At 66.4% G+C, this 57,083-nt stretch carries 51 protein-coding genes and 1 pseudogene (1 of these 52 only partly in view); 37 read left to right on the top strand and 15 right to left on the bottom strand.

Annotation, left to right across the window (positions count from 1 at the left end; all coding sequences use genetic code 11):
- Positions 1 to 113: 113 nt before the first annotated feature.
- The 6 genes from A5678_RS01060 (at position 114) to A5678_RS01035 (ending at position 6,260) form a co-directional block, all read left to right on the top strand.
- The gene (locus A5678_RS01060) at positions 114 to 479 is read left to right on the top strand and encodes a Rieske (2Fe-2S) protein (RefSeq protein ID WP_068037532.1); all 366 of its coding nucleotides are present in this window, start codon (positions 114 to 116) and stop codon (positions 477 to 479) included.
- A complete protein-coding gene (locus A5678_RS01055; protein ID WP_068037103.1) occupies positions 476 to 1,525 on the top strand; it encodes an amidohydrolase family protein in 1,050 nt (349 codons plus the stop codon). Before A5678_RS01060 ends, A5678_RS01055 begins: the two co-directional genes overlap by 4 nt.
- Entirely contained in the window at positions 1,522 to 2,670 is a 1,149-nt protein-coding gene (locus tag A5678_RS01050) for an amidohydrolase family protein (RefSeq protein WP_068037100.1), read from the top strand. The genes A5678_RS01055 and A5678_RS01050 overlap by 4 nt, the downstream gene beginning before the upstream one ends.
- A 139-nt stretch (positions 2,671 to 2,809) precedes the next feature.
- Entirely contained in the window at positions 2,810 to 3,781 is a 972-nt protein-coding gene (locus tag A5678_RS01045; protein WP_068037097.1) for an alpha/beta hydrolase, read from the top strand.
- A 95-nt stretch (positions 3,782 to 3,876) separates the two neighbouring features.
- The gene (locus A5678_RS01040) at positions 3,877 to 5,019 is read left to right on the top strand and encodes an acyl-CoA dehydrogenase family protein (RefSeq protein WP_068037094.1); all 1,143 of its coding nucleotides are present in this window, start codon (positions 3,877 to 3,879) and stop codon (positions 5,017 to 5,019) included.
- On the top strand, positions 5,016 to 6,260 hold the full coding sequence (locus A5678_RS01035; RefSeq protein ID WP_068037091.1) for an acyl-CoA dehydrogenase family protein: 1,245 nt from the start codon (positions 5,016 to 5,018) through the stop codon (positions 6,258 to 6,260). Before A5678_RS01040 ends, A5678_RS01035 begins: the two co-directional genes overlap by 4 nt.
- On the opposite strand, the gene A5678_RS01030 is transcribed toward A5678_RS01035, so the two are convergent.
- A complete protein-coding gene (locus A5678_RS01030; RefSeq protein ID WP_068037088.1) occupies positions 6,257 to 8,224 on the bottom strand; it encodes a SpoIIE family protein phosphatase in 1,968 nt (655 codons plus the stop codon). The two genes, A5678_RS01035 and A5678_RS01030, sit on opposite strands and share 4 nt — an antisense overlap.
- A gap of 209 nt (positions 8,225 to 8,433) precedes the next feature.
- Here A5678_RS01030 and A5678_RS01025 point away from each other — a divergent pair, with 209 nt between their 5' ends.
- Genes A5678_RS01025 through A5678_RS01015 form a run of 3 tightly spaced genes read left to right on the top strand, consistent with a single transcriptional unit; the run spans position 8,434 to position 10,748 of the window.
- A complete protein-coding gene (locus A5678_RS01025) occupies positions 8,434 to 8,934 on the top strand; it encodes an oxidoreductase (protein WP_068037086.1) in 501 nt (166 codons plus the stop codon).
- A 13-nt stretch (positions 8,935 to 8,947) separates the two neighbouring features.
- Positions 8,948 to 10,441 (top strand): molybdopterin-dependent oxidoreductase, encoded by a 1,494-nt coding sequence (locus A5678_RS01020; protein WP_068037082.1) that lies wholly within the window; start codon positions 8,948 to 8,950, stop codon positions 10,439 to 10,441.
- A gap of 1 nt (position 10,442) precedes the next feature.
- On the top strand, positions 10,443 to 10,748 hold the full coding sequence (locus tag A5678_RS01015; protein WP_068037079.1) for a hypothetical protein: 306 nt from the start codon (positions 10,443 to 10,445) through the stop codon (positions 10,746 to 10,748).
- Here the strand turns inward: A5678_RS01015 and A5678_RS01010 are convergent.
- Positions 10,705 to 11,088, bottom strand: a complete 384-nt coding sequence (locus A5678_RS01010) for a hypothetical protein (protein ID WP_231983544.1) — start codon at positions 11,086 to 11,088, stop codon at positions 10,705 to 10,707. The genes A5678_RS01015 and A5678_RS01010 overlap by 44 nt on opposite strands.
- Before the next feature lie 274 nt (positions 11,089 to 11,362).
- Between A5678_RS01010 and A5678_RS01005 the strand changes: the two genes are divergently transcribed.
- From A5678_RS01005 to A5678_RS00985, 5 genes are all read left to right on the top strand, one after another.
- Positions 11,363 to 12,604, top strand: coding sequence for a PPE family protein (locus tag A5678_RS01005; RefSeq protein ID WP_068037076.1), 1,242 nt, complete (start codon positions 11,363 to 11,365; stop codon positions 12,602 to 12,604).
- Positions 12,605 to 12,692: 88 nt separating this feature from the next.
- Complete coding sequence (locus A5678_RS01000) at positions 12,693 to 14,105, top strand: PPE family protein (protein ID WP_068037073.1); 1,413 nt, start codon at positions 12,693 to 12,695, stop codon at positions 14,103 to 14,105.
- A 293-nt stretch (positions 14,106 to 14,398) separates the two neighbouring features.
- Positions 14,399 to 15,589 carry a phosphatidylserine decarboxylase gene (locus A5678_RS00995; protein WP_068037070.1) on the top strand — a complete coding sequence of 397 codons (1,191 nt, stop codon included), beginning with the start codon at positions 14,399 to 14,401 and terminating at the stop codon, positions 15,587 to 15,589.
- 265 nt (positions 15,590 to 15,854) lie between these two features.
- Positions 15,855 to 16,376 (top strand): DUF421 domain-containing protein, encoded by a 522-nt coding sequence (locus tag A5678_RS00990; RefSeq protein ID WP_068037066.1) that lies wholly within the window; start codon positions 15,855 to 15,857, stop codon positions 16,374 to 16,376.
- 548 nt (positions 16,377 to 16,924) lie between these two features.
- The gene (locus A5678_RS00985; RefSeq protein WP_068037063.1) at positions 16,925 to 17,620 is read left to right on the top strand and encodes a DUF4396 domain-containing protein; all 696 of its coding nucleotides are present in this window, start codon (positions 16,925 to 16,927) and stop codon (positions 17,618 to 17,620) included.
- Positions 17,621 to 17,649: 29 nt separating this feature from the next.
- Here the strand turns inward: A5678_RS00985 and A5678_RS00980 are convergent, their stop codons facing one another.
- Positions 17,650 to 18,855 (bottom strand): amidohydrolase family protein, encoded by a 1,206-nt coding sequence (locus A5678_RS00980; RefSeq protein WP_068037060.1) that lies wholly within the window; start codon positions 18,853 to 18,855, stop codon positions 17,650 to 17,652.
- 136 nt (positions 18,856 to 18,991) lie between these two features.
- Complete coding sequence (locus tag A5678_RS00975; protein WP_068037055.1) at positions 18,992 to 20,023, bottom strand: hotdog fold thioesterase; 1,032 nt, start codon at positions 20,021 to 20,023, stop codon at positions 18,992 to 18,994.
- Positions 20,024 to 20,219: 196 nt separating this feature from the next.
- Here A5678_RS00975 and A5678_RS00970 point away from each other — a divergent pair, with 196 nt between their 5' ends.
- Entirely contained in the window at positions 20,220 to 21,077 is an 858-nt protein-coding gene (locus A5678_RS00970; protein WP_068037052.1) for an SDR family oxidoreductase, read from the top strand.
- Positions 21,078 to 21,156: 79 nt separating this feature from the next.
- On the opposite strand, the gene A5678_RS00965 is transcribed toward A5678_RS00970, so the two are convergent.
- On the bottom strand, positions 21,157 to 22,599 hold the full coding sequence (locus tag A5678_RS00965; RefSeq protein ID WP_082945322.1) for an aldehyde dehydrogenase: 1,443 nt from the start codon (positions 22,597 to 22,599) through the stop codon (positions 21,157 to 21,159).
- A gap of 168 nt (positions 22,600 to 22,767) precedes the next feature.
- Between A5678_RS00965 and A5678_RS00960 the strand changes: the two genes are divergently transcribed.
- The 10 genes and pseudogenes from A5678_RS00960 (at position 22,768) to A5678_RS00915 (ending at position 30,171) form a co-directional block, all read left to right on the top strand.
- Positions 22,768 to 24,036: an aromatic ring-hydroxylating dioxygenase subunit alpha gene (locus A5678_RS00960; RefSeq protein WP_068037049.1), complete on the top strand. Its 1,269-nt coding sequence runs from the start codon at positions 22,768 to 22,770 to the stop codon at positions 24,034 to 24,036.
- Positions 24,033 to 24,371 carry a hypothetical protein gene (locus A5678_RS00955; protein WP_197502006.1) on the top strand — a complete coding sequence of 113 codons (339 nt, stop codon included), beginning with the start codon at positions 24,033 to 24,035 and terminating at the stop codon, positions 24,369 to 24,371. Before A5678_RS00960 ends, A5678_RS00955 begins: the two co-directional genes overlap by 4 nt.
- A complete protein-coding gene (locus A5678_RS00950; protein ID WP_068037045.1) occupies positions 24,368 to 25,630 on the top strand; it encodes an amidohydrolase family protein in 1,263 nt (420 codons plus the stop codon). The genes A5678_RS00955 and A5678_RS00950 overlap by 4 nt, the downstream gene beginning before the upstream one ends.
- A complete protein-coding gene (locus tag A5678_RS00945) occupies positions 25,614 to 26,066 on the top strand; it encodes a MarR family winged helix-turn-helix transcriptional regulator (RefSeq protein ID WP_068037042.1) in 453 nt (150 codons plus the stop codon). The genes A5678_RS00950 and A5678_RS00945 overlap by 17 nt, the downstream gene beginning before the upstream one ends.
- A 97-nt stretch (positions 26,067 to 26,163) precedes the next feature.
- Positions 26,164 to 26,451 (top strand): annotated as a pseudogene (locus tag A5678_RS00940) (2Fe-2S iron-sulfur cluster-binding protein); the annotation flags it as partial.
- 34 nt (positions 26,452 to 26,485) lie between these two features.
- Complete coding sequence (locus tag A5678_RS00935; RefSeq protein ID WP_068037036.1) at positions 26,486 to 27,229, top strand: SDR family NAD(P)-dependent oxidoreductase; 744 nt, start codon at positions 26,486 to 26,488, stop codon at positions 27,227 to 27,229.
- A gap of 19 nt (positions 27,230 to 27,248) precedes the next feature.
- Positions 27,249 to 28,517 (top strand): aromatic ring-hydroxylating dioxygenase subunit alpha, encoded by a 1,269-nt coding sequence (locus A5678_RS00930; RefSeq protein WP_068037033.1) that lies wholly within the window; start codon positions 27,249 to 27,251, stop codon positions 28,515 to 28,517.
- 16 nt (positions 28,518 to 28,533) lie between these two features.
- Entirely contained in the window at positions 28,534 to 28,857 is a 324-nt protein-coding gene (locus tag A5678_RS00925; protein ID WP_068037030.1) for a hypothetical protein, read from the top strand.
- A 24-nt stretch (positions 28,858 to 28,881) separates the two neighbouring features.
- Complete coding sequence (locus A5678_RS00920) at positions 28,882 to 29,727, top strand: TauD/TfdA family dioxygenase (RefSeq protein ID WP_068037027.1); 846 nt, start codon at positions 28,882 to 28,884, stop codon at positions 29,725 to 29,727.
- Positions 29,728 to 29,766: 39 nt separating this feature from the next.
- Entirely contained in the window at positions 29,767 to 30,171 is a 405-nt protein-coding gene (locus A5678_RS00915; RefSeq protein ID WP_231983543.1) for a hypothetical protein, read from the top strand.
- 19 nt (positions 30,172 to 30,190) lie between these two features.
- Here A5678_RS00915 and A5678_RS00910 read toward each other — a convergent pair whose 3' ends face one another.
- From A5678_RS00910 to A5678_RS00890, 5 genes are all read right to left on the bottom strand, one after another.
- A complete protein-coding gene (locus A5678_RS00910) occupies positions 30,191 to 31,687 on the bottom strand; it encodes a class I adenylate-forming enzyme family protein (RefSeq protein WP_068037024.1) in 1,497 nt (498 codons plus the stop codon).
- An 83-nt stretch (positions 31,688 to 31,770) separates the two neighbouring features.
- Positions 31,771 to 32,706, bottom strand: a complete 936-nt coding sequence (locus A5678_RS00905) for an acyl-CoA dehydrogenase family protein (RefSeq protein WP_068037021.1) — start codon at positions 32,704 to 32,706, stop codon at positions 31,771 to 31,773.
- A complete protein-coding gene (locus A5678_RS00900) occupies positions 32,703 to 33,860 on the bottom strand; it encodes an acyl-CoA dehydrogenase family protein (RefSeq protein ID WP_197502000.1) in 1,158 nt (385 codons plus the stop codon). The genes A5678_RS00905 and A5678_RS00900 overlap by 4 nt, the downstream gene beginning before the upstream one ends.
- Entirely contained in the window at positions 33,857 to 34,963 is a 1,107-nt protein-coding gene (locus A5678_RS00895) for an acyl-CoA dehydrogenase family protein (protein WP_068037018.1), read from the bottom strand. The genes A5678_RS00900 and A5678_RS00895 overlap by 4 nt, the downstream gene beginning before the upstream one ends.
- On the bottom strand, positions 34,960 to 36,042 hold the full coding sequence (locus tag A5678_RS00890) for an acyl-CoA dehydrogenase family protein (RefSeq protein ID WP_068037015.1): 1,083 nt from the start codon (positions 36,040 to 36,042) through the stop codon (positions 34,960 to 34,962). Before A5678_RS00890 ends, A5678_RS00895 begins: the two co-directional genes overlap by 4 nt.
- 78 nt (positions 36,043 to 36,120) lie before the next feature.
- On the opposite strand from A5678_RS00890, the gene A5678_RS00885 reads away from it, so the two are divergent.
- Positions 36,121 to 36,999, top strand: a complete 879-nt coding sequence (locus A5678_RS00885) for an LLM class flavin-dependent oxidoreductase (protein WP_068037012.1) — start codon at positions 36,121 to 36,123, stop codon at positions 36,997 to 36,999.
- On the opposite strand, the gene A5678_RS00880 is transcribed toward A5678_RS00885, so the two are convergent.
- Together A5678_RS00880 and A5678_RS00875 are read right to left on the bottom strand one after the other, a co-directional pair.
- Positions 36,962 to 37,681: an SDR family oxidoreductase gene (locus A5678_RS00880; protein ID WP_068037010.1), complete on the bottom strand. Its 720-nt coding sequence runs from the start codon at positions 37,679 to 37,681 to the stop codon at positions 36,962 to 36,964. The two genes, A5678_RS00885 and A5678_RS00880, sit on opposite strands and share 38 nt — an antisense overlap.
- Positions 37,682 to 37,691: 10 nt before the next feature.
- Positions 37,692 to 38,513 (bottom strand): FadR/GntR family transcriptional regulator, encoded by an 822-nt coding sequence (locus A5678_RS00875; protein WP_068037007.1) that lies wholly within the window; start codon positions 38,511 to 38,513, stop codon positions 37,692 to 37,694.
- Positions 38,514 to 38,612: 99 nt separating this feature from the next.
- On the opposite strand from A5678_RS00875, the gene A5678_RS00870 reads away from it, so the two are divergent.
- On the top strand, positions 38,613 to 40,997 hold the full coding sequence (locus A5678_RS00870) for a CoA transferase (RefSeq protein WP_068037004.1): 2,385 nt from the start codon (positions 38,613 to 38,615) through the stop codon (positions 40,995 to 40,997).
- A 17-nt stretch (positions 40,998 to 41,014) separates the two neighbouring features.
- Positions 41,015 to 41,206 (top strand): ferredoxin, encoded by a 192-nt coding sequence (locus tag A5678_RS00865; RefSeq protein ID WP_067211377.1) that lies wholly within the window; start codon positions 41,015 to 41,017, stop codon positions 41,204 to 41,206.
- Position 41,207: 1 nt separating this feature from the next.
- Here the strand turns inward: A5678_RS00865 and A5678_RS00860 are convergent, their stop codons facing one another.
- Complete coding sequence (locus tag A5678_RS00860; protein WP_068037000.1) at positions 41,208 to 42,446, bottom strand: cytochrome P450; 1,239 nt, start codon at positions 42,444 to 42,446, stop codon at positions 41,208 to 41,210.
- 153 nt (positions 42,447 to 42,599) lie between these two features.
- On the opposite strand from A5678_RS00860, the gene A5678_RS00855 reads away from it, so the two are divergent.
- The 5 genes from A5678_RS00855 (at position 42,600) to A5678_RS00835 (ending at position 46,830) form a co-directional block, all read left to right on the top strand.
- Positions 42,600 to 43,727, top strand: a complete 1,128-nt coding sequence (locus A5678_RS00855; protein ID WP_156746711.1) for an aromatic ring-hydroxylating dioxygenase subunit alpha — start codon at positions 42,600 to 42,602, stop codon at positions 43,725 to 43,727.
- Positions 43,728 to 43,748: 21 nt separating this feature from the next.
- Positions 43,749 to 45,329 (top strand): AMP-binding protein, encoded by a 1,581-nt coding sequence (locus A5678_RS00850; RefSeq protein WP_068036995.1) that lies wholly within the window; start codon positions 43,749 to 43,751, stop codon positions 45,327 to 45,329.
- Positions 45,330 to 45,425: 96 nt separating this feature from the next.
- Complete coding sequence (locus tag A5678_RS00845; protein WP_067211385.1) at positions 45,426 to 45,851, top strand: nuclear transport factor 2 family protein; 426 nt, start codon at positions 45,426 to 45,428, stop codon at positions 45,849 to 45,851.
- A 62-nt stretch (positions 45,852 to 45,913) separates the two neighbouring features.
- Positions 45,914 to 46,387: a MaoC family dehydratase N-terminal domain-containing protein gene (locus A5678_RS00840; protein ID WP_197502005.1), complete on the top strand. Its 474-nt coding sequence runs from the start codon at positions 45,914 to 45,916 to the stop codon at positions 46,385 to 46,387.
- Positions 46,384 to 46,830, top strand: a complete 447-nt coding sequence (locus tag A5678_RS00835; protein WP_068036992.1) for a MaoC family dehydratase — start codon at positions 46,384 to 46,386, stop codon at positions 46,828 to 46,830. The genes A5678_RS00840 and A5678_RS00835 overlap by 4 nt, the downstream gene beginning before the upstream one ends.
- Positions 46,831 to 46,833: 3 nt before the next feature.
- On the opposite strand, the gene A5678_RS00830 is transcribed toward A5678_RS00835, so the two are convergent.
- Complete coding sequence (locus tag A5678_RS00830) at positions 46,834 to 48,306, bottom strand: aldehyde dehydrogenase (RefSeq protein ID WP_068036989.1); 1,473 nt, start codon at positions 48,304 to 48,306, stop codon at positions 46,834 to 46,836.
- A gap of 92 nt (positions 48,307 to 48,398) precedes the next feature.
- Between A5678_RS00830 and A5678_RS00825 the strand changes: the two genes are divergently transcribed.
- Positions 48,399 to 49,760, top strand: a complete 1,362-nt coding sequence (locus A5678_RS00825) for a lipocalin-like domain-containing protein (protein WP_068036986.1) — start codon at positions 48,399 to 48,401, stop codon at positions 49,758 to 49,760.
- On the opposite strand, the gene A5678_RS00820 is transcribed toward A5678_RS00825, so the two are convergent.
- A complete protein-coding gene (locus A5678_RS00820) occupies positions 49,743 to 50,948 on the bottom strand; it encodes an aromatic ring-hydroxylating dioxygenase subunit alpha (RefSeq protein WP_068036983.1) in 1,206 nt (401 codons plus the stop codon). The two genes, A5678_RS00825 and A5678_RS00820, sit on opposite strands and share 18 nt — an antisense overlap.
- Positions 50,949 to 50,988: 40 nt before the next feature.
- Here A5678_RS00820 and A5678_RS00815 point away from each other — a divergent pair, with 40 nt between their 5' ends.
- The 3 genes from A5678_RS00815 to A5678_RS00805 all read left to right on the top strand — a co-directional run.
- On the top strand, positions 50,989 to 51,891 hold the full coding sequence (locus A5678_RS00815) for a MerR family transcriptional regulator (protein WP_068036980.1): 903 nt from the start codon (positions 50,989 to 50,991) through the stop codon (positions 51,889 to 51,891).
- A 60-nt stretch (positions 51,892 to 51,951) separates the two neighbouring features.
- Positions 51,952 to 52,674, top strand: a complete 723-nt coding sequence (locus tag A5678_RS00810; RefSeq protein WP_068036977.1) for a DUF1906 domain-containing protein — start codon at positions 51,952 to 51,954, stop codon at positions 52,672 to 52,674.
- 618 nt (positions 52,675 to 53,292) lie between these two features.
- Positions 53,293 to 57,083, top strand: the beginning of a protein-coding gene (locus tag A5678_RS00805) for a type I polyketide synthase (RefSeq protein ID WP_156746721.1). The gene runs 5,416 nt beyond the window's last position; 3,791 of the gene's 9,207 nt are visible here — the first part of the coding sequence; its start codon is at positions 53,293 to 53,295; its stop codon lies beyond the right edge, outside the window.

Here is a 57,083-nt window from a genome sequence, read left to right as displayed (position 1 = left end):
TTGGGTACTTGGGGATTATCGCTATCATAGTATAAATAGCAACTAAGCCCAACGGCTTGTCGTGGTTACCGTAACGGGCACAGTATTGATGCTGCGTGGCGTCGGAGGCGGTGATGCAAATGCCCGAGCGGCGATTCGTGTGCGCACTGGACGATCTGCCGCCCGGCGAGATGAAGCTGGTCGACGTCGGGAAGTTCGGCATCGGCGTGTACAACGTGCGTGGCGAGCTTTACGCGATCGTCAACTATTGCTCCCACGAAGGCGCGCCGCTGTGTCTCGGTCTGCTCGGCGGCACCAATGAGTTCGCCCCGGATGAACCCGGCGGGCTGCGCCGGGTCCGCGACGGCCAAATCGTCCGATGCCCTTGGCACAATTGGGAATTCGACATCACCACCGGGCAGAACCTCGCCGATCCGACGCGGCGTGTTCGCACCTATCCGGTCGACGTCACCGACGGGGAGGTGTACCTGACCGCATGATCAGCCCGGTCATAGATGCCAACGTACAGCCGCACTTCCGCTCCAACGCGGAGATACGGCGCTATCTACCCGCCGCCCACCAGCTGCGGTCGATTCCCGACGTCGAGCAGCAGTGGTACCAAGCGCCCGGCGGCGACTACCGGCAAGACCTCTACGGGGAGCACTACCCGGGCTCGGACCCCGAGACCGTGAGCCGGCACCTCTTCGACGACATGGGCGTCAATTACGCCATCCTCAACCCGCTGACCCGCGGCAACATCGCCGACTACCTGCTCAACAGCCGAATTTCCGCGGCGGTCAACGACTGGCTGCTCGACCGCTGGCTGGAGCCCGACTCCGCCGATCGATTCCGGGGAACCATCCGCGTCAATCCCGAAGACCCCAAGGGCGCCGTCGCGGAGATCGAGCGCCTGGCCGATCACCCGAAGCTGGTCCAGGTCGGCGTCCCGCTGCAGTCGCGCGAGCCCTACGGCAAGCCGATGTTCGAGCCGATCTGGGAGGCCGCCGCCGCCCACGGGTTGCCGGTGGCGGTACACATCAACGGCGGCAACGGCGTCGACTATCCGCCCACCTTCGCCGGTCACGCCCACACCTATCCGGGATACGCGGCGTTCATGCCGCTGAACTACTTCGTGCACCTGGCCACCCTCATCGTGGAGGGCATGTTCGGCAGGCACCCCGACCTCAAATTCGTGTTCGCCGACGGCGGCTACGACATCCTCACGCCGTTGATCTGGCGGCTGGACACCTTCTGGGTATCGATGCGCGACCAGACGCCGTGGGTCGATCGCTACCCGAGCGAATACCTGCCCGGCCACGTCAGGTTCTGCTCGTCGGCGTTCGACGGGCCGACCGACACCGCCGACACGAAGCGCTGGATGGAGTTCACCGGCAAGTCCGACCTGCTGATGTACGGGTCGGCGTATCCCCACTGGTCCACGTCGCCACCCGAGCGCGTTGCCGAGGGCCTCGATGCTGCCCAACGCGACAAGGTGCTGTGGCGAAACGCCAGCGAGCTGTACGGGCTGAAGGAGCGTGTGCGATGACCACGATCGAACGAGTCGATTCGCCGACGGGCCACGACGACGAAATTGCGGTGAGCATCGTCGACACCGACGTGCACCCCTTGCCTGTCTCGACCGACGTGCTCAAGTCGTATGCGCCGGCCGAATGGGTGGACAAGATATGGCCGACCGGCAACGCCGTCACCCCGGTGCCGCATTTCTACGACACCCCGGATTCGTACAAGACCATGTCCCTGCGTCTGGATGCCGCCCCGCCGGGTGGTGGGTTCGCGGGCAGCGACCCGGAGTTCGCGGCCAAGCAGTTGCTGCTCGATGCCGGCGTCAGCATCGCGACGCTGGAGCCGATGTGCGACGCCCAGTTACCCCAGGCCGAGCACGTTCTGAAGTCCGCCTACAACGACTGGCTCGCCGACGTCTGGCTCGACACGAACAACGAGCACGGCCGGTGGCGCGGATCGATCAGCGTCAGCGCGCAGACACCCGACCAGGCGGCGCGCGAGGTCGAACGCTGGGCGGGACATCCGTACATGGCCCAGGTGTTGATGACACCGCAGACTCGTGGGATCCCCTTCGGCAACCCGCATTTCGACCCGCTCTACGAAGCCGCGGCCCGCAACGGATTCCCGGTGGCCACCCACTTGATGGGGCAGACGCCGTTCGAGCTCATCCCGCTGTATCCGGTTGGCAATCCGGCACATTGGCACGACTTCTTCGCATCCTGGCCACTGCTATACGTCTCGCATCTGATGAGCCTGGTGTTCGACGGCGCATTCGACCGTCACCCCGACCTGCGGGTGGTGTTCGTCGAAGGCGGCTTTACGTGGGCGATGCCGGTCATGTCGCGGATGGATCGCATCTGGGAGGCCCGCCGCGGCGACCTGCCGCACGTGCGGCGCCGCCCATCGGAGTATGTGCGCGAACATGTTCGGTTCACCACCCAACCGCTGGAAGACATCGACACGGTCCAGTTCCGGGAGTACCTGGAGACGATGGACCTGGGCGACAACCTGATGTTCTCGACGGACTACCCGCATTGGAGCTACGACGCACCGACCTATGCGATCAACCGATTCCCGGCCGACCAGCGCGAGCGGATAATGCGCGGCAACGCGACCGAGCTCTACGGGCTGCCGGCGACGGTCAAGGCGCTCCCGGGGGAACGCTAAAGCTCGCCCAAGCTGAAACGATAAGCACCTCGTCTTTCACCACACGGAATCGCAGGTCTACCTTGAAGAAGGTTTCCGGCACGGCCGCCCCGCGCCGGTACCGGACGAGCCCGCATGAGAGCCCGGAAGACGAGAAGGTATGACACAAACGAATCTGACGCGGCCCCAGGGCCTTACCCGGATCGACCCGGTGCTCCGGGAGGCGGCTACCGCGCTGGGCATCGTCGAATTCCGCGCCGAGACACTGCCCGCCGAACGGGAGCTCGCCAACCGGCTCGCAGCCGAGCGCGCCGCCGCGGTCGACACCGCCGACGTGGCCGTCGAAACGCGCACCATCGCCGGCCCGGGCGGGCATCAGCTGAAGCTTCGTTTCTATCGAGGTCCCGATCTCGATCAGACCGGGTCAGGTGCACCCCTCGTCCTGTACGCCCACGGCGGGGGCTTCGTGACCGGCAACCTGGACACCGATCACGCCCGATGCGTGGAGCTGGCTCGAGAAGGTGGATGCCTGCTGGTATCGGTCGACTACCGGCTCGCGCCGGAACACCCGTGCCCGGCCGCGTTGGACGACGTCGAGGCCGGCCTCTACTACGCCACCCGCAATTGCGCCGAGCTGAATGTGGACGTCAACCGCATCGCTGTGATGGGCCGCGACGCGGGTGCGGCACTCGTAGCGGGCCTGAGTCAGCGCATGTTCGACGACGAAGGCCCGCAGATCCTGGTGCAGATCCTGCACCAGCCGATGCTCGATTCCGACGCTACCCAGTCGCGTCGCGAGTTCCAGCGCACGCCGGGTCTCAACGGGCCGGCCGTGAGCCGGGCGTGGGGTCATTACCTCGGTCACGCGAGCGCCAACGGTCAGCACGTCCCCGCGCACCGCGCGAATCTCGAGGGCCTGCCGCCCACGTTCATCAGCTGCGCGGAGATCGATCCGTGTCGCGACGAAGCCATCGACTACGCGAACAGGCTGTTGCACGCCTACGTGCACACCGAATTGCACGTCATCGCAGCGGCATTCAACGGGTTCGACTCGTTGGTTCCCGATTGGGTGGTTTCTCAGGAGAACCGGGCGCTGCACGCGCGTTCGCTGCGGCGTGTGTTCGCCATGTAGCGCTGACCTGCGCTATCGACAGAACTCCGGTATCTCTTACCGTAGTGCACATTGCTACCATCGAAAACACCGGAGAACGCCCCACGAGAGGCAGCATGACCACACTCGACTCTCCCGAAAAGTCGCTGTTCACCTCGACCACCCAAGCTTTTCTGGAAAAGGAAGCGCCGCTGCGGCGTGTACGGGAATTGCACGCGGAGGCGGTGTCGTTCGACCCGGCATGGTGGCGGCGCGCCGCGGCGCTCGGCTGGACGGGCCTCTTGGTGCCGGAGGAATTGGGCGGCGGCAGCGTCTCGGACAGCGGTTTTTCGGATCTGGCCATGGTCGCCGAACAGCTCGGGAGGACCGTGGCGCCCGGGCCGTTGTATCCGGTCAGCGTCGTCCTGGCCGCGCTCGTCGAGTGCGCCGACTGGCAGCCGCACACGGCGACCATCGAGGCGCTGATGTCTGGTGAAATCGTGGCGTCGTGGGCGGTTTCGGAACCGGGCCGGGGGTGGGCACCGATGGATCCGTCGTTGACGGCCACCACGACCGATTCGGGCTATCGCATCGACGGCACCAAGGACCGGATCGAGGCCGGCGCGCAGAGCGCGCTGCTGCTGGTGGTGGCGCGCTGCGGTGATGAGCTCCGCCAGTTTCTGGTCCCCACTGACGCGCCCGGCTTCACGATCGAGCCCCAGCAGTCGGTCGACCTGGTCAAGCACTATGCCCGGGCCAATTTCGACGGTGTGGTGGTGGAGCGATCGGCGGCCGTCGGCACCGCGGCCGAGACCGCCGCGCTGATCGACCGGCAGAGCCAAATCGCCCAAACCCTGCAGTGCGCCGAGGCGGTCGGCATCCTGCAGACCGTGTTCGACCTGACCGTCCAGTGGGCGTTGGACCGACACACCTTCGGGCGTCCGCTGGCGTCCTATCAGGCCCTCAAGCACAAATTCGCCGACATGAAGCTGTGGCTGGAAGCTTGTCGTGCCACCACGGCCGCGGCGGTGGCCGACGTTGCCGCCAGCTCACCGGAGGCGGGCCTGTCGGCCAGCATCGCCAAGTCTTACGTGGGCGAGATGGCCGGCCAGATCGTCCAGGCCTGCGTGCAGATGCACGGGGGCATCGGCGTCACCTGGGAACACGACCTGCACCTCTACTTGCGCCGGATCACGTTGTATCGCTCCATGTTCGGGACACCCGAGGAACACAACCTGCGCGTGTATGAATACGAGAAGGCAGGTCGTTCCAACAAATGACGCCGACCGAATCCGTCGCCGAGTTCGCGGCCCGGGCCAGGGCATGGCTGGCGAACAACATGCCCCGCATCGATCCCGAGTCCCCGCCGCCCGCCCCGCGAGACAACGAACGATCCTGGCTGCGGGCCCGGGAACTGCAAAAGCGGCTATACGAAGGCGGATTCGCCGGCATCTGCTTTCCCCGCGAGTACGGCGGCCTCGGTCTGGACTACGAATACCAGAAGGCATTCGACGCGGAAACCAGCAACTACGAGATGCCGCTGATCCTCAACACGCCCACCTTTACCATCTGCTGCGCCACGCTGCTCGACACCGGCAGTGAAGATCAGAAGAAGCAACACATTGCGGCGGCGCTGCGCGGCGACGAGGTGCTGGTGCAGTTGCTGTCCGAACCCAGCGGCGGATCCGATCTGGCCGGCGTCCTCACCCGGGCCGAACGCCACGGCGACCGTTGGGTACTCAACGGGGCCAAGACCTGGAGCACCAGCGCGTTCGCCGCCGACTACGGACTGTGTCTGGCCCGCACCAATTGGGACGTGCCCAAGCACGAGGGCTTGACCATGTTCCTGGTGCCCATCGCTCATCCGGGAATTACGTTGCGGCGCATCACCATGCTGAGCGGTTCCACCGAGTTCTGCGAGGAGTTCCTCGACGGGGTTGACGTCGGCGACGACGCCGTCGTCGGGGAGGTCGATAATGGCTGGGCGGTGGCGTCGCGGCAGCTGTACCACGAGCGCCGGGCGGTGGGGCAGGGGTCCGAGTTCGCCAGCGGCAGCGGCAGCGAGGGCGGCAACGCGATTCCCGTTGACTACGTGAGCCTTATCGAGAAGACGGGACAGGCCGGTAACGAACGCGTGGAGCAGCTGGCCGGCCGCGCGCTGGTACAGCGTGCGGTGGCCGAGCAGCTGATCGGTCACGTGTACCGCAGCGTCCGGGATGGCACGCTTCCGCCGGCCGCCGGCACACTCATCAGGCTGTTCCACGCCGAGACCGTGTTCGTGGATGTCGATACCGCCATGGCGATCGCCGGTAGCGCCGGCGTCGTCGGGGAACCCGGTGACGGCCTGGAAACCGGTCTGCGCTACCTGTCCCGACAGACCGTCGCGATGGGCGGGGGCACCACGGAGATGGCGCGCAACGTCATCGGCGAACGGGTGCTGGGCTTCCCGCGGGAATTCGCAGCCGACCGGGGCGTGCCGTTCAAGCAGGTGCGGCACGGCCGGCGATCCGACCGGCCCTAGCCCTCGGCGACGAGGTTCTCGGCGAGCCCACCGGAGACCGGGAGCTGTACGAGCGACAAGACATGGTGCGCCGGGCTCCCCGGCGGGGCCACCAACACATACTCGCTGCCCTGTCGTTGCGCTCGGTCACGGGCGGCGGCCAAAGCGCTGACCCCGGCCGACCCGAGCTGGGTCACGGCGCTGAGATCGATCGTCAACGGCGCCACGCCAGAACGGCTTTCGACCGCAATCTGGCGATCAAGTGTGGAAGCGGTGGTGGAGTCGACGTCGCCGCTGACGACGATGCGCCCGGGTTCGGTGACCACGGATACGAATTCGGAGTTCGCCGACCGCTGCTGGTCGGCCCGGCTGACGAGCGTGTCCGTGACGAAATTGGCCGGCCGCGACAGGCGGTGTGTCAAGCTGGCGGTCGTTCCGCCGGGCCCGTGGGTGACGTGCGCGCTGGACACCAGGGCTTCGGCCATGGCAAGCCCGCGGCCGCGACCCGGCTCGCCTTCGCGATGATCCTTCCACTGCCCATGGTCGATGACCGACGCGTAAAGATTGCCGTCTCCGGCCAGCGACACCTCGACGACGATCCCATCGGAAACCTCTGTGGCATAACCATGTTCGACCGCGTTCTCGACAAACTCCGAGATCGCATGCACGACATCAGAGATGTCGTCGGGGGCCGCGCCAACATCGGAGAGCCATTGACGCAGCCGGCCGCGAACGGCCCGCGCGGCGCGAATCGTGGCATCCAGCGTCATCTGGAGCGGTGGCGGCGGCGTGCGCCGTTGCGCCGCAAGCAGTGTGATGTCGTCGCTGTAGCCGGTCGACCGCAGCAGCAGTTCCAACGTCTCCGAAGAGATGCGGTCGATGGGCCGCCCCGACGACTCGATCACGAAGCCGCCCTGGCCGCCGGCGATGTTGGCTGCCAACTCGGCGAATTCGGCGGTGCTCGCCACCAGCGGCCGGCCGGGACGTTCGATCAGACCGTCGGTGTAGAGCATGACCGCGTCGCCAATATCCAGAAATGCGGTGCGCACCGGGAAGCCGGTGCCGCTGCCCAGCGGCCCGGCGCCGGACGGCTCAAGGTAACGCGAGTCGCCGTCCGCGCCGACGAGAAGCGGCGGTGGGTGGCCGGCGGTGCAGTACTGGAATTCGCCCGTGGTGAAGTCGAGCGATCCCACGCACATGGTGGCAGACCTCGAGCCGGGCACATGTTCGTGGAAGCGGTCGACCGCCGCCAGCGCTTCGGCGAGCGGGTAGCCCGCCACGATCTGCATCCGCAGCGTGGTGCGCAACTGCGACATCACCGCGGCCGCCTCGACGCCGTGGCCGACGACGTCGCCCACGATGAGAACCAGTCGATCCCCAAGGGGGATCGCATCAAACCAGTCGCCACCGGCGGCCGTGTCCTCCGCGGCGACGAGGTACTCGGCGGCGACGTCGGCGCCGGGAACGACGGGTACCGACGGCGCCAGCAGCGCCTGCTGCATAACGGTGGCCGAATCGCGCACGTTGCGGTACCGCTCGGACAACTCCTGCATGCGCGACTCGGCCGCCACCCGTGCCCGCACGCGTTCCGTGACGTCGACGAAGGCGAGCTGCACCCCCTCGATCGAATCGTCTTCGCCTCGCCGCGCCGTGACGATGAAGTCGAAGAAGTGTTCTTGTGCCGTCCCCGAGCTCTCGAAGTCGGCCTGCACCCGCCACTCGGTCCCCGACTGCGGCTCGCCCGTCTCGTAGACCCGGTCGAACATTTGCAGGATCTGCTGGCTCTCCAGCTCGGGGTAGACCTCCCGCACCAGGAGCCCGATGCTGTCGATCGGCGGGCTGAGCGTGCGGTAAGCGGCGTTGACCGCGATGAATCGGTGGTCGGGCCCATCGAGGCCGACCAACAGCGCGGGGACCTCCTCGAAAACGCGGCGGACGTCGTCGGCCGCCCCCACAGTCGTGTCCCAGTTTCGTTCGGCCGCCATATGGCCGTTCCTCCTACGGACCCCCATTTCGGACTGAGTCTCGCAAGCTGGTCACCAAGCGCTGAGCACTCGCCCGGCAGACAGTAAGAGTATCAACGGCAGCCGCGTGCCCGAGGCAACAGTTTTCCCAGCGTGGCATGCCGACGGCTTCGCATTCCGCAATTAAACCAGGACGGTTTGTAATTACTCAGCGCGGGTACCTCGCTCGCATGGTCAATGTCGTCCCGCGGCGGTTGATCTCAATCTGGCGAAGCATCGTCACCTCACCGGTGCTCACCCTGAACGGCTGGGTTGCGTTCAATCTGCCACGAACTGTGACCGCATTGGGCGGCTCGTTGCTGGTCGGCCTGGCGGCAATGCATGGGTACGTCTTGATCAGGGCACCCGCCGTGCCGGCGTATTTCGTTGTCTACTCCGCTTTGCTGGCAATCGGTTGCCTGACCGCCGCCGCCGCGATGGTGTTCGCCCTCAAACCGCATGTGCCACAAGTCGGCTGGTACCTCGGCAGTTTGGTCTGCCTGGCCTTCCTCGCCGTCTACCTGGCCAGCCGGTGGGTCAGCTTGGCGGGGCTGGAGGGGCTGACCGGACGATGGGACCTGTCACCCGGCACGTTCGCCATGGCGTTCGCCGCCGGTTTCATCGCGGTACACACAACGGTGCTGTCAGGCATTAACGTGGCCTACCCGCAACGGCAGCAATGGTACGACTGACTGGAGCTCAGTTATGACGACGCTCGACTATCCGGCGTGGCTGCGAGTGGACCATTGGCTCAATGTCCTATTTGTCACCCTGATCATCCGCAGCGGCATCGAGATCCTCGGCACCCACCCCAAGTTGTATTGGCACGACGACAGCAAGCCCGGCAGCGAATGGGCGCGCTTCACCCGCAAGGTCATGCCGCGCAACCGGTTATACGACACTCTCGACGAGGAAGAGTCCTACAGCTCGCTCGTCGCGCTGCCCGGTCACAAAAAATTGGGCATGGGTCGCCATTGGCACTTCTTCACGGTGATCTGCTGGATCCTGCTCGGGTTGTCTTACTACGTCCTGCTATTCGCGACCGGTCAATGGCACCGGTACTGGCCCTATTCCTGGTCGATCTTTCCCGAGGCCGCCAACGACATCGTCACGTACATGTCATTCAACCTGCCGCCGCTGCTGCCCGGCGAGCCGTTGGACGCCATTCAGAAGCTGACCTATGCCGGCGTCGTTTTCGTCCTCGCGCCGTTCCAGATCTTGACCGGGGCCGCGCAGTCACCGGCGATCGAGGCGCGCTTTCCGTGGTACGTGCGCATGTGGGGTGGCCGACAGTGGGCGCGAAGCCTGCATTTCCTGGGGTTGTTGGCCTTCGTCGTGTTCATCGTGATCCACCTGTCGATGATCTTCTTCTGGGGCTGGGGCCAACTGACGGCGTCGATGATTTTCGGCTCCGTCCGCAACATCAATTGGGCGACGGCGCTGTCGCTCATGATCATCGGCGCCATCATCGCCGTCCATGTCGCGGCCACCAGGTGGAGCCTTCGCCATCCCGTCCAGGTGCATCGCATACTCGGCGCCGTGGTGACCGGCGTTCGGCTGCTCTTGCTGCGCCCCTTGAATTCCCGCCAGGACTACCCGGTTCGCAAGTTGACCAAAGACCACCGGGTGAACGGAAAGCCGCCCGCCAGCACCGAATACAAAGTGATGGCGGTCCACAACTTCGTCGACTGGCGGCTACCGGTCGGTGGACTCGTCGAAAACCCGGTGACACTGGATCTGGCCGCCTTGCGGGCGCTCGCGGAGCAGCAGACGCAGCGGACGTTGCACAACTGCGTGCAGGGCTGGACCAGCATCGGCGAATGGAGCGGAATTCTGCTTGCCCAGCTGGCGGATGTGGTGCGGCCGTTGCCGCAAGCCAAATACATCTGTTTCCTGAGCATGCAGGAGACCGGCCGTGACGAACCCGCGGCAGAGACGCCGGGGGGCCAGTTCTACGAGGTGATGGACCTCGAACTCGCCTATAAGCCGCAGACGCTGCTGGCATATGAGATGAATGGGCGGCCGCTGCCCATCAAACATGGCGCACCGCTGCGATTGCGGGTTGAGACGCAGGTTGGCTTCAAGATGGTCAAGTGGATCAACGGGATCGAGTTCGTCAACGACTATTCCGGCATCGGCAAAGGGCTGGGTGGCTGGCGTGAGGACCATGTCCACTACGACAAGGACGTGGAGATTTGACATGAGCGATCACGACCCGACGGTGCGGCCCGAACTCATCGAGCTGAATTCCGCCGCGCAGCACCGCGTATTGGAAAATGTCTCCGCCAAGGGTGGCCACTGCGAGCAGTGCGGCGGAACCGACTTCGACGTCGGCCACGCCCTCTACCTCGGATTCCTGTTCCTCAACGAGGACGATGACGCCTATATGGTGGCGCTGACATGCCGCAATCCAGATTGCCCCAAGCCGCGCACCGGAATCGTGTTGCCGCAGAACGACTTTCTCAGCTACGGGACCGACGCTTCGGCAAAGGCGACCGCGTCTTGATACGACGGTGGCCCTTCGGACTCGCGGCGCTTTCGCCGCTCAGCACCGGGCGCGGCAGCCCAAATCTCTCGGCGATGCCAGAGACGCGGCGGAGTCGCTCACACAATGACTGGAACCGGTGCTGGTCGGCGTCGTCGAGGAGACCGAGCGAGCTGTAGTGCACCAGGCGGGGCAGTCGTCCAGCCAGTGCCGCGCCCCAGCGAACGCTGAAGTCGTAGACCTCGGCGTCGTCGACCGAATTCTTTCGCCCCAAAGCCTCGAGGGCGTCAATCTGCTCGGTGAGCAGTGTGACATCATCGTCGATGCTGACTTGCCCCCGGGTCTCCGGTGCCATGCTCATGCGGCGCTCCTTCCCGCACCCGAATGTTTCGGTGTCGCCATCGGTCGACGAGTACCCCGGCCGCCGCCGCTACAACCTGCAACACCCTCCAAACAATGTGCTTAGGCAACAGTTGCACACAGCGAAGTTTTTCAGCAAAGCCGCAGGATTGAGTACGCGTATTCCCAGGATATGGACGGCAAACCTGGGAAGCCGCGAGAGGTGGGAAACAATGCACCGCTTGCGGTGGATTGTGGACCGGCTTGCGGCACTAGGCAGGAGCTGTTGCATGGCAATGGATTTCGGCATGCTTCCGCCGGAAGTTAACTCGACACGCATGTATACGGGCCCCGGCGCCGGGCCAATGTTGGCGGCCGCGGCTGCGTGGGACGAGGTGGCGGCGCAACTGCACGCCACGGCGGCGAGTCAATCGTCGGTTGTCTCGGGATTGACGGCCGGATGGCGAGGTCCGTCGTCGGCGACGATGGCGGCCGCGGCCGCGCAATACATGGTGTGGATGAGCACCACCGCCGGACAGGCCGAGCTGACCGCCGCCCAGGCGAGGGCGGCTGCCGGCGCTTTCGAGACCGCGTTTGCGGCAACCGTGCCGCCGGCTTCAGTCGCGGCGAACCGTGCGCGATTGCTGGCGTTGATCGCCACGAACTTTTTCGGACAGAACACCCCGGCGATCATGGCCACCCAGGCCGAGTACCTGGAAATGTGGGCGCAGGATGCGGGCGCGATGTACGGCTACGCCGCCTCCTCCTCGGCCGCCGCGCAGCTCGCGCCGTTCGATCCGCCGCCTCAGACCACCAACCCGGCCGGGGCCTCGGGACAGGCCGCAGCGGTCGGTCAGGCCACCGGTACGGCGACCGGGGCCAATACGCCAATGGCGTTGTCGCACTTGGTGTTCGCGACCCCGCAGACGTTACAGGGTCTGGCGACTCCCGCCGCAGCCGCAGCTCCGGCGGCGGCCGATCCGCCATCGCTGCTTTCAGAACTCAACATGACCCTTACGGGTCCATTGGGTCCCACCTCGTTGTACGGCATTGTCGGCAGCCCGTATCTCTTGGGCGTCGAGAATTATCTGGTGCCCCAGAATGGGGCGAACCTCACCAGCGCGGAGGAAAGGCTGTCAAAGATCCGACGTGCGGCCGGTAAGGCGGTGCCGACGGGCGAGCCCGTTTCCGGGTCGCGGCTGGTGGGCTCCGCAGGCGGGTCCGGCTTATCGGCGGGCATGGGCCGCGCTCAACTGCTGGGAAGCATGTCGGTGCCCCCCGGTTGGACGACGGCTGCGCCGACGGTGCGGCCGGTTGTAGCGGTGTTGCCGGGAACCGGTATGGGCGCGGTGCCGGAAGCGCTGGCGGCAGATGCACCAGGCAGCCTGGCCGGCAACATGGCCCTGTCGGGTTTGGCCGGACGAGCCGTCGCCGGCACCGGGGGCGCTGCCGCCCGCTCCGTCGGCGTGGCAGGCGGCGCGGTCTCCGGGCAGCACGCCGGCGAGGTGAACATCTTCTTGATATCCGACGATGACTAATCGTCGGCGCGGCAGGGCCAGCCCGCGCGCACAGTGCGCACGACGACCGCCTGTGGCAACCAACGTCAGAGCAAGCTGAGGAGCCGCAATGGATTTCGGGATGTTACCGCCGGAGATCAATTCAGGGCGGATGTATGCCGGTCCTGGTCCGGGATCGATGCTGACTGCCGCAGCGGCGTGGGATGCGCTAGCTGCACAGCTCCGTTCGACGGCAACCTCCTACTCCTCGGTGATCTCGGGGCTAACCGCTGGTTGGCGGGGCCCGTCATCGGCAGCGATGGCGGCCGCGGCCGCACCGTACGCGGCCTGGATGAGCGCCACCGCGGCACAGGCGGAGCAGGCCGCCGGCCAAGCCAGGGCGGCAGCGGCTGCGTACGAGGCCGCGTTCACCGCGACGGTTCCCCCGCCCGTGGTCGCGGCCAATCGCAGCCAGCTGGCGGCGCTAAAGGCCACCAACGTTCTCGGGCAGAACACGGCAGCGATCGCGGCCACCGAAGTCCAGTACGCCGACATGTGGGCCCAAGACGCCGCCGCAATGTACGGCTATGCCGGCTCCTCCGCGGCGGCCACCCAGTTGACGACCTTCACACCGCCGCCGCGCACCACCGACCCCAGCGGGCTCAGCGGTCAGGCCGCCGCGGTTGCGCAGGCCACCGGTACAGCGCCAACGAACACGCAGTCGGCCATATCGCAGCTGATGTCGGCAACGCCGCGGGCGCTGCAAAGCTCCGCAGCACCTGCGGCTGCTCCACCCTCATCGGCATCCTCATTGGCGACATTGCTGAGTCAGCTGAATTCATCCCCACTGGCGATGGCCGCCGGGGATATCGAGTTCGTCACCAAGGGTCTTCGCCCGGCTAACGACGCGCTGCTCAGTACCAGCCTGGGCTTGGTGATAGCGGCGCGCACCACCAACGACACGGCAACGGCGCTTAGCGGCGAGACGGGAATCCTTGCGGGAGGGCTTGGTTCGGGAACCACAGCACTGGCTTCAGCCGGCTCCACCAACATGGCCGTCTCGGCGAATGTGGGCGGCGCCGGAGTCGTCGGCGCGGTGTCGGTCCCGCCCAGCTGGGCTGCGTCCACGCCGACGATCCGGCTGGCGGCCAGCTTGCTGCAGGGCACCAGCGCGTCTGCCGCCCCGGCTGCCTCGGCGGCGAATACGGGAAGTTTGGTCGGGCAGATGGGGATAGGCGCTTTGGCCGGTGGCGCATTGGGCGCTGCCCTTCCGCGGGCCGTGAACATCACCAGCGTTGGCGGCGGTGAGCGCACCGGTGACGGCAAGCAGCACGGCGAAAAGAAGAACCGCACGCCGGAAAAGCTCAAACGTGTTCTGGCAGAGATGTCGCAGGATCCGGATTCGCTGCAACACTGGTACACCGACAAAGCGCACCTCGACGGACTGCTGGAGAAGCTTGCCAAGAAGCCGGGTTACCACGCCGTCCACTTGTCGAGCGCTGACAAGCCCGACCCTCCTCAGCCAACGGCGCGCTGGGGATAGTCGAACGGGTCAAAGCCGGCAGTCGGCATTGAGTGTCTCTGAGGTCGGTCAATTCGCGATGATCGGGCCGGCGATGTCGAAAAGTCCGGCCGACTGGGTGTCCGATTTGGTCAGAGTAGGAAGCCTTTTCAACGGTCTGGCGGTGGCGGGGCATTGTCGGAGGTGCACTCGGTGCCGAGCTTCCGCGCGCCGTACCGGATATCGGCATCGATGACCCGCCCGGTTACCGCTGTTGTTTCTGGGTAAGTCGCCCGTAGGCACACATGTCGAGGAATATCCGCGAGAGAAGTCGAATGAGCGATCCTGATGCGATTATCCGTAAGTTGCGCGACGTCATTGAGAAGGAACAGGGACTAGCCGACCTCCTCGAGCGCTCGTTGAAGAGGGCTCGCGAATCGGCCGAGGCTGAGTTGCGGCCCGAGTTGTTCGCGGCGCTGGAGTGGCCGACGGACCTCCATGAGTACGAGGAATATTTGAAGCGCTTCGTCAGGTGGGTGCCCCGTCAGTCCGATGCGAAGGCATGGCAAGAACTAAAACCCGAAGAACGACAGGCCCAGGAGGTCAGCGACAGGACGGCGCACTTCTTTTTTCTCGTCGATCAAGAGATCGACGGTGCCGCGCCGCAGGGCTCCGAGGCCTTTCGTGGTTGGATGACTGAGTTCTCGCGGCAGTGGGGCAGCTTCCTGGACACCGCTGGCTCGTTCAGCCCGGAGATCTTGCAGTCCTTTATCGATTACGCGCCGGAGTACCGGGTGCATGAGTCGCTGATCGACGGAAAGCCCAACATGCCCAGCGGTTGGTTGACGTTCAATCAGTTCTTCGGTCGTGAATTGAACGGCGGGCTACGTCCGATCGCCGATCCCACCAGCAATGTGGTGGTGACCTCTCCCGCCGACTGCGTTTTCCAGCACGCCTACGACATCGACGCCGACTCGAACATCCCGCCGGTAACCCTGAAGGGCGTCAAGACATTCGGAAATGTCAAGCAGCTCATCGAGGGTAGCGCGTACAGCGAGAGCTTCGGCGGCGGAACCTTTGTGCACTACATGCTGAAGCCCAATTCGTATCACCGCTACCACCTGCCGGTATCGGGCCTGGTGAAGGAGGCGTTCACCATCAGCGGACAAGTCTTCATGCAGGTGTCTCTCGAGGGCCACGAGTTCAAGTCCAGCGACAGCGCGACCACCGGTTACGAGTTCTTCCAAAACCGCGGAGTGGTCACCGTCGACACGTCGGCTTCCGACTCCAACGACATCGGCGTCGTCGCAGTCATCCCCGTGGGCATGGCCCACGTGTCATCGGTGGTGCTCACCGCGGTGGAAGGCAGGCACATGGCGAAAGGTGAAGAATTCGGTTACTTCCAGTTCGGTGGTTCGGACATAATCCTGCTTTTTCAGGATGGCGTGGATCCGCAGATCGACACCGACAAGGGCTACCGACTCTTCGGCACGCCTGCGGCTCGCTGCACAGGCCGGCGCTCTTGAGCGCCGGGCGGATTGCCCGGCTCACAACCACCTAGTAGCCAAGTCACAGCAAATTCCTCGGCGAGCTGCGTTTGCGGGCGGAATGGTCGGGCACGCACCCAGCCATGGTCGGCTCAAAGGATCTCCTTGGCCTGCTGGATCGGCTTCGCAACCGTGACGTGGGCCATTTATGTGCGGCGGCCGATCACTGAGCGTGAATAGGCTGAAGGCGAAAGCGCCGCGCCGCAAGGGATCAGCGGCGCGCTAGCGGAACCGGGTGACTGTGATGAACGATCTGTTAATCCAGCTCTTCAACGGGTGGCGTCCGGCGCTCTACGCGGCCATCAAGGCGCTTGCCTTATTCGTAACCGCCGCAGCGGCATTCCGGCTGACGCTGCGGCGCACTATCGCCGAATTCACCCCGTTCGATTGGGTCACCGCTGTCGCGGTGGGCGCAATCGTGGGTCGCACCGCCACGGCCGCCGGCACGGCGTGGCTGACGGGGGCGGCCGCACTGCTCACATTGATCGCCGCACATGACACTGTCGCGCGCCTACGGTTCATTCCCTGGGTTCGCAGACTTGTCGATCCACCGGTGCGGGTGCTCGTGCGTGATGGACAACTCGATGAACGGAACTTGCTGCGGTGCAGGCTGACTCACGAAGACTTGGACGCGATTTTGCGCCAGCATGGATACCGCACACCTGCCGATGTCCACCTAGCGCTGTTCGAGACGAAGGGGGTGGTATCTGTCTTCGGCAACCCCGACGGGACGCAACCGCCAGCCCCGTCAAGGCCGGCTTCCTAGCCCTTGAAACCCAGCCTTGCGGCTCGAGACTGGACTTTAGGCTGGGAGCATGCCAGTCGATCAGTTGAGGGAGGTCGCGGCAGAGCGAGTCAATGTCTCTGGCTTGCTTGGATGTTCCCGCAACCCTTCCGGGGGCAACCCCTTGTACAGATAGATGACATAGTAAATAATAGCTATAGGCAATTATCTATGGACTCGTCGATGACTTCACAAGACCAGCTGCTCCGGATCACTGACTTGGTCTGCGACCTCCGGCAGGAGGCCCCTGCCGATAAACGCACGACGCCGGATGGTCGGGTTCGCAATGCTGTCGAATCGGTGCCCGCCCAGCATGCCGGTCTGACGATCACAGGCCCGGCCATGCCTCGAAGCGTCATCAGCAACTGGCTGGTACCGCTCATACGCGCCGGCCGCCGAGATCGCCGAACGAGCGGTTCGCTCGGATCGCCCCGTCCATAAGCGCCTGCACGGCAGAAAGATCTTTGAGTGCGCACACCAACACCGATGTTTCTCGAGTGCCGCACCGCCGACCCATACGGCAAAAACTGATGGCCCCGCCAACCTGGTTGACGGCCGTCTCGTGGGCCGCTTTGGCGTTGGGCTTCGGCACGGCGACGGTGATTTTCCTCGATATCTACGCACGCGGCTACCGGCAACGGATGGGCATTATGGAGGCCGTCTGGCCGGTCACCGCCCTGTATTTCGGGCCGGTCGCGCTGTGGATGTATTGGCGTTACGGGCGTCCAAACAGCCATCGATGGTTGCGCGAGCACGAGCTCGACCGGCCACCGGACAAGCCGAATTGGGCGACTACCGCCATCGGCGTCAGTCACTGCGGCGCCGGGTGCACGCTCGGCGACATCATCGCCGAATTCGCGGTATTCGCAATCGGTTTGGAACTGCTTGGCCGCGCTCTGCTACCGGAATACATCGGCGACTATGTCGCGGCGCTGGCGCTGGGCATCTTGTTCCAGTACTTTGCGATCGCCCCGATGCGGGGTCTGGGCTTGCGCAAAGGCCTCGTGGAGGCGGCCAAGGCCGACGTCCTGTCCCTGACGGCATTCGAAGTCGGGCTCTTCGGCTGGATGGCCGTCACGGCATTCGTACTGTTTCCGTCGTCGCCCCTGCATCCTGACACGGCCGCGTACTGGTTTCTGATGCAGGTCGGAATGATCATCGGTTTCGCGACGGCCTGGCCGGCGAATGTCTGGCTGATCCGCCGAGGGATCAAGGAGGCGATGTAACGCGCTTCGATGCCTGCCCGTCGGCGCCGTCAGGCCGAGACGGGCTTTTTCGCCGGCGCGGAAACCTTCATCAGCTCCATCAGGTTGCCGCCCATGATCTTGGCGACGTCCTCCTCGCTGAAGTCGGTGAGCTCGTCGACGAAGGAGATGGGGTCCTTCAGGCCTTCGGGGTGCGGCCAGTCGGAGCCGAACAGCACGCGATCGGTACCCACCATCTTGACGATCTCGTTGAACCGGTCCTCCCAGAACGGGGTGATGTAGACGCAGCGCTTGAACGCTTCGATGGGGTCCTCGCTGAACGACTGCGGCATCTTCTTGTAGACGCCCTTGAGGCCCTTGAACAGGTCTGGCACCCAGTCGGCGCCGTTTTCGATCGACAGGATCCGCAGCTCAGGGTTGCGGGACAGTGCGCCGTGGCATACCAGTGCACCCATCGCGTCCAGGATCGGCCGATGGCCCATCGCGAAGCTGCGGAAGGCGGTCGGCTTGAACGGGAGGAACTCGTCGCCGGGCTCCCACACGTTGGCGAACTCGGAGTAACCACTGTCCGAGGCGTGCATCGAGACCGGAATCCCGGCCTTGATGCAGGCCTGCCAGAACGGGTCGAACTCTTCGAGGCCGAACGACCGGCTGCCCTTGTAGCCGGGGACCGGCGCCGGGCGCACCAGCACCGTGCGGGCACCGCGCTCGAGGACCCATTCGAGTTCTTCCAGTGCCCGCTCGACGATGGGCAGGGTGATCACTGGGGTGGCGAAGATGCGGTCCTGGTAGTTGAAGGACCACTGCTCGTACATCCACTGGTTGAGCGCATGGATGACGTCGTGGGTCATCTCCGGGTCGTCCTTCATGCGCTCCTCGACCAGGCTGGCCAGGGTCGGGAACATCAGGGCGTAGTCGATGCCGAGCTCGTCCATGACCTCCAGCCGCGCGCCGGGTTCGCGGAAGGCGGGGATGGCCTTCATGGGCTCACCCAAGATCTCGCGGTAGCTCTTGCCCTGCGCGCCGTTGCGGAAGTAGTCCTCCTGGGCGCCGGGCTTGGCGACTTTCTCGAAGGTCGGGTTGGGGATGTACTCGCTGATGTGGCCGCGCACCACGATCTTCGTGCGGCCGCGCACCTGCACGTAGTCGATGACGTTCTTGCGCTTCTCGGGGAGGTACTTGGTCAGCGCCTCCTGCGGCTCGTACATGTGGTTGTCTGCGTCGAACACGGGGAAGGAAAGTTCGCGAGACGGCATGGCGATCTCCTTGCGGAAGTACTCGGGTTCTCTGTAGGTGGTAATGACGTTACCACTTTGGCCGGCTCGCGTGTAGCGCCGCCAGCCGGCTCGGTCGCTACGCTGGACGTCACGCTGGTGTGACGCTCGTCGTCGGCTAGGCGTTCGGCCAGTTGGGAAGCTGCGGCGTCGTCCCGTTGATCACGGCGAAATTCACGGTCGCCGTCGCGACGAGCTCGTCGTCGGCCTCGCCGTAGATGTCCACCTGCATCACCATCGCCCGTCGCCCGGACCGCAGCATCCGGGGCACTGCGAAGGCCGAGCCCTGCCGGATCGGGCGCAGGTACCGAATGAAGAGGTCCGCCGTCGTCATCGTGGTGCCCGGCTGCAGGTAGTCCAGCCCGAACTGTCCGCCCGCCACGTCGACGAGCGTCGCGATCAGGCCGCCCTGCAGTGCGCCGGATGTGTTGACGACGGCCGGGCTGACCGGCATCGTCATCGCGAATTCGCCATCGCGCGTTCCCGGCCGCATGCCGATCTGGGCGAACAACTCGCTGAGCGACGGCGTGCTCGATTGTTCGTCGCCGTCCCGGATGCCCAGGGCGCGACTGCAGAAGTCATACAGTTGACCGACGTCGACCGGCGCCCCGTTCAATTCCGCTCCCAGCCAATGCAACCGCTGCGCCCCCATCACTGTCTGCATGACGATGGCGGCCGCCGCCCCGACGTCCACTCCCGGGTTGAAGACGCCCTCGGTGATGCCTTGCCCCACGATGTCGCGAATGAGTCGATGCAAGGGTGAGAGCACCCGGGCGTAGTCGCGGGGACGGGTCTCCGCCAGATGTTGGTTGTAGAGAGTCAGCGCGCGATTGAGGCTGTCCTGGGTGCTCGATTCCGGCTGCTGGCTGATGCGATCGATCACCAGCTTCAATGCGGCGGTGCTGTCCAGCCCGTCGGTCTCGGTGCGCCAGGTCTGAACCGATTGGGCGATGGTCCGGTCGAAGAGCGCCAGCAGCAACTCGTCCTTGCTGCTGAAATGCTGGTAGAAGGCGCGCAGCGACGTCTTGGAGCGGGCGACGACCTCCTGCACGGTGAAGTCGGTGCGCCCCGTCTCGCCCAAGATCTCGACAGCCGTCTTGATGAAGCGGTCGCCGCGCGTGACTTCGACGTCGTCGCCAAGGTCGGTCATTAGCGCTTCGTCCCCTTCCTCGGCGCGGTGCGCGCTATGAGAATGAGGTTACCGCCGACCCCCGGTGTATCCGAGAATCCGGCGATTCCCGTCGGCGCCTGGTTCAGGGCCGGCGCGTCGGCGTGGGGCGGCGTCTAGGCGGCCTTGCCGTCACAATCCGCCCTACCAGCGACGATTCAGGGATTAGGCTGCTGGAATGGCAGCGAGGGTGTCCGGCAAAGTTGCATTCGTCACCGGCGGCGCGTCCGGCATCGGCGCGGCGTTGACCAGCGAGCTGGTTCGCGGGGGCGCCGAGGTGTGGATCGCCGATCGGCAGATCGGACCTGCGCAGGAGTTCGCGCAGCGCCTCAACAGCGGCGGCGGGAAGGCGCGCGCGATCGAACTCGATGTCCGCGACTACCCGTCGTTCGAGCGCGCCGTCGCGGAGGCGGTCCGGCAGTCCGGGCGGATCGACTACCTGTTCAATAATGCGGGCATCGGAGTCGCCGGTGAGGTTGACAAATACACGCTCGACGACTGGAACGACGTCTTCGATGTGAACCTGCGCGGCGTCGTGCACGGTATCCAAGTGGTCTATCCGATCATGATCCGGCAGCACTCCGGGCATATCGTGAACACGGCCTCCATGGCAGGTCTCATGACAACCGCGGGCCAGGCGAGCTACACCGCCACCAAACACGCCGTCGTCGCGTTGTCGAGATCGTTACGGCTAGAGGCCGAGCGCCACGGGGTGCAGGTCTCCGTGCTCTGCCCCGGCGTGATCCGGACCCCGATCCTGACTGGCGGCAAGTACGGACGGACCGAGATGGCAGGCATCACCAACGAGCAAATCCTCGATATGTGGGAGCGGTTACACCCGCTGGCGCCTGAGAAGTTCGCCGAGCGCGCGCTTCGGGCCGTGTTGCAGGGGGACGCGATCATCGTGGTGCCCGCGTGGTGGAAGGCATTTTGGTACCTCGAGCGGCTCTCGCCGGCGTTGTCGATGCGGGCCGCAAAAGGGATGCTCAAGCGCGTTCGTGCAATGGAGCAGGCCTCGGTGCCGCAGGCGGGTTGACGATAGGCCTGGCGCGGTGCCTGTCCCTTCTCGGCGCCCCGCCGGTAGGCGATCCCGAATCTGTTGCGGCCGAAGGCGATCAGGAAACCGCGATGGATTTCATCTCCAGATAGCTGTCGATGCCCTCGGGCCCCAGTTCGCGACCGTAGCCGCTGTCCTTCACGCCGCCGAAGGGAGCGAACGGGTCCATGGTGTAGCCCTGGTTGATCCCGAGGGTGCCGCTGCGCACCAGGGCGGCGATCGACAGCGCCCGCTCGGTGTCAGCGCTCCATACCGATCCGGCCAGGCCGTAGTCGGAGTCGTTGGCGATCGCGACCGCGTCGTCCTCGTCGCGGTAGGGGATGACCGTGATCACGGGGCCGAAGATCTCTTCGCGGGCGATGCGCATGGTGTTCTCGGCGGAGGCGAACAGGGTGGGCGCGACATACCAGCCGCGGTCGAGCCCGTCGGGCATGCGCGTCCCGCCGCGGACGAGTTGCGCGCCCTCGTCCAGACCGATCTGGATGTAATCGCGGACGCGATTCTGTTGGCGGCGGGACACCAGCGGGCCCAGCTGGGTGTCCGGGTCGCTGGGATCGCCCACCCGCAGACTGGCCATCTCCGCGGCGAGTGCGTCGACATACTCGTCGTGTCGGTGCTGGGGGACCAGCAGGCGGGTCAGAGCATTGCAGATCTGCCCGCTGTTCGACAGACTGGCCGATCGCACTCCGGTGGCGACCGCCTCGGGTGCGGCGTCGTCGAGGACGATGGCGGCCGATTTGCCGCCGAGTTCGAGACCGACCTTCGTGAGGTTCGGCGCGCACGCGGCCGCCACGGCCCGCCCCGCGGCCGTCGATCCGGTGAACGACACTTTGTCCACCCCGGGGTGCGATACCAGGAGTTCGCCGACGGCGCTGTCGCCGGGCAGGACGCTGACCACGCCGGGCGGCAGGTTGATTTGGTCGAGAATCTGCGCCAAAAGCAATGCGTCCAAGGGTGATTCGGGCGCGGGCTTCAGCAGGACCGCGCACCCGGCGAGCAGCGCGGGCACCAGTTTGGTGGTGATGAGGAATTGGGGCATGTTCCACGGCACGATCGCCGCGACGACGCCAACGGGTTCCTTGTGCACGTGCACGTCGGCACCGAAGAAGCCGCGGCGCGACTCCCTCCAGGTGTGGCGCTCGGCCAGGTCGCAGAATGCGCGCATCATCATCGCGGGCAGGCCGACTTGGGCGCGCTGGGCGAAGGTGATGGGAGCGCCGATCTCGGCCGTGATGATGCCGGCCATCTCTGCGCGCCGCTGGTCATAGGCGTCGGCAAATCGCCGGATCGCGGCGATCCGCTCGGCGGGGGTGGTGCGGCTCCAGGCTCCCGAGTCGAGCGCCGCGCGTGCTTCCCTGACCGCGGCCTCGACATCCGCGGGTGCGGCAGCGACCACCTCGGCGATGGGTTCCTCGGTGTGTGGGGAGATGACCTCGAATACCTCGCCGTGCGACAGCACCGAGCGGCCCGGAGCGATCCGCAACCCAAGGTCTTGCTCCATCGAAAGACTCCCATCGGCAATATCAACTACTTGCGATTATGTCGTGGAGCATATACCGTCGGCCCCGACGGGGTCCTGCGGAATCACTGAAACCGGTGCCTGCGCGGCCATTCGGAGTGAACCGGCCGTCGGGCGGCCCGTGTGACATCGGATCGGATAGGAGCGTTCATGGCTCGATTCCCCAAGCCGCCGGAGGGCAGCTGGACGCAGCATTACCCCGAGCTGGGAACCGGACCGGTCTCGTATGAGGATTCCATCAGCCCGGAAATCCACGAGTTGGAACGAGAGGCCATCTTCAAGCGCGCCTGGCTCAACGTTGGCCGCGTTGAACAGCTTTCGCGTACGGGGAGCTACTTCACCAAGGAGCTCAAGGCCGTCAACACCTCGATCATCCTGGTGCGCACCAAATCCGGGGAAATCAAGGCGTATCACAACGTGTGTCGGCACCGCGGGAACAAGCTGGTGTGGAACGATATGCCGCTCGAGGAGACCAGCGGTGTGTGCCGCCAATTCACCTGCAAATACCACGCCTGGCGCTATGACCTCGACGGCAACCTGACGTTCGTGCAGCAGGAGGAGGAGTTCTTCGACCTCGACAAGGGTCGCTACGGGTTGGTGCCGGTGCATTGCGAGGTCTGGGAAGGCTTCGTCTTCGTCAACTTTGCCAAGCAGCCCGAACAGTCGTTGCGTGAATTCCTCGGGCCGATGGTCACCGCGCTGGAGGGATATCCGTTCGACCGGATGACCTCGCGCTGGCACTACCGCTCGGAGGTCAAGGCGAACTGGAAGCTCTACATGGACGCGTTCCAGGAGTTCTACCACGCCCCCGTGCTACACGCGAACCAGTCGCCGACCGCCTATTCAAAGGCGGCCGCCGAGGCCGGTTTTGAAGCCCCGCATTATCGATTGGAAGGCCCGCATCGGCTGGTAAGCACGTCGGGTGTGCGGGCGTGGGAGATGGCGGCGGAGATGCGCAAGCCCATCGAGGACATCTGCCAGAGCGGCCTGTTCGGTCCATGGGACAAGCCGGATCTCGGGGAGATGCCCGCCGGGCTGAACCCGGCGAAATGTGATCCGTGGGGGCTGGACTCCTTCCAGCTCTTCCCCAACTTCGTGATCCTGTTCTGGGGCCAGGGTTGGTATCTGACGTACCACTACTGGCCAACCTCCTACAACTCCCACCTCTTCGAGGGGACGTTGTATTTCCCGCAGCCGCGGACTCCGCGCGAACGCGTCGCCCAGGAACTCGCGGCCGTCTCTTTCAAGGAATACGGCCTTCAGGACGCGAACACGCTGGAGGCGACTCAAAGCATGATCGAATCCCAGGTCCTCGACCGGTTCCTGCTCTGCGATCAGGAAATCCTGATCCGGCATCTGCACAAAGAGACCGCGGCGTGGATCGATCGGTATCGCCGCACGGCGACGGCGGGGGTGTGACCGCGATGTCTCCCATGCTGCCAAGCGAATTCGCCGACCTGGAGCAATTCGCCGACTGGTGCCTGCCCTCTGAACCGGAGCGCTATGCCAAGAGGCTGGCGAGCACCATGACGGAGATGAAGGCCTTTTACGACGCGATCACGCTCCGGGCGGAAGAGGCCCTTGCGTACTGCGACAAGTTCTCCCTCGACGACTTGCCGGACGACGTGCTGAATCTCATGCACCTGCTGTATTCGATGATCATGGTGTCGTTTCCGGTGGAGTGCTGGAAGCAACCGCGGGTGCCCGACTCCGGTGCGTCCACCCTGGATTGCGTGTCCGAGCCCGTTCCATGACCACCGTCCTGCGGGCGGTCCGGTGGGCTGACGTGGTCGACGGCCAGGTTCGCTCACCCGCCGTCGTGGTGGTCGAGGGTGAGCGCATCGCCGCCATCAATCCCGAAGGCGGCGTGCCGGATTGGGCAGAGGTCATCGACCTGGGCGACGTGACGCTGCTGCCGGGCCTGATGGATATGGAACTCAACCTGCTGATCGGCGGCCCCGGTGGACCGGAGGGCCTGCCGTCGCCGATGCACGGTGTCCAGGACGATCCGGCCTATCGCACCTTGCGTGGTGCTGTCAATGCGCGCACCACCCTCGAGGCGGGTTTCACCACCGTGCGCAACCTCGGTCTGATGGTGAAGACCGGCGGTTACCTGCTCGACGTGGCGCTGCAGCGTGCCATCGACCAGGGCTGGCACGCCGGCCCCCGCATCTATCCCGCCGGCCACGCCGTCACCCCGTACGGCGGGCACCTGGATCCGACCGTTTTCCAGCGGCTCGCGCCCGGCATCATGCCGCTGTCCGTGGCCGAGGGCATCGCCAACGGTGTCCCGGACGTGATCGCCTGTGTCCGTTACCAAATTCGCCACGGGGCGAAGCTGATCAAAGTGTCGGCCTCCGGCGGGGTCATGTCCCACAGCACGGCCCCGGGGGCCCAGCAGTACTCCGACGCCGAGTTCGCCGCGATCGCCGACGAGGCCCACCGGGCCGGCGTGCGGGTGGCGGCGCACGCCGTCGGCGACACCGCGATCCAGGCATGCATCCGGGCCGGAATCGATTGCATCGAACACGGATTCCTGGCCAGCGACGAGACGATCCAGATGATGGTCGACCACGGCACCTTCCTGGTCTCCACCACGTATCTGACCGAGGCGATGGCGGTCGACCGGATCGCACCGGAGCTGCGCAAGAAAGCCGAAGAGGTGTTCCCGCGGGCGAAAGCCATGCTGCCGAAGGCTATTGCCGCCGGAGTGCGGATCGCGTGCGGCACCGACGCGCCGGCGATTCCGCACGGCCACAACGCCAAGGAGCTGGGCGCCCTGGTGAAGCGCGGCATGACGCCGATGCAGGCGATCCGGGCGGCCACTGTCGTGGCCGCGGAGCTGGTCGACGCCGCCGAAGAGCTGGGCCGGCTGGCGCCCGGCTACCTCGCCGACATCATCGCCGTACCCGGCGATCCCTCGCAGGACATCGACGCCACGCTCGAGGTGCCGTTTGTCATGAAGGGCGGCGAGATCTTCAAACAGGGAGGCAACCATGGAACTCACCGATAACCTCCTGTGGTTGCTCAAGCAGGCTTTCTATTACTCGCTGACCACCATCAACGACGCGATGCGCGTGCACGGTGTCAGCACCGCCCAGATCGGCGTGTTGCGTCAGCTCGCCAATGAGCCCGGCCTTTCCGGTGCCGAACTGGCCCGCCGCCTGTTGATCAGCCCACAGGGGGTTCAGCTAGCACTGACCGCGCTGGAGCGCCGCGGCCTGGTGGAAAGAAAGCGCGATCCCCAGCACGGCCGCATTCTGCAGGCCTACCTGACGGAGGAGGGGCGGAAAGTCGCCGCAACGGTCGTCAACGACGCGATCGCCGCTCACGAAGACGTGTTCGGCGTCCTCAGCGTGCAGGAGCAGCAGACCCTGCGCGAACTGCTGGGCCGCGTGGTCGAAAAGGGTACCGGGCATGAGCTTTTCAATGACCATGTCGAGAACTAGGCGCCGAATATCTAGTACTTGATATTAATGCCAAGTAGTTGATACCGTTCGGGGGATGCCAGAGCCGACTGCGGCCGCCGGGGCGGGGCCGCACAATAGCGACGGGGTCGTGACCGAGGAAGTGACCATAGAGCTGGACCGGCGCGCCACGACGGTGCACTACAGTGCGGGCGATACCTTGCTGCAGACCGCGCGGATGGCGGGATTGGCCGCGCCGTCCTCGTGCGAAACCGGTTCCTGCGCCACCTGCATGGCGCGACTGACGCAGGGCAGTGCCCGGATGCTCAACAACGACGCCCTCGATGACGATGAGATCGCCGACGGCTGGGTCCTGACCTGCCAGGCGCTGCCGACCAGCCGCACGGTGCGCGTGGTCTACGAGTGAACGAACTGGAGAACGACGCAATGGGGCGCAGTCGATGAGCCGGGTGGCCGTGGTGACGGGCGGCGCCTCGGGCATGGGCGAAGCCACCTGCCACGAACTGGGCCGCCGGGGACACCAGGTCGCGGTCCTTGACGTCAACGAGCAAGCGGCGCAGCGTGTCACCGAAGAATTGCGCGCCGAGGGCGTCACCGCGATCGGCGTCGGCGCCGATGTCACCGACCGGCCCGCGCTCGAGCAGGCTTTCGCCAAGGTCCGCAGCGAGTTGGGCCCGGTCACGGTGCTGGTGACCAGCGCCGGGCTGTTCGGCTTTTCGCCCTTCGCCGACATCACCGTCGAGTCGTGGGCCCGGATCATCGACGTCAATCTGACCGGGACGTTCCATTGCTGCCAACTCGCGCTCCCGGACATGGTCGACGCGAATTGGGGCAGGATCGTCATGATCTCGTCGTCAAGCGCTCAACGCGGCTCACCGTTCGCCGCCCATTACGCGGCATCCAAGGGCGGGGTGATCACTCTGACCAAATCGCTTGCGCGTGAATACGCCTCGTACGGAATAACCGTCAACAACATCCCGCCGTCGGGCATCGAAACACCGATGCAGCATCAGGGTCAGGCCTCCGGTTATCTGCCATCCAACGACCAGATCGCCGCCAACATCCCGCTGGGCTATTTGGGCACGGGGGCCGACGTCGCCGCGGCGGTGGGATTTCTGTGCTCGGAGGAAGCCAGGTTTATCACCGGCCAGGTCCTGGGTGTCAACGGCGGAGCGGTGTTGTGACGTCGAGAAGGAGGTTCAGATGACGCGATCGGGCAGACCGCCGGAAGGATCCTGGACCGAGCACTATCCCGAACTGGGCACCGGCCCGGTGTCATTCAGCGACTCCACGTCGCCGGAGTTCTACGAGCTCGAACGCGAAGCGATCTTCAAACGTGCCTGGCTAAACGTCGCCAGGGTCGAGGAGTTGCCCCGCGTCGGCAGCTACCTCACCAAAGAGATCGAGGTGGTCCGCAGTTCGGTCATTCTGGTCAAGGCGCAAGACGACCGCATCCGCGCCTTTTACAACGTCTGCTGTCACCGGGGAAACAAGCTGGTGTGGAACGACTTTCCCGCCCAGGAGATGCGCGGCACCTGTCGGCAATTCACCTGCAAGTACCACGGGTGGCGCTACAACCTCGAGGGCGCCTTGACATTCGTGCAGCAGGAATCCGAGTTCTTCGACCTCGACCCGTCCGAGTACGGACTGCGGCCCGTGCACTGTGACGTGTGGAACGGATTCATTTTCATCAACTTTGACACCGAACCGCGACAGAGCCTGCGAGAATTCCTCGGGCCCATGGTCACGGGTCTCGACGGGTACCCCTTCGACAAATTGACCGAACGCTACGAGTGGGTGGCGCACAACAACAGCAACTGGAAGATCTTCGCCGACGCGTTTCAGGAGTACTACCACGTACCTTCCCTGCATCCGCAACAGGTGCCCCCGGACGTGCGCGACCCCAACGCCGGCTTCACCTGTGGGCACTTCCAGCTCGACGGTCCGCACCGGATGGTGTCGACCGCCGGACGGCGGCGGTGGCTGCTGCCTCCCGAGTACATGTATCCGATCGAACGGGCCACCGAGAGCGGGCTGGTCGGGCCTTGGCGCACACCGGATATCGGTGAGCTACCGCCTGGCCTCAACCCGGGGGGCATCGCGCCTTGGGGCATAAGCAATTTCCAGATCTTCCCCAACATCGAGATATTGATCTACGGCGGCTGGTATCTGCTCTACCGGTATTGGCCCACCTCACATAACACGCATCGCTTCGAGGCCTATACCTACTTCCACCCCGCACGCACCGTACGCGAACGGATCGAACACGAAGTGGCGTCGGTGGTGCTCAAGGAGTTCGCGCTGCAGGACGCGGGAATGCTGGGTGGCACGCAAGCCGCACTGGAATACGGCATCGTCGATGAGTTTCCGCTCAACGACCAGGAAATCCTGGTGCGCCACCTGCACAAGGTCGTCGTCGAATGGGTCGAGGCATACCAGCGCGGATCTGACCCGGCGCCGGCAGGAGTGTGAACCCGTGCCAGAAGCCATGCTGCCCAGCGCATTCGCCGAGTTGGAGAGGTACTCCCAAAAGTGGTGCCTGGCAACCGAAACCGAACGCTGGAACGCCCGAACCGCCAGCGATATGCCGGAGATGCACGAGTTCTACGACGCGTTCTTCCCCAGGCTCGAAGAGGCCATCGAATACTGCGACAAGTTCCCGCTCGACAACCTGCCCGACGACGCGCTCAACCTGCTGCACATGATCTATTCGCTGATCATGGTGGCGATGGCGGTGGAGATCATGCACCAACCCGCGCCCGTCAGCGCCGCCGACGCGGTAATGATCCGCACCGTCGAGCCGGCGCCCTAGGCGTCCATCAGGAAGGACCAGGCCATGAGTCTGCTCACCATCAACAAGCTCACCGCGTCGGTCGGGGCGGAGGTCAGCGGCCTCGATCCGGCCCGCCTGGCTTCCGACGACCCGGCCGGTGAGGCGATCCTGGATGCGTTGGAGGACAACGGAGTTCTGGTCTTCCGTGGTCTTCACCTCGATCCGGATGCCCAGGTCAGTTTCTGTCGGCTACTGGGCGAGGTCGATCACTCCGCTGACGGCCATCACCCGGTAGCCGGCATCTACCCCATCTCGCTGAACCCGGCCAAGAACTCCTCGGCGGAAATCTTGAAGGCCACGTTCGACTGGCACATCGATGGATGCACGCCGCTCGACGACGAGTGCCCGCAGAAGGCCACCGTGCTGTCGGCGGTGCAGGTGGCCGAATGGGGTGGCGAAACCGAATTCGCCAACTCCTATACCGCCTACGACGAACTGACCGACGATGAGAAGGATCGCTTCGACTCGCTTCGCGTCGTGCACTCGCTGGAGGCCTCTCAGCGGCGCGCCCATCCCGACGCCAGTCCCGAGCAGGTGGCCCGGTGGCGAAGCCGGCGCACCCACGAACACCCGCTGGTATGGACACACCGCAGCGGCCGCAAATCGCTGGTGCTGGGCGCCTCAGCCGATTACGTGGTCGGCATGGGCCTCGACGAGGGCCGCGCCCTGCTCCAGGACCTACTCGAGCGGGCGACGGTCGCGGGTAAGGTGTACAGCCACCACTGGTCGGTGGGCGACACCGTCATCTGGGACAACCGCGGCGTGCTCCACCGCGCCGCGCCCTACGACCCCACCTCGCAGCGCGAGATGCTGCGCACGACCGTGCTCGGCGACGAACCGATCGAATGAATCGCTCCGCCGCTCGGCCCCCTGTGGCACGGTTGGGATGTGTCGAGAAAAGCGCTCGCCGCGGCGATCGTGCTGGGTTTCGGTACCGTCCTGTTCGCACCGCCGGCCGCCGCGGACCAGGACAACTATGTGGCCTTCCTGTCCCCGTCACGCAACGTCAGCTGCGAGATCGACTACCAGCGCGGTGGCATCCGCGACGCGGCCTTCTGCTTCACCATCTCCCCGCCGGAGTCGGTGAGTATGGACCCCGCTGGCGTCCTGTCGCGTTGCACCGGCGAGAGCTGTCTGGCCAACCCGGCGGAGGGTACCCCGACCCTGAACTACGGACAGACGATGGGAGCCGGTCCCTTCACGTGCCGGTCGGAGACCGGTGGGGTGACCTGCACGGTCCCGTCGGGTCGCGGCTTCACCATATCCAACGCCGGAATCACCGCCGTCAGCTGACGATTCGGCCCCGGCGCCCTCAGCCACCGCGCGCCTCGATCATCGCCGAGCGATTGACCTTGGTTGCCGCGGTGCGGGGAATCGCGTCGACGAACTCGACGGTCTTGGGCGCCTTGTAGTGGGCGAGCCGGCTCTTTGCGTACTCGATCACCTGCTCCTCGGTGAGCACCGCGCCGTCGGCGAGCTGCACCACCGCGTGCACCCGGCGTCCCCATTGCCGGTCAGCGAGGCCGATGACGACGACATCGGCGATGTCGGGATGACCCGCCAGCGCCGACTCCACTTCCGCCGGAAAGACATTCGCGCCGCCGGTGATGATCATGTCGACTCGGCGGTCGACGATGTAGAGGTAGCCGTCCTCGTCCAGATAGCCGATGTCGCCGGCGGAGCGAAAGCCATCCTCGGTGGACGGCAGCGGCGCCGCGCCGCCGACATAGCGAGACCCGGCGCTCATCGGTGCGCGCAGGTAGATCTCGCCGTGTTCGCCGGGGCCAAGCTCTTTCGTACCGGCGTCGAGAATCCGGATCTCGGTATCCCGGAAACCGCGGCCGACGCTGCCCGGATGAGCGAGCCACTCGTCACCGCGCAAGGCCGTGAGCCCGAGGTTTTCGGTCATGCCGTATGCCGACACGATCTGCTGAGGGCTCAACAGATCGAACCACGTGTGCATGAGCGACGGAGGCATGACGGCGGCGCCCTGCAGGATGAACACGATGCTGGACAGGTCGCGCTGCCGGACGTCGGGCCGGGCCGCGATGCGCGCCAGCATCGTGGGCGTGGCCGTGAAGTTCGTGATCTTGAAGCGCTCGATGACGTCCAGAGCCAGTGCCGCGTCGAACTTTTCGAGTATCACCAGGTGGTCGCCGGCCAGCAGGAAGAAGAAGGTGGCGAAGCCGTTGGTGTGGTACATCGGCGCGGGCACCATAATGGTCTGCGGCTGGGCCACCGGCGTCCAATTGGCCAGGAACGGCTCGCCGTGCTGAGGGGTCCACAGCGACGGTGCCAGGCTGAGGATCACTTTTGGCACGCCGGTCGAACCGCTGCTGCAGATGCCGTTGACGTTGGGGGAGACGGCCTCGGGCAGGGCGTCGGCAGACTCGACTGCCGCCTGCGCGTCGAGGCGCCACCGGCTCGCCTCGTCGACGACGACCGCCGGGTTGATCACCTCGCGCACCCTGTCGCGCTCCCACTCGGGTAAGTCCCAGTGCATGGGCACGGGAACGGCGCCGATCTTCCAGCACCCGAGCGTGGCCAGCACGAGGTGAATCGAGTTCGGGATGGCCAGCGCGACAAGTGAACCGGTTTCCGCGCCGTAGGCGGCCAGTGCGCGGCCCCACTGGTTGGCGCGGGCGTCGAGTTCACCGAATGTCAGCGACTGCGCGGTGGCGTCGAGCGCAACCACGGTGACCCCGATCTCGTCCGGACGCTGTTCGGCGAGCTGTTGAAGTTTGGTTCCGAACGGGATTCCATCCGCTAGCGGGTTGGCCGCCACCTCGGCCGCCGCAGGCTTAGTCACGGGCGCCGCTCTCCCCCTCGCCGCTTCGCGGCCGGGAGGTACCCCCTGCTCATCGCTTCGCTCTGCATCGTCGCCGGCGCGACTCACGCCGATACCGGCCCGCTGAACAGTGTCTCGAAGGAGCCGTCCGGGATGCCCGGGATGAGGCGCAGCGCGAGCGCCTCGGCGCCCAGCGGCAGACGGATCAGCGGCTGGGTATGCCGGTCGAGCACGCTGACGTCGGACTCATCGCAGAAGCCCAGGGCGCCGAGCAATTGGTGCGAGGTGCGTAGCACCTGCCGCGCGGTGTCGGATGCCTTGAGCCGAAGGATGAGCGCGTCCGCCGAACGAACCTCCATCGGTAGCGATTCCGGGCGGCAGATGGTGAACTTCGCCAGTTCGTGCAGTCCGCGCACGGCGACCGCTGCCTCCGCCACGGCGAACCGGACGGCCTGAAAATCGGCCAGCGGCTTGCCGAACTGAATGCGGGCTCGCACATGATCGGTGACGATCTGCAACGACTGCTGCACCGATCCCAGAATCCGCCATGATCCCAGCACGAGATGTAGGTTAACGTCGCCGGCCGGAACAGTTCCATCGGGTTCACCGAGGGAGGCGGGCACCAGAAACGGCCCGAGCTTGGCGTTGGTCCGCGACGCCGGCCGCGGGCGATACCTGGTGCCGTCCAGGTCGGCGGCGATCCAGTCACCGGGCAGGTCGCCATGGTCAATGCGCGGCGCCTCGGGGTCGACCAGGGCAAGGCGAGCGCCATCGATCGCCAGCAACTCTTCGACGAGGGGATAGGGCAACACGGTTGCGCCGGCGGCGCGGCACAGCACGGCTGCCGCGAGCAGGTCGTCGGGGGCCGATCGGACATCGAGTTCGAATGCGCCGACCTCGCCCAGGGCGGTGCGCGCCGCGTCGCGGATGCCGTCGTCGGTTTCGGCGCGCAACGCCGCCTGTGGCCCGCCCAGCCGGCCCAACCGCTTGGCCGCGACCGCAGCGAAGTCGCTGATGTCTTGTGGCAGATCAGTTTTCACCGGTGCTCTCCCAACACGTCGCGGGCCACCAACATCTTCTGCACCTCGATGGTGCCCGATGCCACGGTGGCGGCCTGTGCGTAACGCCAATGGTCTTCGATCGCCCCGTGCAGCGCGGCGCCGGCGCCGCTGTCCAGCGCGACGGGGCCCAACACGTCGAAAAGCAGCTCGGCAACCTGCTGGTCGCAGGTTGTGGTGGCGATGCGCGCCGCACTGGCCGCCGCGCCCGCCGCCGGGTCATCTTGGAGCGAGACGGCTCGGTAGGCCAGCAGCCGGGCCACCCGTAGATCGACGAGCGCCCGCACCCACCGCGAGCGAAGTGATTCGGGCAGCGCGTCCCAGTCGTCGCCGAGCTGGGTGCACATTCGGTCGAGCAACGATTCGCAGCGCGCGTAGCGGGCGATGCCCACGCGCTCGAATGCCAGCGCCTCGCGCATGACCCGCCAGCCGTCGCCGACCTCGCCGAGGACGTCACCGGGAAACGCCTGCACGTCGTCGAGGAACATCTCGTTGAGGTGATGCGGCCCCAGCATCGACCCGATGGGCCGAACGGTGAAGCCGGGCCGGTCCATCGGAATCAGAAAGAGGGTGAGCCGCTTAGGCTTTGGGGCCTCGGGATCCGTGCACGCCGCCAGCACACACCAGGACGCCATGAGTGCATACGACGTCCACACCTTCTGTCCGGTGATGCGCCAGCCGTCCCCGTCCGGCACGGCGCGGGTGCGCAACGATGCGAGGTCGGTGCCGGCCTCCGGCTCGGAGAAGCCCTGGCACCAGATCACGTCGCCGGCGGCGATGGCGGCCAGGTGCTTGGCCTTCTGCTCGGCGGTTCCATAGCGCATCAGTGCCGGGCCCACCCAGTTGATCCCCATGTATTGGGGACCGCGAGGCTCGTGCTGCGCCCACATCTCCTCGCGCAGCACCGTCTGCTGCCAGACCGAACCACCGCCGCCCCCATGCTCTTTCGGCCAGGCCAGCGCCAGGAGGCCCTCGGCGGCCAGCAATTTGCAGAACGTCTCGGTGGTGGCGAGATCCTGCGGGTTCTCGGTGCAGGCGCCGAGGAAGTCGGCGGGGATGTGGTTGGACACCAGCTCGCGCAGGTGGTTGCGCAGTTGTGCGGCGTCGTCGCCGAGGTCGTAATCCATCGTCGTCATCCCTTCGGCAGCCCGAGCAGCCGCTCGGCGATGATGTTGCGCTGGACCTCCGATGTTCCGCCGTAGATGGTCGCGGCCAGCGCGTCCTGGCGTTCGAAGAGCAGATCCGGATCGCTGAGCGACTGCGTTCCTTCGGCAACGGCGGCGAGCTCCCAAACCCGTTGCAACGTAATCGATCCGAGTAGCTTCATGGTGTCGGCTTCGGGGCTCGGCCGCCCCGCCAGTTCGTTGCCCAGGGCGCGGTAGCCGGTGGCCCGCAACGCTTCGGCGTCGGCTAGCAGGGAACCGAGCTCGGTGCAGATGTCCGAGGTCGGCTGCGCCCTGCGTACCGATTCGAGCCCACGCTTGATCTCGACCCAGTTCATGATCCAGATCATCTGGCGTTCGTGATGCAGCGAGGACAGCGCGACGTTCCACCCGCCGTTGAGCGGCCCCAGCAGGTTCTCCGCCGGCACCTCCACGTCGTCGAGGAAGACCTCGCAGAATGTCTCGTCGGAAATCGACGCCATCCGGATGGGCTCGATCCGCACCCCCGGCGAGTGCAGGTCGAGGATCAGGCAGGAAATGCCCCGGTGCTTCGGGGCCTCCGGATCAGTGCGGGCATACAGGGTGCACCACCGCGACTCGTGGGCTTGGGTGGTCCAGATCTTGTGACCGTTGACCCGAAACATCCCTCCGTCCCGCTCGGCGCGCGTGCGCAGGCCGGCGAAATCGGATCCGGCTTCCGGCTCGGACATTCCCAGCGCCCACCATTCGTCGCCGCGCAGCAGGGGAGCCAGGAGGCGGTCGATCTGGGCCGGGGTGCCGAACTGACGGATGCCGGGTGCGGCGACGTTGGGACCCGCGATGTTTGGCAGCTTGGGCGCGGACCGCAGCGCCGCCTCGAGCCGAACCTCCATCGCATCGCGCAGACCCAGCGATCGGCCGCCGTGCTCGCGCGGCCAGGTCGGTTGTATCCATCCGGCCTCGAAGGCCGCTCGCTGGTAATCGCGCCGCAGCTTCAGGTCCCAGCGGTATTCGCGATAATTCTCGTAATAGTCCTTCGGCAGAAACTCCCTCAGCCACGCGCCGAATTCCTGGACTATTGAGACCACCGCAGTCATGCCGCGCCTCCCGCGAAACGGCGGCCCACCTCGTGGTAGAGCGCGCGGCTGTCTCCCAGCATCGCGGCGGCCTGCCACGCGTGGCGGACATAGAGGTGGGCGTCGTGTTCCCAGGTCTGCCCGAGCGCTCCGTGCACTTGGACCGCGGTTCTCGCACATTTCGCGGCCGCGTCGCCGGCTGCCGCTTTGGCGAGGGCCGCGGTGGTCCAGGCGTCCGCGGGTGTCGTGTCCGCATCGCTGAGTCGGGCGGCCGCGGCGTAGGTGAGGCTGCGAGCGCGCTCCAGGCCGACGTAGTTGTCGGCGAGCGCGTGCTTGATCCCCTGGAACGCGCCGATCGGCGTGCCGAACTGGCGCCGCGTCTTCGCATGCTCGACGGCGCGGTGCAACGCTGCGCTCGCCGTCCCTACCAGGTCGGCGGCCGCGGCCACCAACGGCGCCGTCAACGCGCTTTCGATATCGACGGGCGCGGCAGCCAACGGCTCGGCGTCGACCTCGACGTCTGCCAGCGGCTGCGCGGGGTCCGTCGACTCGCCCGCGATCGCGGTCACCCCGTCGCCGCAGCGCGCGACCGCCACCACCGTGCCACCGGGACCACTGGGGCCTCCGTCGGCGCGCGCCAGCGTGACGAGCAACTCGGAGCGGGACAGGTTCGGAACCGCGACCGCTCGTCCGCGCAGGCGTCCGGCCCGCAGGGTCATCGGCACCCCGGGCAGCCGAGATCCCCTGGCATGCACGGCCAGCGTGGCGACGACGCCGCCGGCGATGTCGTCGAGAACCGCGTCGAGACCGGTGCCCCGCAATGCACCGGCGGCCAGGCCGATACTGCTCAACAGCGGGATCGGCGCGACGGCGGCACCGCATTCCTCGAGCACCACAGCGAGCTCCACCGGTCCGTAGTCCCCGGCACCGGGGGCGGCCAGCTCCGTCCAACCGAGGTCCACGACCGTCTTCCACAGCGTGCGCCACCGCTCCGGATCCGTCATCGCTTGGCGGGCGGAGTCGGGCGGGCACTCGGTGCGTAGGACGTCGCGCACGGTGTCGCGCAGCGACAACTGCTCCGAATTCAGTCCGACATCCATAAGACCCCTAACATAATAAAAATAGTAAACTAGCGGCCCTGTTCGCAATCGCACAGGAACATACGCATAGGTGGGTGCATGGTCGAGTGGTATTTGTTCCTGCCGCAGGTGCGGCTGTCAGCCGCCGACATTGTGGAGCGGGCACGTCACGCCGAGGCCAGTGGCTTCGACGGCATGGCGTTCATCGACCACCTCGAGGCGCCCGGTCTGCCCGATGAAAGCATCTGGGAGGCAATGGGCATTGCCGGTTGGGTGGCGGCCAAGACGGAGCGGCTGCGGATCGGCCATCTGGTGCTGTGTGACGCGTTCCGCCACCCCGCCTTGCTGGCCAAACAAGCTGTCACCCTCTCGGACGCATCGGAGGGCAGGTTCGACCTGGGCCTCGGCGCGGGTTCTTGGCCCGCGGAGTTCACCAGATTTGACGTCGGCCGGCAGGACCCGGTGGCCAGGGTTGAGCAGCTCCAGCGGCACATCGAGTTGATCAAGCAGTACTGGGGCGATGAGGCGGGAGAGGCCGAGGGCAAAGCGGCGCAGGCGCCGCGGAGGTCCCATCCGATACCGCTAATCCTCGGGGGCACGGGCCCGCGGATGATGGAAGTCGTTCGCACGTACGCGGATTGGTGGAACCTGCCGGCCAACCACCTCGACAAGCTGGCCGCGCTGGCCCCCGCGGCGGGGACGGCCCGGGTGTCGGTCCAGCAGATGGTGGGTTTCGTCCGGACTGGGAACGATCCGGGCAAAGTGCGCGAGGTGAGCACGCGGCGATTCGGCAACCTGGGCGCGGGGCTGGTCTGCGGCGATGCCGACGAGCTCATCGGCCACTTCACCGGGCTGGCCACTCAGGGCGTCGAACGGTTCTATGTGTGGTTCGCCGACTTCGCCGTCCCCGATTCGCTGCGCGAGTTCGGCGAAAGGGTGATCAAGGGGTTCGCTCCCGCCGGCGCCGCGCTTCCGTAGGCACGACCGGCGGCCGGGCGAACGGCCCGCGCTGCACCGCGCTGAGCCGGATCTCCGGCAGGTCGACCGAGGGATCGACGGTGTCCAGCCAGGCGACCGCATCCGCCACATCGGAGACCCGGATCGCGTACATCTCGAAGGGGACGTCTTGAAGCATGTCAGTTTCCACCGGGCCCGGGGTGACGATGTGCACGGCGATGCCGTCACGGTCGACTTCCAGCGCCAAGGCCCGGGCGAACGCGTTCATGCCGGCTTTGGATGCCGAGTAGGCGGTCCGGGCCATCATGGGTTCGTGCGCCGCCGACGACGAAATGAACACGAACCGCGAACCCGCGCGCATCCTGGGCAGCGCGGCGGCGGTCACCACGAAGCATGAATCGAGGTTGGCCGAGATGATGGTCCGCCACTGCTCGAATGTCTGTTTGCGCGCGTACGTTCCGCCCAGCGTGCCGGCCGCGTGGACGACGAGGTCGATCGTCTCCAATGCGCTTGTGGCAGCGGTGAATCCGTCCGGATCCGACGCATCGGCCACGATGTGGCGCGCGCCGATCTCCTGTGCCGCCGCGCGTAATGGGGCCTCGCGACGCGCGGCCAGCACCACGTCATAACCCAGCTCGGCCAACTTGCGACCGCACCCTTTGCCGATCCCGCCGCTGCCGCCGGTGACCAAAGCGGTTCTCACGCACTGCCTCTCAGGTTTGGCGGAAATCCCGCGTACGCGACAATGCCTGCGGCGACAGCGCGTGAATTCGTTGGTCGTGCCGACCGGAGAGCACGTAGGTCTGGGTGTCGGCGAGATGGCGACCGGCGATGCGGCGCGCCCGGTCGACGTCGCCCTCCGCGATGGTCTCGGTCAGCTTGACGTGGGTGCTGAGCACTGCGCGGCGCTGGGCCAACGAGGGGTAGGTGCCTCGCGCGGCGCTCTCGTCCGCCCACTGTTGTTCATGGCTGGTCCACAGCGTCTCCAAGCTGCCGACCACCGCGATGATGGTGTGGTTTCCGCAGCCGCGGACCACGAGATCGTGGAATTCACGGCCGATTTCGGTGAACAGCCCGCCGTCCTCGATGTTTTCGGCCATCGAGTCGTTGACCCGGTTGAGCTCTGGGACCAATGTGTCCGCCCGGTCCGGTCGCCGGGCGGCCAGCGCGGCGCACGCGGGCTCGAGTTCCTGCAACGCCATGCCGAGGTCGGCGACCGCTACCGACTCGCTCTGCAGCAACAGCCCGAGCATGTATGCGGCGCTGGTCTTCGCGGGGGCGTGCACGACGGCGCCACCACGGTTCCCTCGTCGAACCGAAACCAGCCCCTCGGTTTCCAGGATCCGCAGCGCTTCGCGCAGCGAAACCAGACTCACGTTGAACTGCTCGACGAGCACCTCTTGACGCGGCAACAGATCGCCGTCGGCGAGCTCACCGTTGATGATCTGGCGGCGCAGTTCGTCGGCTACGATTTCTGCGATTCGAGGCGCCGACAATCGGCGACGGGCGTCGCTCCCAATTCCCAAGGCGGTCATCCGATCCTCGATGCATAGCAACTCACTGGCTTAGCTATTTTAGCAGTAATGGTATAAATAGCTTCTTCGATCGCTTGTCGATCGGGAGGGCGGGTGTAAGTGAGCGAGCGGTCCGACAGCCGGCCCACACCGCTGCATGACCTGCGTGTCGTCGAGATCAGCGACCGGATCGCCGGCAGCTACTGCGGGAAGCTGCTGGCCGACGCCGGGGCGCAGGTGCGCAAACTCGAACCGCCGCAGGGGGATTGGCTCCGCCGGTACTCTGCGACGGGATCGCCGGTGCCCGACGGGCAGAGCTCACCGTTTTTCGCCTACCTCAATTCCGGCAAGCGCAGCGTGACTTACCCGCCCGATGCTGAGCGTCTTTCCGCCGAACTGTCCGCCGCGGACGCGGTGGTGGTCACCGCCGGCCGGGAGCAGGCCGCGGCGCTGGGCGTCGACCCGCAGCGGCTGCTGGCGGCCTGTCCGCGCGCAACCATCGTCACGATCTCGGACTTCGGCTGGACCGGACCGTACGCCGACCGGGCCGCCAGCGAATTCACCCTGCAAGCGTGGGCGGGCTCGCCCGGCTTCCGCGGCGATCCAGCGGGGCCGCCGATCTCCATCGGCGGCGACCTGGGGGAGTACATGGGCGGCGTCTACGCCGCTTTCGGCGTACTGGCGGTGCGCCGCCGCGTGGAGCGCGGTGGCCCCGGTGAGCACCTCGATCTGTCCATGCTCGAGGCGTTGACCGCGATGCAGAGCAGCGAATGGCTGCACTCCCAGCTGCTGCGGGTGCCCCCTATCCGCCGAACGCTCGAAGTGCCATCGATCGAGCCCGCCAAGGACGGCTACGTCGGGATCACCATGGTCACCGGCCAGCAATGGCTCGACTTCGTCGCGATGGTCGAGTGCCCGCAGCTCGAAGAGATCGAACAGCTCCGCTTCCAGATCGGCAGGTGGGCCTACCGTGACCTGATCCGCGAACAGATCGGCCCATGGCTGGCCGAACGCACCGTCGAGGAAATCGTCGAGCTCGGCCAACTGTTCCGGCTGCCGATCGCGGCGCTGGGCAACGGCTCCACGATCCGGGAGATGGGGTACGTGACCGAGCGCGGGGTATTCGTCCGCAACCCCGCCGGCTTTCACCAGCCCCGGCCGCCCTGGTTGATGTCGGCGTGCGCGCCCGCCCCGCCGCGGGCCACACCGGCGCTCGGTGAGGCCAACGACGAAATCCCTTGGCCCCGAAGAGAACCGATGGAAGACCGCGCCTCGAATGGGTTGCCGCTGGCCGGTGTGCGCATAGTCGACCTGACCGCGTTCTGGGCCGGTCCCGCGGCGACCCACCTGTTGGCCGCGTTCGGCGCCGACGTCGTCAAGGTCGAGTCGATACAGCGACCCGACGGCATTCGATACTCGGGCGGCATGCGCACCGATGTCGAGGATTGGTGGGAGTACGGCTGGGTCTTCCACGCCATGAACACCAACAAGCGTTCCGTCACACTGGATTTGGGTTCCGAAGACGGGCGCCGATTGTTCACCGGGCTGGCCGCCGGCGCCGACGTGGTGATCGAGAACTTCTCACCGCGGGTGATGGACCAGTTCGGCCTGACCGCCGACGCGCTGCTGAACGTCAACCCGAAGCTCGTCGTTGCCCGGATGCCGGCGTTCGGGCTGGACGGACCGTGGCGGGATCGTGTCGGATTCGCTCCCACCATGGAGCAGATCGCCGGCCTGGCCTGGGTAACCGGGCTGCCCGATACCCCGCCGGTCACGCCGCGCGGGGCGTGCGATCCGCTGGCCGGTGTGCACGCCGCGTTCGCCGTGCTGGCCGCCCTGAACTTCGCGGAACGGACCGGGTCGGGGCAGCAACTCGAGCTGCCGATGCTCGAAACGGTGCTTAACGCCACCGCGATACAGGCGATCGAATCCGAGGTCTTCGGGATCACGCTGACCCGGCGGGGCAACCGCGGTCACGGCGACTCGATCCAAAACATCTTCCGGTGTGCAGGCGACGACGACTGGATCGCGGTGACCGTGCGCGACGACCGGCAGTGGCGTGCCCTGGTCGAGGTGATGGATCGACCGGCGTGGTGTGACGAGGAGCTGTCCACCGTCGCCGGGCGGCGACAGCGGGCTGACGACGTCGATCGCCGGCTGGCGAATTGGTTCACAAGCCAACCCCTCGACTCGACGGTGGAGCGATTGGCCGCCGCCGGCGTCCCCGCCGCACCGGTGGTGTCGCCGTCGTTGGTCATCGAGAACCCCCAATTGCGCCATCGGGGATTCTTGGAGCCCCTGGACCACCCCAGCACCGGCGCCGGTCTCTATCCCTGCCCACCGTTCGCACGGCTGGCCGGCCAGGACAGGTGGCTGCTGCGGCCACCGCCGCGGTTGGGCGAGCACAATGAAGAGATACTGCGCGAGCGGTCCGGGCTGGCCGACGAAGAATTGACGCGCCTCGCAACCAGCGGGGTGATCGGGACCCGACCCAAGGGCCTGTGAGAAGTGGAGGGCATCTGATGCGCGTGACAGTCGACGAAAATCTTTGTGAGGCCAACGGCTTCTGCGAATCGCTGGCGCCGGAAGTCTTCGAGCTAGGGGACGAGGATGTGGTGCAGATCGCGGACGGGCCGGTGCCGCCGCGGCTGGAGATCGACGTGCGCGCCGCGGTGGACCAGTGCCCCAAGGCCGCGCTGCGGCTGACCGACTGAGTTAACGGCGAGCGGTCAGCGAGATCGCCATTTCGTCGTAGATCGACATGTTCGTGGTGAGGTTCGGGTAGGCCACTTTCGCCGGGCCGAGGGCGATGTTGTCGCACCGCAGCAAAAGTTCGTCGAACACCGCGCGGAGTTCCGCGCGCGCCAGCATGGCGCCCAGGCAGTGATGCGGTCCGCCGCCACCGAAGGCCACCTGGGGGTTCGGCTGCCGACCGATGTCGAAGGTGAACGGCGAATCGAAGACCTCCTCGTCGCGGTTCGCCGACCGCAGCATCGACACCACCCGCTCGCCCTTCGCGATGTGCTGGCCGTCCATCTCGATGTCGGCCTTTGCGGTGCGCGTCCAGTACGCGACCGGTGTCGCCCACCGCAACACCTCCTCGATGGCGCTGGGCCGCAGCCCTTCCTGCTCGCGGTAGCGCTCGATCTGCTCCGGGTTCGCCACGAACGCCTGCAGCCCGATGGCCAGCGCATTCTTGGTGGTGTCGCTGCCGGCAAACGCCAGCACAAAGAAGAAGAACTCGAGTTCGTGAGGTGGCAAGCTGAAGTGCTCGCCGTCTTCGCCGGTGATCACCGCGGTCGCCAGCGTGCTCCAGATGTCGTCGGTGGGGTTGCGTCGTTTCTCCGCGGTGAGTTCCATCGCGTACCCGAAGATGTTGGCGTAGAGGTCGGTTTCGTCCTGCCGGCTCAGCCGCGCCTCCGGTGAGTTGGCCTTCAATATGCGGTCCAGGCCGTCGAAGATTCGGGGCCGGTCGTCCTCCGGTATGCCGATGATGTCGCCGATGACCGTCATCGGCAGGGCGTCGGCCACATCCTCGATCCAGTCGCCGCCGCCCTCGCCGAGCAGGCGGTCGATCATGCGCGCCGCCCTCGCCCGGATGCCGGCCTCGAGCCTGGCGATCGCCCGCGGATTGAACGCGTTCGAGATCAGCTTGCGGCGCTTGTTCAGCCCGGGCGGGTCCATGTTGATGATGGTGGGGTACGACGAGAACATCCCGACTGGCTGGATGAGCGGGCCGTCGACCGCGGTGAAGGACTCGACATCTCGATGCAGCCGGACCGCATGCCGGTGCTTGGTGGTCACCCAGAACTGGCGCTGGACGGTCTTGGCTACGCCCGGGGTCAGGTCGTGGCGGAAAAGTGGCCGGCTGTGCCGCAACTCGGTGAACAATTCGTCGGGAAACCCGTTGCGCCACAGGGCGAAGTCGGAAAGGTCCACTGCCGCAGCCGTCATCTGAAACTCCGCTCTGCCCTGGGCGCGTCTGGTGCCGCGTTGACGTTCAATGCTTAAAATAGTAAAAATAGACGTTGTCGTCGAACCACCGTGAGTGAAGGGCGACCAAGTTGCGCTCGGCTCGCCTTGGTCTGGGCGGGATATGGAGAGTTCGTGACGCACACAATTTCTGACCCGGCTCCGGATTCGGCCGGGGATCCCTCGGAACGCGAGTTCGGGCAGGCCGGCATCGCGCTGTCGACCTATCGGTTCCCGACGGGCTGGTTCATCGTCGCCTTCGGCTCGGACCTGGCCGCCGGTCAGGTCAAGCGCGCCCATTACTTTGGTGAGGAACTCGTCATCTTCCGCACCGAGTCCGGCCAGGTGCACGTGATGGACGCCTACTGCCAGCACCTCGGCGCCAACCTCGGCGTCGGCGGCACGGTAGAAGGCGAGAACATTGTCTGTCCGTGGCATGGCTGGCGCTGGCGTGGCGACGGCAGCAATGCGCTGATCCCGTACAGCAAGATCGGGTGCAAGAACAACGTCCGCATCCGCACGTACCCCAGCATGGAGTGGTATGGCTTCGTGCTCGCGTGGCACGAGCGGCACGGGCGGGCGCCGTACTGGCAGCCCCCGGTGCTGCCCGAACTGGAAACGAACGAGTACTACCCGCTCCACCCGCACACGCAGATGATCAACCGGGTCAAGGTGCACCCGCAGATGATCATCGAGAACGCCGCGGACCCGTACCACGTGCAGTACGTCCACAAGGCCGCCAATCCGGCCACCACCGCGTCGTTCGAGGTGTCCGGTTACCACTTGCACGCGACCGTCAACGCCCATTTCGGCGGCGGGCGCGCGTCGACCTGGCTGACCCCCAATGGGCCGGTCGACGCCAAGATCATCTACGACAACTATTCGCTGGGGCTGGGGGTCGTGCGCTTCCCCAGCGAGCTGGTAGCCACGGTGCAGGTGACCGGGCAGACGCCGGTCGACGAGGACTACACCGATTACTTCTACACGCAGGCGTCCGTCCGCGAGCCCGGCGACACCGGCGACGTCCCGACCGGTCGCGCGGCCAAATTCCTGGCGCTGCAGCAAGAGGTCATCAAACAGGACTTCTTCACCTGGGAGAACATGAAGTATCTGGAGAAGCCGAACCTGGCTCCCGAAGAGGCGCACGACTATGCCGCCCTTCGCCGCTGGGCGCACCGCTTTTACCCGGGCACGGAGCCTTCGCCGTCCGACTTCGGGTACACGGCGGACGGTGAGCCCGACCCGGCGGCCGCGAAAGCCTGAGCGAAAGCCCCTGGAAGCGCCATGAGTCCCGACCGGAGCGGACCTCTCGGGCCCGCCGACTTCGGCGTCGAAAGTTTCACGGTCCCGGCCGTGCTCGATCGGCGGGCCGAGCAGTATCCCGACCGGGTGATGATGTCGATCGCCGGCGTTGACGTGACCTTCGAGCAGATGCGGCAGCGCTCCCGCGCCGCCGCGAACGTGCTCACGGACTTGGGCGTCGGTCGTGGCGATTGCGTGGCGTTGTTCACCGGGACCTGCCCGGAATGGGTCTACTTCTGGTTGGGTGCGGCGCGTATCGGCGCGGTGAGCGCCGCCGTCAATGCCGCGAACAAAGGGGATTTCCTGCTGCACGCCCTGCGGTTGTCGCAGGCCAAGGTGATCCTGACCGATGCCGAGCGCCGGCCCCGGGTGGACGAGGTTGCCGGGGCGTTGCAGACCGCGCCGAGCGTTGTGCTGCAAGGTGATTTACTCCAGGCGAAGTTGAGCCGGGGCGGCGTGGTCGCAGACGTCGGCACGGCGGTGGAGAACGTGGGCTGTCTCTTCTACACGTCGGGCACCACCGGGTCGTCGAAAGCGGTCGCCACCACCTGGCCTTACCTGTTCACGGTGGCCGCGACGGTCGCGTCGGCCTGGGAATTGCGCGCGGGGGAGGTGCTGTGGACGGCGATGCCGCTGTTTCACCTGAGCGCGGCGCCCAGCGTGCTCGCCCCGATGCTGCTCGGCGCGACGACCGTGCTGGCGCAAGCGTTTCACCCCGCCGAGGTGTGGGACGACATCCGCGCCCGAGGCGCCGTCGGCTTCGCCGGCGCCGGCGCGATGGTGTCGATGTTGCATAACCTGCCCGCGGATCCGCGTGACGCCGAGTTGCCACTGCGGTTCATCTCGGCGGCCCCGATCGACGCCAAGGCTTATCGCGACATCGAAAAGCGTTACGGCTGCCGCGTCGTCACGATGTACGGGATGACCGAGGCGTTTCCGATCGCCGTCAAGGCCCTGGCCGACGAGGGGGTGCCCGGCACGTCGGGCCGGGCGAATCCGAATTTCGACGTGCGGATCGTCGACGAACGCGGCGACCCGGTGCCGGCAGGCACGGCCGGAGAAATCGCCTGCCGGCCCCGGTATCCGCATTTGATGAGCGAAGGCTATGTGGCGCAAGACATGCGGGTCATCCCACACCCGGAATGGTTTCGCACCGGCGACGTCGGCCGGCTCGACGCGGAGGGAAACCTGACATACGTCGACCGCAGGAAAGATTCGCTTCGCCGGCGCGGTGAAAACGTTTCCTCGGTCGAGGTGGAAACCGTGGTCGCAAGTCATCCCGCCGTGGCGGAAGCCGCCGCGATCGGGGTGCCCAGCGCGTTGGGCGAAGACGACATCCTGGTGATCGTGACGTTACAACCCGGGGCCACAGTTGATTACGCCGAGCTGCTCGATTTCTGCTCGGCCCGGATGCCGTACTTCTGCGTGCCCCGATACGTGGAGACCGTCAGCGAACTCCCGAAGACTGTCATCGGGCGGATACGTAAGGACTTGTTGCGCGAGCGGGGGGTGACTCGGGAGGCGTGGGATCGTGAAGCTCAGGGCTATATCGTTAGCCGGTAGGTTACGTTAATGTTACGTATTAGTCGGCAAGTGACTTTACCGTTCCATCCGTCCGCTCGTTGGCAGTCGTTTTCCCGGGAGAGGCTGGAGACCGAAATGACCATGTCCTATCAGGAACAGCAAATGCTGCAGGCCGCCACGGGCCGTGCTGCCATCCTCAATCTGAACGCCCGGCACAACCGGGCCTACTCCGAGGGCGATCGCGAGCGCTGGATTGCTACGTTCCGCCACGCCGGCGCCACCTACCAACGTGATGGCGACACGTTCGACGATCTGCGGGCGGCGTTCGACGGCGGGGACGGACAACGGCTGGTGACGGTCGACCACGAGATCCGGGTCGACGGGGTCAACGCCGTCCAGCGTTGCGTCGTCTTGCTTTTCGCCAGCATGTACGGCGACACCACGCTGCGTGCCACGGGGATATTCCGGGACACGCTGATCTACGAGCGTGGTGGCTGGTACTTCACTTCCCGTGCGCTGCAGTGGGATTCGGTGCCCAGTCGGCACCCGCTCGTTATGTGAGCCGCGTGGACCCGGACCTCAGTTACCAGCTAACCTTCGGCACCTATGAAGACGCGCTGCGCATGGTTGGCGCGACGAGCGAGCCGCGCACCGCGGCCACGGCGGTCAGCGGGGCACGCATCCAGTTGTTCGCCGCGATGGTCCACGACGGCAACCGGTCCTACTGGGACGCCGAGTTCGCCCGCCGGAAATGGGGAGGTCTGCCGGCGCCCCCGGCCTTGCTGATGGGGTGGCTGATCCCGCCGCCGTGGCAGCCGCAGGGCCGGCCGCCGGTGGCATCCCTGGTGCTGCGAGTCCCGTTGCCGGGCACCACGTTCATCAACGCGGCCAACGACGTCGAGTTCGTGGTGCCCATCGTTGAGGGCGACGTTCTTACCGTCGTCGAGCAGCTGGTGTCGGTGTCACCGGAGAAGCGGACGCGGCTGGGCGCGGGTCATTTCGTCGAGACGCTGGAGACCTACCGCCGCCAGGACGGGGCGGTGGTCGCCACCTGCCGGAACACCTTGTTCCGCTTCACACCCGGAGCATCGCCGTGACCGCAGACGACCTGGACTTCGACGAGATCACCGTTCCCGTCGACCTGCCCGAGGTGGTCGACCACATCAGCTACCAGCGAGTGGTGGAGAACGCGGGAGCGACGTGGGACTACTTCCCGGGCCACTTCGACCCCGAATACGCGCAGCGCCAGGGCAATCCGACGATCTACGTCAACACGATGCACCTCGCCGGCTTCGCCGACCGCGTCGCGACCGATTGGGCGGGTCCGAGCAGCCGGGTGGTGCGGCGCTCCATGCGGCTGGCGGGCTCGGTGTATGCCGGCGACACGATGATCGGCCGGGGACGCGCGGTGGCCAAGCGGCGGGACACCTCGGTGGACCCGCCGCGCTGCCTCGTCGACATCGAGATCCAGGTGACCAACCAGCACGGCGCGCTGTGCTGCCCCGTCGAGCTCACCCTGCAGATGCCCGAAAGTGGTTGAGCGTCAGCCGGATAGCGGAGGTAGCTGCCCCTTGCACACCAGCGTCTGCAGCTCGACGTATTCGTGAAGGCCCTCCGGGCCGAATTCACGCCCGATGCCCGACTGTTTGAAGCCGCCGAACGGGGCGCCGATGTCCAGCGTGTACATATTGATGCCGTACGTCCCGGTGCGCACGCCTGCGGCGATCTCCAGGCCGTGTGCGATGTCGGAGGTCCACACCGAACCGGCCAGGCCGTAGTCGCTCTCGTTGGCGATCCGGATGGCGTCGTCCTCATCGCGGTAGCGCAGCACGGTCAGGACCGGACCGAAGATCTCCTCCCGGGCGATGCGCATGTCGTTGGTGGCGTCGGCGAACAGCGTCGGCTGCACATACCAGCCACGCGTCGACGGGCTGTCCTGGCCGCCCAGGACGACGCGGGCGCCTTCGGCCTGGCCGGACTTGATGTAGTCCTGGACGCGGCGCTGTTGTCGTTGCGCGACAAGGGGTCCGATGTCGGTGGCGTCGTCGGCCGGATCGCCAACGTTGAGGGCCGACATCATGTCGGCCAGTGCATCGACGACCTCGTCGTGACGCCGGTCGCTGACCAGGATGCGGGTCTGGGCGACGCACGCCTGGCCGTTGTTCATCAGGCCGGCGGTTTTCAATCCGGCGACGGTCTTGCCGATGTCGGCGTCGTCGAGAATGATCGCCGCCGACTTGCCGCCCAGTTCCAGGCTCACCCGCTTGAGCTGTTCGCCGCACAGGGCGGCGATCCGGCGCCCGACGGTGCTCGAACCAGTGAACGCGACCTTGTCCACCCCGGGATGGCGCACCAGCGCCTCACCGATCTCGGGGCCGCCGGGCAGTACCGAGACCACCCCGTCGGGCAGGTCCAGCTGCTCGATCATTTCGGCCAACCACAAAGCGTCCAAGGGGGTTTCGGGTGCGGGTTTGATGATGACCGTGCAGCCCGCGATCAGCGCCGGGATCAGCTTGGGCATGATCAGGAACTGCGGAACGTTCCACGGCACGATCGCGCCGACGACGCCGACCGGCGCCCTGCGCAAGTGCACTTCGCCGAGCACGCCCTGGCGCCGTTCCTCCCACGGAAACTCGCGCGCGGCGGCCAGCGCCAGATGGATGAGCGACGCCGCGGCCGCCGCTTGGCCCATTCGGCTGAAACTGCGCGGTGAGCCCATCTCGTCGGTGATCAGGTCGGCCATCTCCTCGATGTGGCCGGCGTAGATCGCGGCGAGCTGTTCGACCTTGGACATCCGCTCGGCGTGGGTCATCCGCGGCCACGGCCCGTGGTCGAAGGCGTGTCGCGCGGCGGCCACGGCGGCGTCGACGTCGTCGGGTCCGGCCAGCTGGACGTGGCCGACGGGTTCTTCGGAGTGCGGGGAGATGACGGCGAGCTGTTGGGGGTTGGCGGGCTTGCGCCACTGACCGCCGATGAAGAGTTCGCTATAAGACCGGTGGCCGGAGGTTTCTGTCATCGGGCACTTCCTCGAGGGTTGGGCGCATAGGCGGCAGTGACCGGGATTTTGCTTTTGACGCTAACATAGCGAAAAAAGCAGCGAGGCCCGATATGACCAGCGATTGGCGCAGTTACCCGTTCCAGTTGGTGCCCGGCGACAGCCACCTGGATTTCCCCGCCGCCGAGGGCGAGCACCCGGACCAGGAGTCCGACACGTGGTTCATCGCCGGGCAGCTCGATGCCGCCGAGGCCGGCCGGTCGTTTGCCTTCCTGACCATCTTCAACAAGAACCGGCCGGGCGGGACCGTGGTCGCCGATTTTTACACGATGGCGCTCTTCGATCTCGACACCGGCGATTACGGCACCTTCACTGACTACGACATGCCGCCGGCCAACCTGGAACCCGGGGCGCCGCGCAAGCTGAAACTGGCCCCGGGCCATCTCGACATCCACTACTCCAGCGCGGCCGGCACCGCGTCGTGGATCACCTGCCGCGACGGCGACGGGGAGCTGCTGCCCTACACGTATCGCGTCAGCCTGGTCGGCGAGGACCAGTCGGGTCGGCCCATGCGGCTGGACCTGGCCGTAACACCAACGCGCGCACCGACACCGGTGGGCGCGTCGACCTACAACGGAAAGATCTGCTGCTTCGGCCAGACCGAAACGTATTCGTATTTCCAGACCGGCATGGCCATGACGGGCACTCTGCGCTGGGGTGATCTCGTCCAGCAGGTCTCCGGCAGCAGCGGGCACATCGACCGGCAGTGGTTCCCGAAATACGCCGGCGGTGGAGGAACCGGGGGAGATCCGCGCGCCCGGTCCCACGAGTGGCGCACCATCAATTTCGACAACGGCGTGGACCTGAGCATCTGGCGACAGTTCGACCGCACCAATGACAATGCCTTGCAGCCGTTTACGGGCGTGACGACAAGCCATCCCGATCCGGGGGTGTCGCCGGAGTACGCCGAAGACGTCGAGGTGACGGTCAGCAGCTACGTGCGGTGGCCGGACGCGGTGCAGCCATTGGTGCGGCCGCAGGCCGCCGCCCGCTATATGCCCGACCGGCACCGGATCACCTGCCGCACCATGCAACTCGACGTCGTCGGCGAGCCGTTGGTGCCCGCCCCCGCGCACGGCCTCCCCATCGAATACATGGAGGGCCCGTACCGCTACCGCGGAACCCTGTGGGGCCAACCCGTGACCGGCTTCGCGTTCAACGAGCGCTCGCTGGCCCTGTACCGAGACTGGGAGCTGGCCGAGGTGCTGGCCACCACCGTCGCGAACATGGAATCCGCCGACCGAGACCTGCAGATGGCCGCGGGTCTGCTGTTGCAGCTGTTGGCCCGGGGACGCCGACAGGAAGCGGTCGGGCTGTTGACCACGGTGCGACCCGCGCAAAGCGACGCGCTGGCAACACTGTTGGACGACCTCGTTGCGGTGCTATCCGCCGAAGCGTCAACCGAGAGTGGCTGACCCGCCAAGCGCGCGGGCCCAGGCGTTGTGGCGATGCTGTAGGCCGGGTTCGTTGCGGCCGAACAACAGGTGATCGCTGGCGCCCGATTCGAGATTGGCCTGCAGGCTTTCGACCAGCCGGTAGTCCTCGTCGCGCACCGTGGCGTGGGCGTACTCGAACACGGCCTGCGCGCCGGCGGCCACCGATTCGTCGGAAAGGTCCAGTGGCGTCGAGTTCTGGTGCACGGTGACCGATCTCCCCGGCCGATCGCCGGGGTAGATCCGGAACAGCTCGCCGTTGGCGATGGTGACCGACAGCACGATGTTGGGGAACAGCGCGTAGATTATCACCATGTTCTGGAACGGATCCCACTGATCTTCGGGGACGTCGTCCAGCGCCAGGATCGTGTTGAGCGGGAAGATCAACCGGTGATGCGGTCCGAACGCGTCGAACACCGTGCAGTTGCTGCGGGCGATGGTGGCAAAGGTCTGCTGGTGCACGGTGGCGAAATGGTAGTTCTCCGAAAAGGTGTCGATCGCGAGCTTCCAATTGATCGGGCAGTCGAGCACCTTCTCACCCAATGGTGACCACCGCCCGATTCCCCACGAATCGAGCTCGTCGGCCAGGGGGCCCAGGTGTGCGGCGACATCCAGGCCGGCCCCGGGATCCAATGCGACCCAGAGGAAGCCGGCGAATTCAGCCGCCGGAAGTTCGGTCAGGCCATCGGCCCTGACGGTCACGGTGGTTTGGCGGCGACCCGCTTCGGCCGGCTTCGCCGCCCTTGCGATCGCTGCGCCGCTAAATCCCTCGCGGCCGGGCAGGCCGACCAGCCGGCCGGTGTTGTCGTACGTCCACGCGTGGTACGGACAGGTGAACCGCTTCGCAGTGCCGCAGCCCGTCGCCACCTGCGATTGACGGTGCAGGCAGACATTGTTGAACGCTTTGACCGATCCATCGGCCGTCCTGGTCAGCAGTATCGACCGGCCCATCACCGTCTTGGTGCAGTACGCGCCGGGGCCGGGCAGCTCCGAGACGTAACCGACCAACTGCGGGCTGGCCAGAACCATGGCCCGGTCCCGGTCGTGGCGCTCGGCCGACGTGTAGGCCCGCGCCTCGACGCGATGCTCGGTCGGGGCGAGATCGGTCGTCTTGTCGCGCGCCAACTTCAGGGCGCGGCGGGTGAGGTCGATGAGCTGGTCGCGTTCCATCTGCCCAGTACAGACCTTGCCACAGTTGTAAGGTCAAGGAGTGGCTGAGCAGTTGCTGATCGGCGACGTCACGGCCCTGACGGGGATCGCTTCCGGTCGCATCCGCCATTACGAGAAAATCGGTCTGCTGCGCGCCGAGCATCTGTCCAACGGCTATCGGGTCTTCGACGTGGAGCAGGTGCTCGACCTGCTGCGCATCGATCTGATGAGAAGTCTCGGCGTGAGCATCAATGACATCCAGCGCTTGATCGCGGGTGGGCGCACCACCTTGGCGGGTCTGCTCGACGAGCACCGGACGTTGTTGATGCGCCAGCGGGACCGGCTGGACCAGTTGATCGCGGCCATCGACCAATCCCGCGCAGCCTCCGATTGCCCCGACGACGACGTCAACGAGGACATCCTGCGCAGGCTGGCGACCACCCACCGCGACAGCATCGGGGTCATCGGGCGGCTCACGGCGCCGCTGTCCGCGCCCGTAGCCACCATGTATGCCGACCTGTTCGAGGAATGGGCCTTGCCGGTACCGGTCTTGTTCGGGCAGATGGTTCTGCCGCCGGCGGCCAGCACCCTGCTGGCCCAACTGGCCGAGACACCCGGACGCCAGGTGCTGTTCGACCGGTTGCGCAACCTTGCCGGCGACGTGGTCGGACTGGGCGACGACCGGGTGGCTGCAACGGACCTCGCGCAGAGCTGGATCGACCGGCAACTCGCCGACCCGCTGCCCGACGACGTGGTCAATGTGCTGCGGGGGGTGCAGCCGTCGTTGGAGCGTGATCCCGTGATCGTGCAGGGATTCCGGGCCTGGGCAGGATCGATCAACAAGGCGGCCGCCCACTTCCTCGACGAGGTCGCCCGCCAGACCGCTCGCCGCGGCCTGGAGGCCGTGAGCGTCATCGTGCTGCCCGCTGCGACGCGGAGCCAAACCAACGATGGGCCACTGTGATGCAGATGTGACCAGTGTGGTCAACGTGTCAGGTGGTGTTCCTGTCGTACTCTGACGCTTGTGTCATCGGTTTCGCGGCGTGACGTACTCAAATTGGCGGCCGCGGCCCCGGCCCTGATGGGCCTGGCCGTCGCCGGTGCGTCGCTGCGTCCCGCACCGGCGTCGGCGTCGCTCGGCACCTTGTTGGACTACGCCGCCGGGGTCATCCCGGCCAGCCAGATCAGGGCGGCCGGCGCCGTCGGGTCGATCAGGTACGTGTCGGACCGGCGCCCCGGCGGCAACTGGATGCTGGGTAAGCCGATCCAGGTCGCCGAGGCGCGCGACCTCAGCAGCAATGGGCTGAAGATCGTCTCGTGTTACCAGTACGGCAAGGGCAACACCGCCGACTGGCTCGGCGGAGCCAACGCCGGTCTCCAGCACGCGCAGCGCGGAATGCAGCTGCACGCCGCCGCGGGCGGCCCCGCCAACGCCCCGATCTACGCCTCGATCGACGATGACCCGTCCTACGACCAGTACAAACAGCAGATAGCCCCCTACCTGCGGTCCTGGGAGTCGGTGATCGGTCATCAGCGCACAGGTGTGTACGCCAATTCGAAGACCATCGACTGGGCGCTGCACGACGGTTTGGGCTCTTATTTCTGGCAGCACAACTGGGGCTCGCCCAAGGGGTTCGCGCACCCGGCCGCCCATTTGCATCAGGTCGAGATCGACAAACGCAGCGTCGGCGGGGTCGGAGTGGACATCAACGAGATCCTCAAGCCGCAATTCGGCCAGTGGGTCTAGCCGCCGCGCACCTTCACCCGGCATCCGCGGGCCGCGACTCTTAGAGATCCCAGCAAACACTCGTTCGCTCATTTTCCGGTGCGGCGGCCGGGAAGGCCGCGCGGACGACGCGACGGAAGCGTGCTCGACGCGACTTCACGGCTCGAAATTTTTACATAACGATTACATAACAAAACTGCTTTGATCAGGGCAGTTATAGCTACTCGACCGTAACCACCTGCATGCAGCAAGTTTGTTCGCGGCGCCCGCGCAGCGGATCAAACCCGGTGTTACCCACGACACGGTTACCCATGCGTAGAACTCGTCAGTAACCGATTACCACGCAAAACGGGGGTCCGTCCTTATGACACTCTTAGTACAGCCGATGCAGTCCGCCGCGCCGCTCAACCCACACTGGCGGCCAGCCGACAACGCACCGGTCAGACAGATTTTCGGTCGCGATTCGATGCGGAATCGACGGACTCTGTGAGTTCCTGTCCCCTTCGGACCGGCTGAACGCACCGATACGTAAGACGTACATGACGCATCGAGGGAGATAGAGACGTGACGATCCACGAGAGGCATGACTGGGGTCCCCCAGCGGAGCGAGGGGTGGGGTCCCCCAGCGAAGCGAGGGGAGTGTCCGCTGGGCGCGATCCGGACGGACCGCACACCGCCCATGCTCTGGTCGACCGTCTGACGGCCGGCGAGCCGTACGCCGTTGCGTTTGGCGGCCAGGGCAGCGCCTGGCTGGAAACCCTCGAAGAACTGGTGTCGTCTGCCGGCATCGAATCCGACCTGGCAACGCTGGCCGGTGAGGTGGAACTGCTGCTCGAGCCGGTCGCCAAGGAGTTGGTGGTGGTGCGTCCGATCGGTTTCGAGCCGCTCGCCTGGGTGCGCGCGCTGGCGGCCGAGGATCCGGTCCCATCGGACAAGCACCTGACGTCGGCCGCTGTCTCGATCCCCGGCGTGCTGCTCACCCAGATCGCGGCCGTGCGCGCGCTGGCCCGCCAAGGCATGGACCTGAAGGCCACCCCGCCGGTCGCCGTCGCCGGGCATTCGCAGGGGGTCCTCGCCGTCGAGGCGCTCAAGGCGGCGGGGGCCCGCGACGCCGAACTGCTGGCAATGGCCCAGCTCATCGGTGCAGCCGGGACGCTGGTCGCCCGCCGGCGCGGCATCTCGGTGCTCGGCGACCGCCCGCCCATGGTGTCGGTGACCAACGCCGACCCAGAACGCATCGGTCGACTGCTCGACGAGTTCGCGCAGGACGTTCGCACCGTGCTGCCGCCGGTGCTGTCCATCCGCAACGGCCGGCGCTCGGTTGTCATCACGGGCACTCCCGAACAGCTGTCCCGGTTCGAGCTCTACTGCCAGCAGATCTCGGAGAAGGAAGAGGCCGACCGCAAGAACAAGCTCCGCGGCGGGGACGTCTTCTCGCCGGTCTTCGATCCGGTGCAAGTGGAGGTCGGCTTCCACACGCCCCGGTTGGCCGACGGCATCGACATCGTCGGCGGCTGGGCCGAGAAGGTCGGTCTCGATGTCGCGCTGGCCCGCGAGCTGACCGAAGCGATCCTGGTGCGACGTGTCGACTGGGTCGAGGAGATCAGCCGTGTGCACGATGCCGGCGCCCGCTGGATTCTCGACCTGGGACCCGGCGACATCCTGACCCGGCTGACCGCGCCGGTCATCCGCGGCCTGGGCGTCGGCATCGTGCCCGCCGCGACCCGCGGGGGGCAGCGCAACCTCTTCACCGTCGGGGCCGTCCCCGAGGTGGCGCGGGCGTGGTCGACGTACGCCCCCACCCTCGTCCGACTTCCCGACGGCAGGGTCAAGCTGTCGACGAAGTTCACCCGGTTGACCGGACGCTCGCCGATCCTGCTGGCGGGCATGACCCCGACCACCGTCGACGCCAAGATCGTCGCCGCCGCGGCCAACGCCGGGCATTGGGCCGAGCTGGCCGGCGGCGGGCAGGTCACCGAGGAAATCTTCGCCGGTCGCGTGGCTGAGCTCTCCACGCTGCTCGAGCCGGGCCGCACCTATCAGTTCAACGCCCTGTTCCTCGACCCGTATCTGTGGAAGCTGCAGGTCGGTGGAAAGCGGTTGGTGCAGAAGGCGCGTCAGTCCGGCGCGGCGATCGACGGCCTGGTGATCAGTGCGGGCATCCCGGACCTCGAGGATGCCGTCGAGCTGATCGAGGAGTTGAACGGCGTCGGAATCAGTCACGTCGTGTTCAAGCCCGGCACGGTCGAGCAGATCCGCTCGGTCATCCGCATCGCGACCGAGGTGCCCACCAAGCCGGTGATCATGCACATCGAAGGTGGGCGCGCCGGTGGCCACCACTCCTGGGAAGACCTCGACGACCTGCTGCTGGCAACGTATTCGGAGCTGCGGTCGCGCCCCAATATCACCGTCTGCGTGGGCGGTGGCATCGGCACGCCCGAGCGGGCGGCCGAGTACCTGTCCGGGCGGTGGGCGCAGGCCTACGGCTTCCCGCCGATGCCCATCGACGGCATCCTGGTCGGCACCGCGGCGATGGCGACCAAGGAGGCCACCACGTCGCCCTCGGTCAAGCGGATGCTGGTCGAGACGCAAGGCACCGAAGAATGGGTCGGCGCCGGAAAAGCCGTGGGCGGCATGGCTTCCAGCCGCAGCCAGCTGGGCGCCGACATTCACGAGATCGACAACAGCGCTTCGCGGTGCGGTCGGCTTCTCGACGAGGTCGCCGGTGACGCGGAGGCCGTCGCCGAGCGTCGCGACGAGATCATCGCGGCGATGGCCAACACCGCCAAGCCGTACTTCGGCGACGTCGCCGACATGACGTACTTGCAGTGGTTGCAGCGCTACGTCGAGCTGACCATCGGTGCGGGCAACTCCACCGCCGACACCGCCGCACCGGGCAGCCCGTGGCTGGCCGACACCTGGCGCGACCGCTTCCAGCAGATGCTGCAGCGCGCCGAAGCCCGTTTGCACGCAAACGATTCCGGCCCGATCGAGACGCTGTTCGACGACCCCGCGCTGCTGGAAAGTCCCCAGCAGGCCATCGCGACGCTGCTCGCGCAATACCCCGATGCCGAGACCGTGCAACTGCACCCGGCCGACGTCCCGTTCTTCGTCACCCTGTGCAAGACGCTGGGTAAGCCGGTCAACTTCGTGCCGGTTATCGACAAGGACGTGCGGCGCTGGTGGCGCAGCGACTCGCTGTGGCAGGCGCACGATGCCCGCTACGACGCCGACCAGGTGTGCATCATCCCGGGCACCGCGGCCGTGGCCGGCATCACCCGGATGGACGAACCCGTCGGTGAGTTGCTGGACCGCTTCGAGCAGGCCGCCATCGATGAGGTGCTGTCTTCCGACGGGCAGCCCCGCGCCGTCGCGTCGCGTCGTCTGGGTCGCCCGGACGTGACCGGACCGCTTGCCGTCGTGCTGGACGCCCCGGACGTGCAGTGGGCCGGCCGCACCGCGACCAATCCGGTCCACCGGATCGCCGACCCCGGCGATTGGCTCGTGCACGAGGGGCCCGAAAGTCGCCGCGCCACACACTCGTTCACCGGCGCTCGCCTCGAGGTCGACGGTGATCGAGTGGTGCTGAGCATCCCGATCTCGGGCACCTGGATCGACATCCCGTTCACCCTGCCGGCCAACACCGTCGACGGTGGCACCCCCGTGGTGTCAACCGAGGACGCCGCCACCGCCATGCGCGCCGTGCTGGCGATCGCCGCCGGGGTCGACGGGCCGGAATTCCTGCCCGCGGTCGTCGACGGGACCGCCACCGTGACGGTGGACTGGGACCCCGAGCGGGTCGCCGACCACACCGGCGTCACGGCCACCTTCGGCGAGCCGCTGGCGCCCGGCCTCACCACCGTGCCCGACGCGCTGGTCGGCCTGTGCTGGCCCGCCGTGTTCGCGGCCATCGGCTCGGCGGTCACCGACGCCGGCGTCCCGGTCGTCGAGGGCCTGCTGAGCCTCGTGCACCTGGACCACGCCGCCCACGTGGTCGGCGCGCTGCCCAAGGTCCCGGCCGAATTGAGCGTCACCGCAACGGCTTCGCCAGCCATCGACACGGACATGGGCCGCGTCGTCCGTGTCTCGGTGACGATCGCCGACACCGACGGCGCGACGATCGCCATTCTCGATGAGCGGTTCGCGATCCTGGGACGCACCGGCGCGGCCGAGCTCACCGAGCCGGTGCGGGCCGGCGGCGCGGTGTCGGAGAACGCGACCGACACCCCGCGCCGCCGCCGCCGCGACGTCCGGTTGACCGCCCCGGTCGACATGCGACCGTTCGCCGTGGTGTCCGGTGACCACAACCCGATCCACACCGACCGGGCCGCCGCCCTGCTGGCCGGCCTGGAATCGCCCATCGTGCACGGCATGTGGTTGTCGGCTGCCGCGCAGCACGCGGTGACCGCGACCGACGGCCAGGCCCGGCC

It is taken from the genome of Mycobacterium sp. E2733 (assembly GCF_001667585.1).
Lineage (GTDB): Bacteria > Actinomycetota > Actinomycetes > Mycobacteriales > Mycobacteriaceae > Mycobacterium.
The sequence above is the reverse complement of the archived record's forward strand: the minus strand, read 5'-3'. Positions and strand labels throughout refer to the sequence as shown.

Excerpts from the sequence above, each read along its gene's own strand:
- A5678_RS01005 (WP_068037076.1), top strand. The coding sequence starts at position 11,363 with ATGGATTTCGGCATGCTTCCGCCGGAAGTTAACTCGACACGCATGTAT.
- A5678_RS00970 (WP_068037052.1), top strand. The coding sequence starts at position 20,220 with ATGGCAGCGAGGGTGTCCGGCAAAGTTGCATTCGTCACCGGCGGCGCG.
- A5678_RS01060 (WP_068037532.1), top strand. The coding sequence starts at position 114 with ATGCAAATGCCCGAGCGGCGATTCGTGTGCGCACTGGACGATCTGCCG.
- A5678_RS00840 (WP_197502005.1), top strand. The coding sequence starts at position 45,914 with ATGGTTGGCGCGACGAGCGAGCCGCGCACCGCGGCCACGGCGGTCAGC.
- A5678_RS00930 (WP_068037033.1), top strand. The coding sequence starts at position 27,249 with ATGACGCGATCGGGCAGACCGCCGGAAGGATCCTGGACCGAGCACTAT.
- A5678_RS01020 (WP_068037082.1), top strand. The coding sequence starts at position 8,948 with ATGACGACGCTCGACTATCCGGCGTGGCTGCGAGTGGACCATTGGCTC.
- A5678_RS00975 (WP_068037055.1), bottom strand. The coding sequence starts at position 20,023 with ATGACCGACCTTGGCGACGACGTCGAAGTCACGCGCGGCGACCGCTTC.
- A5678_RS00825 (WP_068036986.1), top strand. The coding sequence starts at position 48,399 with ATGACCAGCGATTGGCGCAGTTACCCGTTCCAGTTGGTGCCCGGCGAC.
- A5678_RS01035 (WP_068037091.1), top strand. The coding sequence starts at position 5,016 with ATGACGCCGACCGAATCCGTCGCCGAGTTCGCGGCCCGGGCCAGGGCA.
- A5678_RS01050 (WP_068037100.1), top strand. The coding sequence starts at position 1,522 with ATGACCACGATCGAACGAGTCGATTCGCCGACGGGCCACGACGACGAA.
- A5678_RS00895 (WP_068037018.1), bottom strand. The coding sequence starts at position 34,963 with ATGACTGCGGTGGTCTCAATAGTCCAGGAATTCGGCGCGTGGCTGAGG.
- A5678_RS00845 (WP_067211385.1), top strand. The coding sequence starts at position 45,426 with ATGACCATGTCCTATCAGGAACAGCAAATGCTGCAGGCCGCCACGGGC.
- A5678_RS00820 (WP_068036983.1), bottom strand. The coding sequence starts at position 50,948 with ATGGAACGCGACCAGCTCATCGACCTCACCCGCCGCGCCCTGAAGTTG.
- A5678_RS01025 (WP_068037086.1), top strand. The coding sequence starts at position 8,434 with ATGGTCAATGTCGTCCCGCGGCGGTTGATCTCAATCTGGCGAAGCATC.
- A5678_RS00900 (WP_197502000.1), bottom strand. The coding sequence starts at position 33,860 with ATGACGACGATGGATTACGACCTCGGCGACGACGCCGCACAACTGCGC.
- A5678_RS00965 (WP_082945322.1), bottom strand. The coding sequence starts at position 22,599 with ATGGAGCAAGACCTTGGGTTGCGGATCGCTCCGGGCCGCTCGGTGCTG.
- A5678_RS00860 (WP_068037000.1), bottom strand. The coding sequence starts at position 42,446 with ATGACGGCTGCGGCAGTGGACCTTTCCGACTTCGCCCTGTGGCGCAAC.
- A5678_RS00850 (WP_068036995.1), top strand. The coding sequence starts at position 43,749 with ATGAGTCCCGACCGGAGCGGACCTCTCGGGCCCGCCGACTTCGGCGTC.
- A5678_RS00865 (WP_067211377.1), top strand. The coding sequence starts at position 41,015 with ATGCGCGTGACAGTCGACGAAAATCTTTGTGAGGCCAACGGCTTCTGC.
- A5678_RS00890 (WP_068037015.1), bottom strand. The coding sequence starts at position 36,042 with ATGGATGTCGGACTGAATTCGGAGCAGTTGTCGCTGCGCGACACCGTG.
- A5678_RS00990 (WP_068037066.1), top strand. The coding sequence starts at position 15,855 with ATGAACGATCTGTTAATCCAGCTCTTCAACGGGTGGCGTCCGGCGCTC.
- A5678_RS01055 (WP_068037103.1), top strand. The coding sequence starts at position 476 with ATGATCAGCCCGGTCATAGATGCCAACGTACAGCCGCACTTCCGCTCC.
- A5678_RS00960 (WP_068037049.1), top strand. The coding sequence starts at position 22,768 with ATGGCTCGATTCCCCAAGCCGCCGGAGGGCAGCTGGACGCAGCATTAC.
- A5678_RS01000 (WP_068037073.1), top strand. The coding sequence starts at position 12,693 with ATGGATTTCGGGATGTTACCGCCGGAGATCAATTCAGGGCGGATGTAT.
- A5678_RS00980 (WP_068037060.1), bottom strand. The coding sequence starts at position 18,855 with ATGCCGTCTCGCGAACTTTCCTTCCCCGTGTTCGACGCAGACAACCAC.
- A5678_RS00830 (WP_068036989.1), bottom strand. The coding sequence starts at position 48,306 with ATGACAGAAACCTCCGGCCACCGGTCTTATAGCGAACTCTTCATCGGC.
- A5678_RS01030 (WP_068037088.1), bottom strand. The coding sequence starts at position 8,224 with ATGGCGGCCGAACGAAACTGGGACACGACTGTGGGGGCGGCCGACGAC.
- A5678_RS00945 (WP_068037042.1), top strand. The coding sequence starts at position 25,614 with ATGGAACTCACCGATAACCTCCTGTGGTTGCTCAAGCAGGCTTTCTAT.
- A5678_RS00875 (WP_068037007.1), bottom strand. The coding sequence starts at position 38,513 with ATGACCGCCTTGGGAATTGGGAGCGACGCCCGTCGCCGATTGTCGGCG.
- A5678_RS00920 (WP_068037027.1), top strand. The coding sequence starts at position 28,882 with ATGAGTCTGCTCACCATCAACAAGCTCACCGCGTCGGTCGGGGCGGAG.
- A5678_RS00985 (WP_068037063.1), top strand. The coding sequence starts at position 16,925 with ATGGCCCCGCCAACCTGGTTGACGGCCGTCTCGTGGGCCGCTTTGGCG.
- A5678_RS01010 (WP_231983544.1), bottom strand. The coding sequence starts at position 11,088 with ATGAGCATGGCACCGGAGACCCGGGGGCAAGTCAGCATCGACGATGAT.
- A5678_RS00950 (WP_068037045.1), top strand. The coding sequence starts at position 24,368 with ATGACCACCGTCCTGCGGGCGGTCCGGTGGGCTGACGTGGTCGACGGC.
- A5678_RS01015 (WP_068037079.1), top strand. The coding sequence starts at position 10,443 with ATGAGCGATCACGACCCGACGGTGCGGCCCGAACTCATCGAGCTGAAT.
- A5678_RS00925 (WP_068037030.1), top strand. The coding sequence starts at position 28,534 with ATGCTGCCCAGCGCATTCGCCGAGTTGGAGAGGTACTCCCAAAAGTGG.
- A5678_RS00885 (WP_068037012.1), top strand. The coding sequence starts at position 36,121 with ATGGTCGAGTGGTATTTGTTCCTGCCGCAGGTGCGGCTGTCAGCCGCC.
- A5678_RS00995 (WP_068037070.1), top strand. The coding sequence starts at position 14,399 with ATGAGCGATCCTGATGCGATTATCCGTAAGTTGCGCGACGTCATTGAG.
- A5678_RS00935 (WP_068037036.1), top strand. The coding sequence starts at position 26,486 with ATGAGCCGGGTGGCCGTGGTGACGGGCGGCGCCTCGGGCATGGGCGAA.
- A5678_RS01040 (WP_068037094.1), top strand. The coding sequence starts at position 3,877 with ATGACCACACTCGACTCTCCCGAAAAGTCGCTGTTCACCTCGACCACC.
- A5678_RS01045 (WP_068037097.1), top strand. The coding sequence starts at position 2,810 with ATGACACAAACGAATCTGACGCGGCCCCAGGGCCTTACCCGGATCGAC.